A 48,887-nucleotide genomic window follows, 5' to 3' on the forward strand; every position below is an offset into this window, starting at 1 on the left:
GAGTGAACACGACATAGCTCCCCGCACGGCCGCACCCCGAGGCGGTACGGTGGGGCGTGAAGGATCCGGATTCGCGGTCCAAGGAGGGAGCCACCGATGATTCTGCTCCGTCGCCTGCTCGGTGACGTGCTGCGTCGGCAGCGCCAACGCCAGGGCCGCACTCTGCGCGAGGTCTCCTCATCGGCCCGGGTCTCGCTCGGTTACCTCTCCGAGGTCGAGCGGGGGCAGAAAGAGGCGTCCTCCGAGCTTCTCTCCGCAATCTGCGACGCTCTGGACGTACGGATGTCCGAGGTCATGCGCGAGGTGAGTGACGAACTGTCGCTCGCCGAGCTGGCGCAGTCGGCGGCGGCGAGCGAGCCGGTACCCGCGCCGATGCGGCCGATGTTCAACCCGGTGTCGGTGACGTCCGTGACCGGCGTTCCGAGCGAGCGCGTGACCATCAAGGCGCCCGCGGAGGCCGTCGACGTGGTCGCGGCCTGAAGCCCAGCCGGTCAATCACTGTTCCCGGTCCCCGCCGGTCCGTTGAGGATCCGCGGGGATCGGTGTTTTTCCCGGACATATCCGGGGTGTATCGGCATTTCCGGTCCTTTTCTCCCCCGGTCTCTCCTCCCCCGGTCTCTCCTCTTCCGGTTTCTCCCCTCCGGCCCGATTCCGGGTGCTGTGCGATGGTGGGAGGACGGGGTGATGGTGGGGGGCCGGAGACGAAAGCGAAAACCGGGACCGACGGCAAAGGAGATGCCCATGTCTGTCGTGAAGAGCCCGTTGCCGGAACAGGACCGCAAGACCGTCGGTGATGCCCTCCAGGGCGCGCTCGTCGACCTCGTGGACCTCTCGCTCGTCGCCAAGCAGGTCCACTGGACGATCGTGGGTCCGCGCTTCCGCTCGGTCCACCTCCAGCTCGACGAGGTCGTGGCCAGTGCGCGGCAGCACGCCGACACCGTCGCGGAGCGCGCCTCGGCGATCGGCGTCGCCCCCCGACGGCCGGGCCGACACCGTGGCCAGGACCAGCGGCATCGCCCCGCTCGGAGGAGGCTGGGCCAAGGACGTGGACGTGGTGCGGATCCTGGTGGACGCGCTCGACGCCGTCATCACCCGGATGCGGCAGCGCATCCGGGACACGGGGGACCCCGACCCGGTCAGCCAGGACATCCTCATCGGGCTCACCGCGGACCTCGAGAAGCACCATTGGATGTTCCAGGCGGAGAACGCCTGAGCGGGCCCCGGGTGGCGGAGCCGGGGGCGGCGCGGTCTCCTGGGGGCATGGACGAGCACCCGGTGATCCGCTTCACGAACGAGCTCATGATGGTCTCCGAGCTCGACCAGCGAGCGGCCGGCGCCTTCGTGCGCAGCGTCTTCCAGGAGGGCGCGCACGAGGGCGAGCAGCGGGTGGTCGTCGAACTCCACCGCGCGCGACCGCAGGATCGCGGAGCTGGAGGCCGAACTGGCGCGGCTCCGTGGCGAGGACGCCGGAGCCCCCGGCTGACGGGCGGCGTCCGGTGGGCACTTCGGCGCGGAGACGCGGCCCGGCGCACCTGTCCCGGCTCCGGCGGGGCCTCGTCCGGCTGGCCGCTCTCGTGCCGGTCGTGGCGTGGCTCTGGGCCGTGACCCGGCCGGGCGCCGGGGCCGCGGGCATGGGGCCCGTGGAGGCGCTGGCGGCCACCGGGTGGGGACTGAGCCTGCTGCCGGTGCACTGTGTGCCGTGGCACCCGGCCCCGCCGGCGGCGGCGCGGGCCCCGGTGAGGACGCGCGGCCGGTCAGGGCGCGCGCAGCCGCAGCCCCCGGGGTGTGGCGTGGAAACCGGCCGACTCCAGGAGGGATCCCAGGGGTGCGGTGAGCGCCGGGACGGCCGTTGATCCGCTCGACGGTGACCGTGCCCAGGGCGCCGGCGCGGGCCGCCGAGGCCAGGGCCTCCACGGCCGCCGCGCGGAGCCCGGCGTCGTCGGGTCGCGCCTCCTCGTCCTCGGTCCCGTGCCAGGCCAGCAGGGGTCTTGCACGCCGCGCCACATAGAGCGCCAGCGCCCCGTCCACGAGCACGACCAGGGAGCCCGCCTTGCGGCGGGGCTTGTGGGCGGCGCCCGCCGGGGGGTCGGCCAGGGGAGGGCCGCGCCGTAGGTCGTTCGCCGGGGTCGGCGGCGGCCAGCACCACCGCGCGGGCCGTGGCCGGGCGGGTGCGTGCGGCCGGGGGCGCCGGCCCGCTCGCCGGGCGTGTGCCGATGGCCCGGAGGCGGTCGACGGCTCCGTCCATGGCGAACTGGGCGGCGCCCAGGCCCTCGACGACGTAGCCGCGGCGGGCCTGGCCGCTCTCCTCGAAGGCGGAGAGCACCCGGTACGCGGCGGAGAAGCCGCCTTCGACCCCTTCGGCGGCGACGGCGCCGCGGGTCACCACGCCGTGCCGGTCGAGGAGCGTCCTGGCCAGGGCATGGGCCCGGTGGGTGGGGTCGGGCTCGGGCGGGGGCAGCAGGGACCAGCGGCCGGCGACCGTGGGCGGGCCGCCGCGGGACGCGGTGGGGCGGAGCGGGGTGCCGCGACCGGTGAAGGAGCCGTAACGCCCGCGCGGCACGGGGCGCTTGGCGCGGTGCGCCGTGGAACCCGCCGTCCGGCCCGAGCCCAGGAGCGAGCGCAGCGGGGCCAGGGTGTCCCCCGTGATCCGGCCGGACCAGGCGAGGTCCCACACGGCGTCGGCGATCTGCGCGTCGGTGGTCAGAGGGCCGTCCGGCTCGGGGAGCGCGGCGCGGACGCGGTCGGTGATCTGGCGGAAGAACAGGCCGTATCCGCCGGAGAGCGCGTCGAGCACGGCCCGGTGCAGGGGCGTCGGCTCCAGTGGGTGCGGGCCCGGCAGCAGGAGGGGGGCCGTGTCGGCCGGCAGCAGGGACACCCAGCCGTCCTTGCCGGGCAGGGCGCCGGCGCCGGCCCAGACGACCTCGCCCGCCGCGGTGAGCTCGTCGAGCATCGCCGGGGAGTAGTCCGCCACGCGGGCGGGCAGGACGAGCTTCTCCAGGGCCGAGGCGGGAACCGGGGCGCCCTGCAACTGCTCGACGGCGCGCAGGAGTCCGTCGATGCCGCGCAGGCCGTGGCCGCCGACATGCTGCCACTGGGGGAGGAAGGCGGCGAGCGCGGCGGGCGGCACCGGCTCCAGCTCCTGGCGCAGCGCCGCCAGGGAGCGGCGGCGCAGCCGGCGGAGCACGGTGGCGTCGCACCATTCCTGGTCCGTGCCCGCGGGGTGGAACTCCCCTTGGACGAGGCGGCCGTTGGCGGCGAGGCGGTGCAGGGCGCCGTCGGTCACCGCCGTGCCCAGGCCGAAGCGGGACGCGGCCTGCGCCGAGGTGAACGGGCCGTGGGTGCGGGCGTAACGGGCCAGGAGGTCGCCCAGCGGGTCCTTGACGGGCTCGGTGAACGCCTCGGGGACGCCCACGGGCAGGGCCGTGCCCAGCGCGTCGCGCAGCCGTCCGGCGTCCTCGACGGCGCACCAGTGCTCGCGGCCGGCGATGCGCACGCGCAGCGCGCGGCGGGCGTCGGCGAGCCCGCGCGCCCAGCCCGGCTCGGCGCCGCGCTCGGCCAGCTCCTCGTCGGTGAGCGGGCCGAGGAGGCGCAGCAGGTCGGCCACGCCCTCGGCGTCCTTGACCCGGCGGTCCTCGGTGCGCCACTGGAGCTCGCGCTCCAGCTCGGCCAGGACGTCCGCGTCGAGCAGCTCGCGCAGCTCGGCCTGGCCCAGCAGCTCGGCCAGCAGCCGCGAGTCGAGCGAGAGAGCGGCGGCGCGGCGCTCCGCGAGGGGGGAGTCGCCCTCGTAGAGGAACTGGGCGACGTAGCCGAAGAGCAGCGAGCGGGCGAACGGCGACGGCTCGGGGGTGGTGACCTCGACCAGCCGCACGCGGCGGGCCTCGATGTCTCCCATGAGCTCGGTGAGGCCGGGGACGTCGAAGACGTCCTGGAGGCATTCGCGGACGGCCTCCAGGACGATCGGGAAGGAACCGAACTCGCTGGCGACCTCCAGCAGTTGGGCGGCGCGCTGGCGCTGCTGCCACAGGGGGGTGCGCTTGCCCGGGTCGCGCCGCGGCAGCAACAGGGCGCGGGCGGCGCACTCGCGGAAGCGGGCGGCGAACAGGGCCGATCCGCCGACCTGGTCGGTGACGACCTGGCCGATCCCGCCCCGGTCGAAGACGACGTCGGCGGCGCCGACGGGGGACTGCCCGTCGTCGTGCCCGGCGTCGTCCCGGCGGGCCGGGTCGGCGTCGAGCAGGTCCAGGCCCAGGAGGTCGGCGTCGGGCAGCCGCAGCACGATGCCGTCGTCCGCGTGCATCACCTGGGCGTCCATGCCGTACCGCTCGGTGAGGCGGGCGCCGAGGGCCAGGGCCCAGGGGGCGTGCACCTGGGCGCCGAAGGGGGAGTGGACGACCACCCGCCAGTCGCCCAGCTCGTCGCGGAAGCGCTCGACGACGATCGTCCGGTCGTCGGGCACGTGGCCGCAGGCGCGGCGCTGTTCGCCGAGGTAGGCCAGGACGTTGTCGGCGGCCCAGGTGTCGAGGCCGGCGGCGGTGAGGCGGGCGCGGGCGGCCTCCGGCGTCGCGGCGCCGATCTCCCGGAGGAACGCGCCCAGCTCGCGGCCGAGTTCGAGCGGGCGGCCCAGCTGGTCGCCCTTCCAGAACGGCAGCCGGCCGGGGACGCCCGGGGCGGGGGTGACCAGGACGCGGTCGCGGGTGATGTCCTCGATCCGCCAGGACGTCGTGCCCAGGGTGAACACGTCGCCCACCCGGGACTCGTAGACCATCTCCTCGTCCAGCTCCCCGACGCGGCCGCCGCCCTTCTTGGGATCGGCGCCGGCGAGGAAGACGCCGAAGAGGCCGCGGTCGGGGATGGTGCCGCCGGAGGTGACCGCGAGGCGCTGGGCCCCGGGGCGGCCCGTGACCGTGCCGGCGACCCGGTCCCAGACCAGGCGGGGGGCGCAACTCGGCGAAGGCGTCGGAGGGATAGCGGCCGGCGAGCATGTCGAGCACGCCGTGGTAGGCGGACTCCGGGAGGGCGGCGAAGGGGGCCGCGCCGCGCACCAGGGCCAGCAGCTCCCCGACGTCCCAGGCGTCCATGGCCGTCATGGCGACGATCTGCTGGGCCAGCACGTCCAGCGGATTGGCGGGCACCCGCAGGGCCTCGATGGCCCCCTGGCGCATCCGCTCCGTCACGACCGCCGCCTGCACCAGGTCGCCCCGGTACTTGGGGAAGACGACGCCGGTGGAGACGGCGCCCACCTGGTGTCCGGCGCGGCCGACCCGCTGCAGGCCGGAGGCGACCGACGGCGGCGACTCGACCTGGACGACCAGGTCGACGGCGCCCATGTCGATGCCCAGCTCCAGGCTGGAGGTGGCCACGACGGCGGGCAGCCGGCCGGCCTTGAGATCCTCCTCGACCTGGGCGCGCTGCTCCTTGGAGACCGAGCCGTGGTGCGCGCGGGCCAGCACCGGCGGCGCGCCCAGGGCGGCGCCGGACTGGGCCATCAGCTCGGCCGGGGAGTGGTGCTCGGGCAGTGGCCCGGCGGCCGCCCGCTCGTGCGCGATCTCGTTGAGCCGGTTGCACAACCGCTCCGCCAGGCGGCGGGAGTTGGCGAAGACGATCGTGGAGCGGTGGGCCAGGACGAGATCGGCGATGCGCTCCTCGACGTGCGGCCAGACGGAGGGCCGCTCCCGCTCGTCCCCCTCCTGGGCGGGGGCGGCGCCCAGCTCGCCCAGATCCTCCACCGGGACGACGACCGAGAGGTCGAACTCCTTGTCCGACGGCGGCTGGACGATCTCCACCCGGCGCTGCGGCGACAGATAGCGCGCCACCTCCTCCACCGGGCGCACGGTGGCGGACAGGCCGATGCGCCGGGCGGGGCGCGGGAGCAGGGCGTCCAGCCGCTCCAGGGACAGGGCCAGGTGCGCGCCGCGCTTCGTCCCCGCGACGGCGTGCACCTCGTCGAGGATGACGGTCTCCACGCCGGTGAGCGCCTCCCGGGCCGCGGAGGTGAGCATCAGGAACAGCGACTCGGGCGTGGTGATGAGGATGTCCGGCGGGCGGGTGGCCAGGGCGCGGCGCTCGGCGGCCGGGGTGTCGCCGGAGCGGATGCCGACGCGGACCTCCGGCTCCGGCAGGCCCAGGCGCACGGCCTCCTGGCGGATGCCGGTGAGCGGGCTGCGCAGATTGCGCTCGACGTCCACCGCGAGGGCCTTGAGCGGGGAGACATACAGCACGCGGCAGCGCTTGGCGCGCTCGGCCGGCGGAGGGGCGCTCGCCAGCCGGTCCAGCGAGGCGAGGAAGGCGGCGAGGGTCTTGCCGGAGCCGGTGGGTGCGACGACCAGGACGTCCGACCCCTCGGCGATGGCCCGCCAGGCGCCGGCCTGCGCGGCCGTGGGCGCGGTGAAGGCGCCCGCGAACCAGGAGCGGGTCGCGGGGGAGAAGCCGGCGAGGGCCGGATGTCCGTCCCCCGCCGAGGCCCGTGCCGGGCCGGTCGCCGAGTCGTCCGTCATGCCCCCCATCGTGCACCGGGGCACTGACAACGCCTCGTACGCGCAGGTCAGACCGGGGACGAGGGGGTCGTGCGCGGGCTGCCGCGGCCGTGCGCGCGCAGGATCAGGAGCGCCTCGACGGTGGCCACCGGGCGCCCCTCCAGGACGGTGCCCGGCGCCCAGGCGGCGCGGCGCAACGGCCAGCCGCCGTCCTCCTGCTGCGCCCCGGCCAGGTGGTCCAGCGAGCGGTCGAGCTCGGCCTCGGTGAACCAGGGGCGGGCCAGCGAGTCGGGGGTCCGGGCGTAGTCGTGCGGGAAGTGCGGGGGATACGGGAAGGGGCCGTCGTGCGCGGCGGACCCGGCGGCCGGCGGAACCGCGGCCGCGCGCTCCGGGTCCAGCACGGCCAGCCGCTGCTCGCGCACCACCCGGCCGAGCCGGTCGGCGGCGGCCTCGGCCCGGGCGCGGTCCGGGGCCCCGTCGAGGAAGGCGACGGCCGCCTCGACCTCGTAGGGATGCGGCCGGCCGGCCAGCACCAGCGCGTCGATCGCGGCCCAGCAGAAGTCGGTGGCCCGGAACAGCCAGGCGTGCCACACCGCGTTGCGGTGCAGCAGGCCCACGACCGGGCCGGTGGTCAGCAGGGAGCCGGCGGCCATGGCGGCGGGACCGCCCGGCGGGGCGGGGAACCAGGGCGCCGCCGGCCAGCTGCCGGAGGAGGGGTGCAGCGCGGGCAGCGCGCCCTCCGGCGTGGAGACCGCGGTCAGGTAGCGGCACACGAGTTCGGCGCGGCGGTCCGCGCAGCGGCCGATCTCGTCGAGGACGCGCAGGGCGTGCGCGGTGTGGTGCGGCTGGCTCACCGGGCCGCGCAGGTCGGGGTCCAGAGCGTGTCCGTAGCCGCCGTCCTCGCCCCGGTACGCCGTCAGCGCCGCCTCCACGGCGTCCGGGCTGCCGTCGAGGAAGTGGTAGGCGAATCTGCGCTGTTCGAGGACGCGGGCGGTCAGCCAGACGAAGGCTTCGGCGCGGGCTTCGGGGGATGCTCCGGGTGGGGCCATGCACAAGACCGTAGGGCGGAAATCGCCCCCGGTCAGCGGCTCGTGCCCGGCTGCACCCGCAGGGGCGGGGGGCAGGACGTACGGGGTTGACGGGGGCGGGCCGGAGGGCCGGGAGGAACGTTCCGTAGGATCGGCCGGTCTTACGGGGTTGACGGGGGGCAACGGTGACGACGGCGAACACATCCATGTCCGTCCTGGCGGCGGCCGGCGCGGCCGGGGACGAACGCCTCGCACAGCTGATCGGCGGGGCGAACGCCCTCCTGGTCCTGGCGGTCATGGCGCTCGTCCTGGTGCTCCAGTTCCGGCCCCGCAGGGTGCGGGCCGCCGTGTTCGTCTGGGTGGCCCTGCTCGTGGGCCGCGGCCTCGTGCCACCCGGCCCGGCGCGCGTGACGGCGGCGGGGCTGGCGTTCCTGGTCCTGGGGCTGGCCGTCTCGGCGGTGTTCGGGGTGCTGCGCGGCCGGGCGATGCCGCTGTGGCGCGACGCGGACGGGACGGTGTGGCGCAAGGGCGACTCCACCGTCCTGCGGCTGTGGCTGCTGACCGTCGGCGCGCGCTGCGCGGTCTCGGCCGTCGAATACGCGCTGACCGACGAGCCGTTCAACGGCAACGCGTTCCTGCTCGGCCTCGGGGTCACGCTGGGCGTCCAGCACGCCGTGCTGCTGTCCCGGCGGACGGCCCTGCGCCGGGGCGGGCCGGAGGCCGCCGTGTCCGCGCCCCGCGCGTGACGGCTTACGCTGCGTACATGCGGTTGACGGTTTTCTGGCAGCGGATGGCTGACCATTTCGGGGCGGCGTACGCCGACTCCTTCGCTCGTGACCACGTGATGTCCGAGCTCGGCGGCAGGACGGTGCACCAGGCGCTGGACGCCGGCTGGAACGCGAAGGACGTGTGGCGCGCGGTCTGCCGGGCGATGGAGATCCCCGCCGACAAGCGCTGATCCGAAGGCTGATCCGAAGACTGTGCCGGCCAGCGCGCCGCGTTTGACACAAAAATCGAACATCCATTCTCATGGGTGGTCCGGGTCCTCCGTGAAATGTCCGCAACATGACGTTTCCGCAGGTCAAAGCGGTGTCCGGGCCCGTTGTCAGTGGCAGGCGCTAGCGTCGTGGACGTGAAGCGATCGACTCAAGCAAACCGGGTGGAACCCATGGCAGGCACGGACCGCGAGAAGGCGCTCGACGCCGCGCTCGCGCAGATTGAACGGCAATTCGGCAAGGGCGCCGTGATGCGCCTCGGTGAGCGGCCCAACGAGCCCATCGAGGTCATTCCCACCGGGTCGACCGCTCTCGATGTCGCGCTCGGCGTCGGCGGGCTGCCGCGCGGCCGCGTGGTGGAGGTCTACGGGCCGGAGTCCTCCGGCAAGACGACGCTCACCCTGCACGCGGTGGCCAACGCCCAGCGGGCCGGTGGCACGGTGGCGTTCGTCGACGCCGAGCACGCGCTCGACCCGGAGTACGCCAAGAAGCTGGGCGTCGACATCGACAACCTGATCCTGTCCCAGCCGGACAACGGCGAGCAGGCGCTGGAGATCGTCGACATGCTGGTCCGCTCCGCGCGCTCGACCTGATCGTCATCGACTCCGTGGCGGCCCTGGTGCCCCGCGCGGAGATCGAGGGCGAGATGGGCGACTCGCACGTGGGCCTCCAGGCCCGGCTGATGAGCCAGGCGCTGCGGAAGATCACAGCGCGCTCAACCAGGTCCAAGACCACCGCGATCTTCATCACACCACTCCGCGAGAGATCGGCGTGATGTTCGGCTCCCCCGAGACCACGACCGGTGCGGGCGCTGAAGTCTCTACGCCTCGGTGCGCATCGTCAACATCCGTCGCATGCGAGACACTCAAGACGGCAACGGAGGGCAGGCTCGGCAACCGCACCGCCGCTGCACAGGTCGTCAGAACAAGGTCGTCGCTGCGCCCTTGCTAAGCAGGAGGCCGAGTTCGACTATCCTCTACGTACGCCAGGCATCAGCCGCACGAGGAGCGGCCTGATCGACATGGCGTGGAGCACGGCTTCGTCGCAAGGCCGGCGTCCTGAGTACACCTACGGGGCGCACAGCTCTGGCCAGGCAAGACGAGACGCCCGAACTTCCTCAAGGACAACCCGACCTCGCCACCGAGCATCGAGGGAAATCAAGGAGAAGCTGGGTCGTGTGCCAGCGCCCGCCGCCCACGCGACCATGTTGTTGCATGCCGCGAGACCGCGGAGGGCGAGCCCGCCAGTCCGTGCCCGCCCCGGCCACGCCGGCCAAGGCCACGGGAAATGGCCGCCAGGCCGCGGCCAGGGCTAACCGCCCATGGCACGACGGAGTGACTGGTCCTCGTCGGCAGTCGCAGCAGCAGTCGCAGCCGCCACCGTCCGGTCGGTCCGGGGGCTCCCGTGGCGAACGGACGGGCAGCGGTGCCGAGCCCCCGTCGAGGGCCGGGGGTGGGGCGCCGCTGCCACCCGAGGAGCAGGCGCGGGCCATCTGCCTGCGCCTGCTCACCGGATCGCCGCGCAACCCACCGCAAGCAGTTGGCGGAGGCGCTGGCGCAGCGGGGCATCCCCGACGACGCGGCCGGAGGCGGTGCTGTCCCGCTTCGAGGAAGTGGGGCTGATCGACGACGCGGCCTTCGCGGGCGCCTGGGTGGACTCCCGGCACCGGGCGGGCGGGGCCTGGCCCGCCGTGCCCTCGCCCGCGAACTGCGCACCAAGGGCGTGGAGTCGGCGGTGATCGAGGAGGCGGTGGGGCGGCTCGACGCGGAGCAGGAGGAGTGCACGGCGCGCGAGCTGGTGGAGCGCAAGCTGCGTGCCACGCGGGGGATGGGAGCGGGAGAAGCGGATGCGGCGGCTCGTCGGGATGCTCGCGCGTAAGGGGTACTCGGAGGGGCTTGCGTTGCGGGTGGTGCGGGGGGCGTTGGAGGGGGAGGGGGACGATCCGGAGGTGCTGGACGCGTATCTTCCGGGGGAGGGGGGCTGAGGTTGTGGGGCGGCTCGCTGCCTCCTCGCGGCTACGGTCCGCCCTCGCTCCGCCCGGTAACTGGTGCCGGGCGTTCGGGGGTTGGCGAACTCGCGGTCTGCGCGGGTGATCTGTGCGGGTGATCTCTGGGGGGGGAGAGAGCCCCAGCCCCGCCCTTTCACCGTTTCCCGGGGCGAGGCCCCGGACCCCGGGCCGCCCTTCCGGGCGGCAGCGGGGGCTCCGCCCCCTGCACCCCCGCCGGGGCTGCGCCCCTGTACCCCCGCGACCTCTCCCGGGGCTCTGCCCCCGCCCGCCCCGGCGACCTTTCCCGGGCTGGACCCTGCACCCCGGCTGGGGCTACGCCCCTGGGCCCTGTCCAGCGCCTTGCCCTTGGGCCGGGCCTTGGGGTCGGATCTCAGGCCAGGCCTCGGGTCGTCCTTGGAACCGGGGGCTCGGGGCTGCGCCCTTGCGTCCCGCAGCCGCGCTCCGCGCGGTCGTCCTCAAGCGCCGGACGGGCTGGATCGGCGCCTGTCCCCGTGCGCCTGGCGGGCTGGACCCGCGTGCCGCCGTCGGCGACGCGGCCTCATCCCTCACCCTCATCGCACCACCGGTAGCCCCGCCGCCCGCCACGCCTGGAAGCCGCCCACCAGGTCCGTGGCCCGGTGCAGGCCCAGTCGGCGCAGCGAGACGGCCGCGAGCGACGACGCGTAGCCCTCGTCGCAGATCGCCCCCACCCGTAGGTCGTGACCGGTCGCCTCCTTCGCGCGGTGGGGGCACAGGGGATCCAGCCGCCACTCCAGCTCGTTGCGTTCCCACCACCAGCGCCCCGGGGATCGTCCCGTCCCGCTCCCGCAGCGCGGCGTAGCGGATGTCCACCAGCAGGCCGCCCGCGGCCTGTGCGTCGGCGGCCTCGGCGGGGGTGAGCCGGTCCAGTTCGGCGCGGGCGCGGCGAGCAGTTTCCTCCACCGTCACGCCCATTCCTCCGGCCACTCGACCTCCTCCAGTCGCAGTACCCGTCCCGTCCGGCCGTACCGTCGCATCAGTGGCAGCGGCGGGTAGTAGGCGTGCACCCGACACCGCGTGTTCCTCCTCCGAGGGGTTGAACACCTGGTGGACATGGTGCGCGGGCCGAAGGCCCGGCCGGTCTGCGCGGTGAGCTGGCGCTCGCGGTCGACGCCCTCCGCCAGTTCCAGCAAGGTCCAGCCCTCGGTGGGGAGTTGGGCCGCCAGGGACTGCTCGGTCAGTTGGCCCGCAGCCGTGGCGAAGGCGCCGTGCGAGCCGCCGTGGTCGTGCCAGCCGGTGCCGGTGCCCGGCGGCCAGCCGATCAGCCACGCCCTGGCTCCCGCCCGGCCCCTCCAGCCGGATCCAGGTGCGGCCCCCGGGGTCGAGCGGGAGGGAGGAGACGAGTGACGCGTCCGCGGCCACGCCACGCGCGAAGCGGAGGAGTTCGGCGGCCGAGGGCGCACCGACGGCAGGGGAAAGGACAGGGAAGGACAACGGAACCGCCCGGTTGATCGCGAGGAAAAGGGAGGACACGCGGATCAGTTGGACGGGCGACAGACGCAGCCCGCGTAGCGGAGCAGGTCCACATGGACCCTCCGCCAGAAACGCGCACCGCTTTCCCTCACGGTCCGGAGTCAACCACGGCCCGCTCGGGCCGGTCAACGCTTGGCCGAAGCCTCACGGGGGGCCGGATCCGCCTTCTCCGAAGGCTCCTTGACGAGCTCCGTGCCCGTCTCCCGGACCGGCTCCGGGGAGCCGCCGCGGACCGCGTCCGCGCAGGCGTACAGCTCCGCCGGCCGCACCCCGGACATCGCCGCCACCAGATGGCCGTCCGGCCGCACCACGAGCACGGTGTGCGCCGCGGCCCCCGGATAGCCCTCGGCGACGAGCAGTTCGGCCCGTACGGGCAGGGTGCCGACGGCCGCCGCCAGTCCGGGCATCAGCCCCGCGCCCAGCCAGTGCCGCCGCTCCCATACCCCGGTGCCGGGGGCGACCAGCACGACCAGGAGCGGCCCGTCCAGCCGGTCGCCCAGCGGGACCGCCGACCCGTCCGGCGCCGTGACCGGCACGTCCGCCACGGGCGCCCCGATCGCCGTGCCCACCGGCACCGAACTGGCCGGCGGCGCCGCCGGGGCGAGGGGCGTACGGTCGTACACCGCCGGCTCGCCCAGGGGCCCCCGCGCCCCAGATGCGCGTCCGTCAGCAGCGCGTCGTGGCTCCGCGCGGAGCCCGGGACCACGGTGCGCCGGACCGTGCGCCAGCCGCCCGCGCCCCGCACGGCTGGCAGCGCCCGGTCGGCGGCCCGCAGCCGGGCGCCCACCGCCTCGCGCCGCTCGGCCTCGTAGCTGTCGAGCAGCGCCTCGGACGCCCCGTGGTGCCAGGCCTGGGCCAGCTTCCAGGCGAGGTTCCCGGCGTCCCGCAGGCCCTCGTCGAGTCCCTGGGTGCCGAGCGCGCCCAGCAGATGGGCGGCGTCACCGGCCAGGAAGGCCCGCCCGCTGCGCCAGCGGCGCGCGAGCCGGTGGTGCACGGCGTACACGCCGGTGTCCAGCAGCTCGTACCGCGGCACGTCCCCGCACCAGGCGCCGAGCGTGTCGTGGATGTGGCCGATCAGGTCCTCGGGCGTGACCAGCCCGCCGTCCGGCGGCAGCAGCCAGTCGAGCCGCCAGACCCCGTCGGGCAGCGGGCGGGCCGTCACTTCCGCCCCGCGCAGGGGCGACCGCTGGAGAACGGCCTCGCCCGGCCAGGGGAGTTCGGTGCGCAGGGCCGCGACCGCGTACCGTTCGACCGCGGTGCGGCCCGGGAAGCGGGTGCCGAGCAGCTTGCGGACGACGGACCGGGGGCCGTCGCAGCCGACCAGGTAACCGGCCCGCCAGGCCGACCCGTTCTCGCCCCGGGTGTGCAGGGTGATCCCGTCGGCGTCCTGCTGGAGCACGGTGACCCGGCTGCCGTGGACGATCCGCACGTCGTCGCGGTCGGCGAGGGCGGCGCGCAGTTCGCGCACCAGCGCGTGTTGCGGCAGGTGCAGCGGGGATGGTCCGCCCGGCGCGACGTCGGGGGCGGTCGCCTCCAACGGGTCGCCGTCGGGGGGGACTTCGTCCGGCTCCTTGCCGGGGTGCGGCTCGCCGAAGGGCACCTGCGTCACCGGGGTGCGCCGGCGCATCGTGCGCCACCCGGACCAGCGGGCCCCCTCCGCCGTCGTGCAGCCGAGCCGCTCCAGCCCGGCCACTGTGTCGGGCCGCAGGACAGCGGTGCGGGCGAGCCGCCGGTCGGCGAGGTCCGCGTCGTCGGCCGGCCTCTCGTCGAGGACGACGACGGGCACCTCGTACCGGGCGAGGGACAGGGCGAGCCCGAGACCGACGGGGCCGGCCCCGACGACGGTCACCGGGTCCACGGGGCGGGGCGGGTGAGGAGACGGAGCGCGATCACAGAACGTATGCAACCCATTGCCGGTGCTTGCGTCAAGTGATCAGTGGCCTCCCGGCGGCGCGCCGGTGGCGTGCGCCCCCGTGGCCCGGAGCGGACCACCGGTGCCGCACGCCACGCGTGCCCCGCGGCGCGTCAGGGGTTGACCACACCGGACCCGCCGGTCCCGAGGTCGAGGGCCACCGGGGGAGCGGGAGGGGCGCCCTTGCGGGAGCGCTTCGTGCGCCGTTCGATCCAGGTCGCCACGCCGGACAGGGCCAGGCACAGCAGGATGTAGATCGAACCGAAGACGATGACCATGGGGATGAAGGCGTAGACGCCGTTCACCGGCTCGGTCTGTCCGGCGAACTTCTTGCCTACGAAGAGGAGTTCCTCGTAGAGGATGATGAAGCCCAGCGCGGTGTCCTTCAGCGTCACGACCAGCTGGCTGATGATCGAGGGCAGCATCGACCGCACGGCCTGCGGGACGAGGACGTACGCCATCACCTGTGTCTTGCGCAGCCCGAGCGCCCGGGCGGCCTCGCCCTGCCCCTGGGGCACCGCCTTGATGCCGGAGCGGAAGATCTCCGCCTGCACCGACCCGTTGTACAGGGTCAGCCCGATGACCAGCGCCCACATGGGGTCGTTGGTGAAGAACGCCGCGTACAGCAGGAAGATCATGATGAGCAGCGGCATGGCGCGGAAGAACTCCACGGCCACGGTCGCCGCCCAGCGCACGGGTGCGTGGTCGGAGAGCCGCGCGGTGGCCAGCAGAGTGCCCAGCGCGAGGGAGAGCAGCGCCGCGATCCCGAAGGTCTTGAGCGTGGTCACCAGGCCGTCGAGGATCCGGTTCTGGGTGTCGGTGTACTCGTAGGCCTCCCACAGGCCGGACTGGAACTGGCCGGTGGAGTCGAGCCGTTGGACCACGAAGGCCAGGAGGCCGACGATGGCGAGGACGGAGACCGCGCCGTAGACGCGGTTGCGGATCCGGGCCCTGGGTCCGGGGGGCGTCGTAGAGGACGTTGGCGCTCATCGGGCCACCTCCAGCCTGTTCTCCAGCAGCCGGAAGATTCCGCTGATGGCGAAGGTGATGATGAGGTAGCAGAGGGCGATCCAGAGGAAGATCACATAGATGTTGTACCCCTCGTCCGCGTTCAACTGCTTCTGCAATGCGGCTAGTTCCGCCACGTTGAAGCCGGAGGCGATCGCGGTGTTCTTGGCGAGGGCGATCATCAGGCTGCCCAGCGGGGGTATCGCGGTGCGGGCCGCCTGGGGCAGCACGATCTGGCCGAGGGTCTGGGTGAAGGTCATCCCGATCGAGCGGGCGGCCTCGGCCTGGCCCACCGGCACGGTGTTGATGCCCGAGCGCACCGCCTCGCAGACGAAGGCCGAGGTGTAGCAGCCCAGGGCGAGCACGGCGAGCCAGAACGAGTCCCAGCCCTTGAGGCCGAGCGCCGGCAGCCCCAGGGTGACGGCCAGGAAGAGCAGCACGAGCGGGGTGTTGCGCAGCAGCGTCACCCACGTCGTGCCGAAAGCGCGCAGGGCGGGCACCGGCGAGACGCGGAACCCGGCGATGAGGATGCCCAGGACGAGGGCGAGCAGGGCGCTGGACGCCGTCAGTTCGACGGTGCCCAGGAAGCCTTCGCGGAATTCCGCGAAGTGGTCCGACAGAACGTTCACGTCAATTCTCCGGGGTCACGGGGCTCTCCGGGGGGCCCGGGGCCGCGGCGGCCGGGCCCGGCCGGGCCCGGGACCGCCTCAGTAGCGCTCGATGGCGGGCGGGGCCGGGGCCTCGCTGCCGGAGCGGCCGAGGGTGGCGTCGTACGCCTTCTTCCAGTCGCCGTTCTTCTCGTGCGCCTCCAGGGCCTTGTCGACCGCCTCGCGCAGCGTCTTGTCCTCCTTCTTCAGGCCGATGCCGTACGGCTCCTTGGAGAACGGCTTCCCGACGACCTTGAGGCCCTTGTTCTGGGCCGCGTACCCCTTGAGGATCGCGTCGTCCGTGGTGACCGCGTCGACCGTGCCGTTGACCAGCTCCTGGACGCAGAGCTGGTAGCCCTGCTGGGCCTTGACCTCGGCGGCGCCGTACTTGGCCTCCTTGATCCGCTTGAGCGGGGTGGAGCCGGTGACGGAACAGATCTTCTTGCCCTTGACGTCGTCCGGGCCCTTGACCGAGCTGTCGGACTTCACCAGCAGGTCCTGCCCGGCGACGTAGTACGGGCCGGCGAAGCCGACCTGCTTCTTGCGCTCGTCGTTGATGGTGTACGTGCCGACATACAGGTCGACGCCGCCGGCGGCGATCTGGGTCTCGCGCGCCTCGGAGGGCACGGTCACGAACTTGATGTGGGCCTCGTCGAAGCCGAGACCGGCCGCGACCATCTTGGCGATCTCTACGTCGAAGCCCGAGCGCGTTCCCTTGCTGGGGTTCTCGAAGCCGAGCCCGGGCTGGTCGGCCTTGGTGCCGATGGTGATCGTCTTGCCCTTGATCTTCTCGAAGACGGGTGAACCCTTCACCTCCGCCGCGGAGTTGACCTGGTACTTCGGCGGTGCGGGCGCGGAGGATCCGCTGCTCGCCCCGTCCTTCTTGTCGTCGGGGCTGCCCTCCTTCCCGCAGGCGGTCGCGGACGCGGTCAGCGCCACCACCACGGCGGCCGCTGCGACGGTCTTGCGGAGCTTCATGTGCCCATCCTTTACACGGGGGAAGCGGGGAGCCGGCGGTGCGGAATCAGCAGATCCGCGGTTCAGCGGTTCAGTGGTGCAGGATCTTGGAGAGGAAGTCCTTGGCCCGGTCGCTGCGCGGGTTGCTGAAGAACTGCTCCGGCACGGCCTCCTCGACGATGCGGCCGTCGGCCATGAAGACCACGCGATCGGCGGCGGAGCGGGCGAAGCCCATCTCGTGGGTGACGACGACCATCGTCATGCCGTCGCGGGCGAGTTGCTGCATGACCTCCAGCACCTCGTTGATCATCTCCGGGTCGAGGGCCGAGGTCGGCTCGTCGAACAGCATCACCTTCGGATCCATGGCCAGCGCACGGGCGATGGCCACGCGCTGCTGCTGGCCGCCGGACAACTGCGCGGGGTACTTGTCCGCCTGGGCGGCCACCCCGACCCGTTCGAGCAGCGTACGGGCGGTGGCCTCCGCCGTCGCGCGGTCCTTGCGGCGGACCTTGGTCTGCCCCAGCGTCACATTGGCCAGCACAGTCTTGTGGGCGAAGAGGTTGAAGGACTGGAAGACCATGCCCACGTCCGCCCGCAGCCGGGCCAGTTCGCGGCCCTCCTGGGGCAACGGCCTGCCGTCGATGGTGATGGAGCCGGAGTCGGGCGTCTCCAGCCGGTTGATCGTCCGGCACAGCGTGGACTTGCCGGAGCCCGACGGGCCGATGACGACCACGACTTCGCCGCGTGCGATGGACAGATCGATGTCCTGCAGCACGTGCAGCGCGCCGAAGTGCTTGTTGACCTTGTTCAGGACGACCAGGGGGTCCGCCGCGGGGCCCGTGCTGTCGTTCACCGGTGCTTGGCTCATCGGCGTTCCACGCTCCGTCCTCCTCGGTTGAGAGGACAGTAGTGAGCCGCCACGACCAGCGTCATTACATCTGAGCGGAAATTGAGCATAACGATCTGGGCTCTGACCGACACCGAGCGTAGGGGGTTGGGATGCCCGATGGACCAGGTCGCTGCCTAGCAACGCCTGACAGGATGAGGCTGGTTGTCGCTGGTGGCCGTGTCTGACGGGTGAGTTGAGCGCTGTCCGGCTCGTGGGGGCATCGCCATGGTTGGTGTCGGACGAGCTGTGGGAGCGGATCGGGCTGCTGCTGTCCTGCAGGCAACGGCGGTTCCGGCCCCCGGGCCGCAAACCGCTGTCGAACCGGCAGGTGTTGCACGGAATCCTGTACGTGCTGCACACCGGGATCCAGCGGGAGTACCTGCCGGCCGAGCTCGGCTTCGGCTCGGGCGCGATGCGCTGGCGGCGCCTGCGGGACTGGAACGAGGCCGGGGTATGGCAGCAACTGCATGAAGCACTCCTGGCTGAGCTGAACGCGGCAGCCAGGCTGGACTGGCCCCGCTGCGTAGCCGACTCCAGCCAGGTCAGGGACCCAAAAGGGAGCTTGCGACGGGCCCGTCGCCGGTCGACCGGGGTCGGGTCTACTCCAAGCGCCACCTGATCACCGACGGGCACAGCGTCCCGCTCGCGGTCATCCTCACCGGAGCCAACTGCAACGACGTCACCCAGTTGCTGCCCCTGCTCAACGCAGTCCCACCCGCGCGGGGCGCGCTGACTGACCTCGCCGTAAGTCGGACCGCTCTTCGCCGACCGGGGCTACAACCACGATATCTACCGCGACCACGTGCGGGCCCGAGGGATCGTGCCCGCCGTTGCCCGGCGCAGCACCCGCAACGACACTGGACTGGGCACGTACAGCTGGGTAGTTGAGCGAAGTTCTGCCTGGCTGCACGGCTTCAAACGCCTCCGCATCCGCTGGGAGTGATGAGCCGACACCCACAAGCCTTCCTCCGTCTTGCCTGCTGCCTGATCACTCTGAGACAGAGCAACTCATTCTGTTACTGACCTTTAAAGGGTGGTGTCGTGGTGGTCAGGTCGTGTTTCGGGTCAGTCCGGTGCCGGTGAGGCAGCCGTCGATGAGGTCGCTTCGGTACTGGATGACGCGTAAGCCCGTCCGGAGGGTCCGGGCAAGGTGGTCGGGGTTGGTGAAGGCGGTGTTGGCCAGTGAGCTCTTCCGATCGTGACCGGTGTGGGTGACGAAGGGGCCGTAACGAGGCGAAGCTCCTTGCCGTTGCAGAGGCGTCAACCAACCTGCGGAGCAAGGAGCTTCGTGGTCACTTATCGTGCCACCCTCGACCTGCCCGGCGACCTCGTTTCCTGGCTGGAGAACCTCATCGCCACTCGAAGGAGCGAACTGGGCGGCTCCTGGCGCAAGCTGACCTCCTACGACCAGGCGGTCATGGTCCTGGTCCACCTGGCCAACGGTGACGCCTTCGCCCGTCTCGGCACCCACTTCGGCGTCAGCACCGACACTGCTTGGCGCTACGTCAACGAAGGCATCGACGTCCTGTCCGCACACGCGCCCACCCTCGCCGATGCCGTCCAGGCCGCCGGTCCCCGGCGTCGCCTGCTGCTGGACGGCACTCTGATCCGCACCTGGCGCTGCGCGGCCCAGGCCACCGAGGACAACGACGACCTTCTGTACAGCGGCAAGCACCACGACCACGGCGTCAACGTCCAGGCGCTGACCAGCGTGGAGGGCGAGCTTGCCTACCTGGGGCAGGCGCGGCCCGGATCGGTCAACGACCTGCCCGCCGCCCGCGGGGACGGCATCATCGCCGCCGTCAGCGACGCCGACGTGGAGACCACCGCTGACCTGGGCTACCTCGGCGCCGGCGGCACCATCCGGACCCCGGTCCGCCGCCCGAAAGGCAAGAGCCACAACGGCTGGGAAAAGAAGGGCAACTCCGCCCATGCCAGACTCCGCGCGCCCGCCGAGCGGGCCTTCGCCGTCCTCAAACGCTGGCGGATCCTCGACCTCGTACGCATCAGCCCCAACCGCATCACCAGACTGCTCCACGCACTCCTCGCGTTGATCCAGAAACGCACGTCACTCGCCAGGGCGTAGATCGGAAATGCTCAGTGGTCCGCGCCGCAGGAGGGACCAGATACCCTCGACCGGGTTGAGGTCGGGTGCGTAGGGCGGCAGTTGGTAGACGTGCAGCCAGTCCCGTTCGGCGGTGAACTTGCGCATGCTGGCGGTCAGGTGGGTGGTGAAGTCGATCCGAGGCGCGGTTTCGGTCTCGTCGACCGGCCCGTTTCCCCGGACCGCTTCCCGCACCCGGCGTGCCCGTTCCCGAGCCCCGGGCGCTCCACAAGCCCTGTTCAGTGCCTGTGTGTTGCGTAAGTGCGAGAGGGAGTGCACGAACGTTGTGAGGCTCGGGCCCACTGTCGAGGATGGGTCCCGAGCCTTCGTCTGGTTTACCTTACGAGAGTTGCCCGCCAAAATCGGTGAATGATCTCGCGATAGCCGGTGTGGGAGGGGGTGCGTCTGACGTGCCTGAAGGCCCAATCCCGAGCCGTTTCGAAGTCCTCATCTGCCCCGGAGATGGCTCCGCAGGTGGTGCACTCCAACTCGTGGACGATCGCGGGGGCCTCTGAAGCTGTCTCAGGAGTGATGGCCCAGTCGGCGAACCGGATCACGGTAAGGACGCTCACTTCCTCTCTTCCTGACTCGGCGTTCGCGGCTTTGACCTTGGCGCTCAGGACTTCGTCCGTGGTTGCCTGTCGAATGTTGCTCAACTCTGAGCCCCATGCCAGCCCGCCTCGCACCGGCCGGAGCCGGAGGCGGCTGCGATCGCAGGACATCACCTGACCAACCTTGTCCCGGGCGATGTCTACGACGTAGGAGCCGGTTGGTGGAACGGTGTTCATCGCTCCACCTCGTCGACCTGTGGTCGGCGGACGATGTTGAGGCCGTGTACTGAGGGGACGAGGACGTACTCGTCGCTGGTCTGGATCGGGGCGAGTTGTTCGCAGCCGCAGCGACGCTGCGGGGCCTGTTCGGGAACGTGTCGGCTGGCCGTTGGGGTCGGTGTGGTCGGGCGGAGCGTAGTTGCCGGGGGGATCTCCAGAGCGAGGCCAAGAGTCTTCCTTAGCCATCCGAACCACCGGAAGATACAGTCGTGCATGTCAGCGCTCCTTCTTAGCGTTGGCCACGCCCCGGGGCCGGTAGGACGGTCGCCGGGGTTTGACTTTGGGCATGACTGGGCCACCAACGATCACCTAACTGTGATGACGCTGTGACAGTTGGCGACTGGGTGCTCAGGATGCACTCTCCGAGTGGTCGTGTGCAAGCTATGAGGATGCATAGCGTGCATGTGCGAACTTGCCTTGCAGCAGGGGTGGTTGCCGGACAGAATCGCCGTTGCCTCGTATGGAGATGAAGGGTTGGTGCGGATGCCTCCGAAGCGTCAGTTGCCGACGGTCCGCCTGCGGCGACTTGCCGCAGAGCTGCGCCGCCTACGCAAGACTGCGGGTCTGACTAGGGAAGACGTCACCAGGCAGACAGGGATCAACACGGCGACGCTCTACCGGATCGAGACGGCCAGGGTTCGGCCGCAGCAGCGGACCCTGGCAGCCCTCCTCGATCTGTATGGAGTGGGCTCGAATCAGCGTGGCGAAATTGTGGCGTTGTCGCAAGGCGTCAGTTCGCCGGGTTGGCTGCGTCCTTATCACAGTGAACTACCTGAGGAATATACTGCCTACATCAGTTTCGAGGCTGAGGCTCATACTGTACGCAACTATGAATCGCTATTCATCCCTGGTCTTCTGCAGACCGAAGGCTACGCGCGGGCTGTGGTCAGAGGTGTTTTGCCGACGGCAAGTGCCAGAGAAGTTGAGCAGCGGGTGCAGGCTCGGATGGAACGCCAGGCAGTGCTCGCTGAAACCGGCCGGCTGAATCTCTGGGCAATCATGGACGAGGCGGCCTTGCGGCGCATGGTCGGCGGGCCTGCGGTGCTGCATGAGCAGATGAAATGGCTCACGGCTGTGGCTGGGGAGCCGCAAGTGACGCTCCAAATCATCCCGTTCAGCGCAGGGGCGCACGCAGGTATGCCCGGTTCGTTCGTGCTCATGGGTTTCCCGGATGTCGAAGATCCAGAAATCATCTACATCGACAGCATGGCAGGTGATTTGTTCCTGGAAACCGAAGCCGACGTTCGTCGGTACGGCGAAATCTTCGACAGCCTTTGTGCAGTTGCGCTTAGCCCCAGCAACTCATCGAAGTTGATTGCCGAGTTGGCCAGGGAGATGCAGTGAGGGAAAAGAAATCCGATGTGGGTGGATTGAGATATGCTGCAGGCATATGGTGGAAGAGTTCTTACAGTAGTGGCAACGGTCAGTGTATCGAAATCTCTTATAAGGGTGCGGTGGTAGCGACGCGCGACAGCAAGGATGCTTGCGGTACAGCTGTCTCCTTTGAGCGTGGTGCCTGGAATATTTTTGTCAGTCACATTAGGGCTGGCCTGCCCGCCTCCACCTGACCAAGTGGCTTGCGTAATGCCCCAACCGTGCTCCACGGTCGGGGCATTACACGAGGGTATTCGTTCAGCCTATGCTGAAGTGTGTGGTTCAGTCGATGGTGGGTGAATCATTTATGCCTCCCCAGTAGGATTCACCCTGGTTGTGAAGCCGGTACTTGACGTACCCTCCTCCGGACCAGCCTCCCCTGGAGGACGACCCGTCGACGCTTGTGTCGCAGTACTGCGGTAGATTTTGCATGCGATTGAGGTCGTATGCGATGTTGCAGTATGCCTTGAGGCCGGCATTGCCGTTCTTGTTGAGGGCTACCGCAACCTCGAACTTGTCGAACAGTGGCGGGCCGCTGAGATCCCCCCCAGTGTCGCCCACTGCCCCGACCAAGGCGGCGGCCTTGTGGCCGTTACCGGTTTTCTCGACGCACATCCGTACATATACCTTGATGGGTACTTTGCCACCTATTGTGCTGGCGTAGAAAACTTTGGAATTGCTGAACATAGGACTGCATGACGAGCCCTTTACGTTCGCGTCAGCCTGGGCGGAAGGCGTGACGAGAAGAACTGGTGCTGCTGCCAGTGCGGTTATTGTGGCAGCCCACCGGATGGCTTGAGACCTTTTGGGTGCGGTTGTGCTCATGTAGGGTCTCCTTTGTTTTGTTTGACGGCTTGCATGGGATTGTGGCGGGTCTGATTTAACTCGCGAGTTGACTCTTTACTAGGGCGGCAGGCTTGGTCGAATGGGTGCCTCGGTGAGGCCCCTAGCCTGTTGTGACCTCATCGTCCGTGTTTTGGGCCAGCGATGGGAGTTTCATGAGGATTTCTTGTGCCCTGTGGTGCCGAAGGAAAGGCAAGCATGGGTGAGTGGAAAATTCACGATCGAAACGAGCCAATGAGTGGATGGCTGAGTTGCTCTGGTCGGTCATATTGGTGCGATGATGAAGCCAGGATCCTGGGGATATGCGGCCTATGTTGAAAAGAGCTGATGTGGCCGCGTAAGTGTGGTCTGTCGCTAGAGTGTAGGTTCGAGAGGGTGGTGAGATCACGCACCAGCTGGGTGTTGGAAACGCTGGATGCGGTGCCCCCTTGACGTGTCCGCTGTTTATCGGCGTGGATGCAGTGTTGCGTTGTGGTGGCGTGCTGCAGTGTGCAGGGCAGCCGGACGGAGGACGATGAGACTGCTGCTCGTCGAGGACGACGACCACGTCGCCGCGGCCCTGTCGGCCGTCCTGGCGCGGCACGGCTTCGCCGTCACCCATGCCCGCAGCGGTGAGGAGGCCCTGCAGGCGCTCCTGCCGGGCGACGGCGCCCCGTTCGGGGTGGTCCTGCTCGACCTGGGCCTGCCCGACCAGGACGGCTTCGAGGTCTGCGGCAGGATCCGGCGGTCCACCGGCACCCCCGTCATCATGGTCACCGCCCGCGCCGACACCCGTTCCAAGATCCACGGCCTGAACCTGGGCGCCGACGACTACGTCGTCAAGCCGTACGACACCGGTGAACTGCTCGCCCGCATCCACGCCGTGGCCCGGCGCACCCCGGCCACCGAGGGGCGCGCACGGCCGTCCGCGGGCTCCCCGGAGAGCGAACTGCGCCTGGGGTCGCTCACCATCGAACTGTCCACCCGCCGCGTCTCCGTGGACGGCCTCGTCGTTCCCCTCACACGCAAGGAGTTCGACCTGCTGGCCCTGCTCGCCCGGCGGCCCGGCGTCGTCTTCCGCCGGGAACAGATCATCAGCGAGGTGTGGCGCACGAGTTGGGAGGGGACGGGACGGACCCTGGAGGTGCACATCGCCTCGCTCCGCGCCAAGCTGCGCATGCCCGCGCTCATCGAGACCGTCAGGGGCGTCGGTTACAAAATCGTCGTTCCCGCCGTCTGACGGCCCCGCCCGTGCGCGCCCGCCTCCTTCCGCTGCTCATCGTCCTCATGGCCGGTGTGCTGCTCGCCCTCGGCCTCCCGCTCGGCGCCGGCCTGGCCGCCGTGGAGCAGCAGCGCGTCGTCGTGGACCGGGTCGACGACACCGCCCGTTTCGCCGCGCTGGCCCAGTTCGTCGTCCTCCAGCCATCCGGGGCGGACGACCGGACGGCCACCCTGGGTGCCGAACTCACCCGCTACGAGGAGCTCTACGGCATACGGGCCGGGGTCTTCCGCCGCGACAGGACCGCCGTGGCCGCCGCCCCGGACGGCTGGCGGGTGCCGGACCGCGGGGAGGGCCGGCGGGCGTTCGACGAGGCACTCGCCGGGCGGCGCAGCCACGACCCCGCCCAGGTCTGGCCCTGGCGCCACGGCCGGCTCACCGTCGCCTCGCCCGTCATCCGGGACGGCGACGTCGTCGCGGTCGTCGTCACCGACTCGCCCACCGGAGCGTTGCGTTCGCGCATCCTGCACCGGTGGCTGCTGCTGGCCGCGGGCGAGACCGCCGCGATGCTGCTGGCCGTCGCCGCCGCGTTCCGGCTCACCGGCTGGGTGCTGCGGCCCGTGCGGATCCTGGACGCCGCCGCCCACGGCATGGCCGAGGGCCGTCTCCAGGCGCGCGTCGCGGCCGACAGCGGACCGCCGGAACTCCGCCGCCTGGCCCGGTCGTTCAACGAGATGGCGGACGACGTCGAGGACGCCCTGGAGCAGCAGCGCGCCTTCGTCGCCGACGCCTCGCACCAACTGCGCAATCCGCTCGCGGCCCTGCTGCTGAGGATCGACCTGATGGCCCTGGACCTCCCCGAGGGGCACGCGGAGATCGCCTCGGTGCGCGCCGAGGGCAAGCGGCTGGCCCGGGTCCTGGACGACCTCCTGGACCTGGCGCTGGCCGAACACACCGCCGCCGACCTGAAGCTGACCGACATCGCCGCGCTCGTCGCCGACCGGGTGGGCGCCTGGAGCCCGGTGGCCGGCCGCGAGCAGGTGGCCCTCGGCTACACGGGACCGGCCGCCGTCACCGGCTGGGCCGACCCGATCGCCCTCTCCAGCGCGCTGGACGCGGTCGTGGACAACGCGCTGAAGTTCACGCCCGCCGGATCCCGCGTCGAGGTCTCCCTGGCCGTCGTCGGGGACCGGGTGACCGTCACCGTGGCCGACGAGGGCCCCGGGCTGACCGAGGAGGAACTCACCCGCGTCGGCGACCGCTTCTGGCGCAGCGGGCGTCACCAGAACGTCTCCGGTTCCGGCCTCGGCCTGTCCATCTCCCGCGCCCTGCTCACCGCGGGCGGCGCCGCCCTCTCGTACGCGCCGAACGCGCCGCACGGGCTGCGCGTGACGATCCGGGTGCCGCGCGAGCGGCCGCAGGATCAGGGCTTGCCCGACACGTAGTAGCGGCGCGCCCCCGCGTGCAGGGGGAGGGGATCGGTGAAGACCGCCGTGCGCAGGTCGACCAACTGGGCGGCGTGCACGACCTGTCCGATGCGGTCCCGGCTGCGGATCACCGTGCGGGTGACGCCCTCCGTCAGCGCCGCGTCCGTCCGGTCCGTGGTGACGAGGAGGTTCGCGACCGCGACGGTCTTCACGGCCTCCGTGACCGTGCCCGGGTAGGCGTCCGGCGGCATCACGGCCGCCCGGTAGAAGCGGCCTCCCGGCCCCAGGTCGCGCAGCGGCCCGGTGAGGTCGGCGAGCGGGACGAAGCGGATGGGGATCTCCGTGCCGAGCCTGCGCAGGGAGGTGGTCGGCAGCCCGCCGGACCAGAAGAAGGCGTCGACACCCCCGTCGCGCAGCATCCCGGGCAGGGTGTCGATGCCGGCCTTGACCGGGGTGACGTCCCGCTCGAAGTCGAGCCCCCCGGCCGTGAGCATCCGCCGGGCGATCAGCTGCACCCCGGACCCGTCCGCCCCCACGCCCACCTTGAGCCCCTTGAGGTCGCGCACGGACCGCACGGGCGCCCCCTTGCGCACCACGAGGTGGATGTAGTCGTCGTACAGCCGGGCGCAGGCGCGCAGCCGGTTGCCGCCCGGGGACCCTTCGTCGACGTACGTGGCGACCGCGTCGGCCGTCGCGATCGCGAAGTCGGCCTCGCCGGACATGACCTGGCGCAGGTTGTCGACCGAGCCCTTGCTGTGCCGCACCCGCACCTCCAGCGCGGGGAGGTCGCGGGCCAGATCGTCCTTGAGCATCGCGCCGTACTTGGCGTACACCCCCGAGGGGGTGCCGGTGGCGATCGACATCCGCCCGGAGGGCGACGGCGTTCCCTCCGGTGTCACCAGCCACCACGCCAGCAGGGCGCACAGCACGGCGGTCACGGCACTCGCCTGGACGGCGCGGCGCCTGCCGAGGTGCGGGATCCGGGGGGCCATGGGCGGATCCTGCCAGCCCCGGGGCCGGGCGGCCAGGGGTGGGACGTGTCCGGTAATGATCGGAAACGGCCGGGGGCCGGGACCCCGGCACCGCGCCGGCGGCCCCTCGGCGGGCGCCCGCCCCCGGCACTGGCGGCGGAGTGCACTCCGGCACCCCCTTACCCTTGAGGAATGACCAGCAGCAGCGACCGGAGCCAGGCAGTGGACGTCAAGGGAACGTACGAGGTACGCACCTACGGGTGCCAGATGAACGTCCATGATTCCGAACGGCTTTCCGGCCTGCTGGAGGACGCCGGCTACGTGCGGGCGCCCGAGGGCACCGCGGAGGGCGACGCCGACGTCGTCGTCTTCAACACCTGCGCCGTGCGCGAGAACGCCGACAACAAGCTCTACGGCAACCTGGGCCGGCTGGCGCCGATGAAGGCGCGGCGCCCCGGGATGCGGATCGCCGTCGGCGGCTGCCTGGCCCAGAAGGACCGGGACACCATCGTCACCAAGGCCCCCTGGGTCGACGTCGTCTTCGGCACGCACAACATCGGCAAGCTGCCCGTGCTGCTGGAGCGCGCCCGCGTCCAGGAGGAGGCCCAGGTCGAGATCGCCGAGTCGCTGGAGGCGTTCCCCTCCACGCTGCCCACCCGCCGCGAGAGCGCCTACGCGGCCTGGGTCTCGATCTCCGTCGGCTGCAACAACACCTGTACGTTCTGCATCGTGCCCGCGCTGCGCGGCAAGGAGAAGGACCGCCGGCCCGGCGACATCCTGGCCGAGGTCGAGGCGCTCGTCGCCGAGGGCGTCACCGAGATCACCCTGCTCGGGCAGAACGTCAACGCCTACGGTTCCGACATGGGCGACCGCGAGGCCTTCTCCAAGCTGCTGCGGGCCTGCGGGAACATCGAGGGCCTGGAGCGCGTCCGCTTCACCTCGCCGCACCCGCGCGACTTCACCGACGACGTGATCGCCGCCATGGCCGAGACGCCGAACGTGATGCACCAGCTGCACATGCCGCTGCAGTCCGGCTCGGACACGGTCCTCAGGGCGATGCGCCGCTCGTACCGCCAGGAACGCTTCCTCGGCATCATCGAGAAGGTGCGCGCCGCCATGCCGGACGCGGCCATCTCCACCGACATCATCGTGGGCTTCCCCGGCGAGACCGAGGAGGACTTCGAGCAGACCCTGCACGTGGTCCGCGAGGCCCGCTTCGCGAACGCCTTCACCTTCCAGTACTCCAAGCGCCCCGGTACCCCGGCGGCGACCATGGACGGGCAGATCCCCAAGGAGGTCGTGCAGGCGCGCTACGAGCGCCTGGTGGCCCTCCAGGAGGAGATCTCCTGGGAGGAGAACAAGAAGCAGGTCGGCCGGACGCTGGAGATCCTGGTGGCCGAGGGCGAGGGCCGCAAGGACGACGCCACGCGGCGCCTGTCCGGCCGTGCCCCCGACAACCGCCTTGTGCACTTCACCAAGCCGGACGAGCCGGTCCGCCCGGGCGACGTGGTCACGGTCGAGATCACCTACGCCGCCCCGCACCACCTGCTGGCCGAGGGCCCGGCCATGGGCGTGCGCCGCACCCGCGCGGGCGACGCCTGGGAGAAGCGCAACGCCGCGGTGGCGGAGAAGCCCCGGGGCGTGATGCTCGGCATCCCGACGATCGGCGCGCCCGCCCCGCTGCCGGCGCCCGCCGCCCCGGGGTGCAGCCTCGCCTGACCCGGGCCTGATGCGGCGGCGGGCACCGCGCGGGGCGTATCGTTCCCGCATGCTCGTCGCCGCCGCCGTGTGCCCCTGTCCGCCGCTGCTCGTCCCCGAACTGGCCGCCGGGGCGGCCCCGGAGCTCGACGCCCTGCGGGCCGCCTGCCTGGACGCGGTGGCCGTGGCGGCCGCCGCCCGCCCCGACCGGCTCGTCGTGGTCGGGCCCGCCGCTTCGCCGCACGACGGCCGCTACCCGCAGGGCGCCGTCGGCTCGTTCCGCGGCTTCGGGGTGGACCTCGACGTCCGCCTCGGCCGGGACGGCACCGCGGGCGCCCGGCCCCTGCCGCTGTCGCTGGCCGTCGCGGCCTGGCTGCTGGAACGCACCGGCTGGTCGGCCGCGCCCGTCGAGGGCCTGGCGGTGGCCGAGTCGCTCGACGCCGACGACTGCCTGGCCGCGGGCCGTGAACTGGCCGCGGGCGAGGGCCGCGTCGCCCTCCTCGTGACGGGCGACGGCAGCGCCTGCCGCACCCTGAAGGCCCCCGGCTACCTGGACGACCGCGCCGAACCCTTCGACGCCGCCACGGCCGCCGCCCTGGGCTCCGCCGACACCGCGGCCCTGGCCGGCATCGACCCGGAGCTCGCCCTGGAGCTGCAGGCCGCGGGGCGGGCGCCCTGGCAGGTGCTCGCGGGCGCCGCGGAGGGCGCCGGGCTGCGCGGCGGGCTGCTGTACGACGAGGCCCCGTACGGGGTCGGGTACCACGTGGCCGCCTGGTCCTGACTCCTCCGCGTACGGCGACGGCCGCGGAGCGGTGTGCCCCGCGGCCGTTCGCCGGTACGGATCGTCAGGAGGTGCCCTTGTCGCCCCGGGCGGATCCGCCGTCCTGCTCGGCGAGCCGCTCCAGGGCCTCCTTGGCCTTGCCCGTGCCGGTCCGGATCTGGCTGCTGTACTTGCCGTCGGTCTTGGTGTCGACCACCTGAGCGGCCTTGTCCAGACCCTGCTCGATCTTGTCCCCGTGCTGCTGCACGAGGTCGCCGACCTTGTCCTTCACCGGACCGAGCTTGGCCTTGAGATCGTCGAACAGGCCCATGGGCACCTACCCTCGTTTCGTTCCGCGCGCTGCGCGCTACTTGCGGGCGCCCTCGCCGGCCTCGCTGTCGGCCGCCTCCTCGGCGGACTGCTGCTTGGGGATCTCGACGCCCTCTCCCCCCTCAGCGGCCGCGTCGCCGGCCGCGGACTCCTCCGCCGGGGCCGCCTTCTCGGAGGCCGCCTCCGGAGCGGCGGCGGTGTCGGAATCCGCCGTCCGGGTGTCCGCCGTGACCTCCTCCGTTGACGCCTGCGACGGCTTACGGCGAAGCCAAGAAAACACGCCCATATCTACTCCATTACCTTACTGGTGTGAGCGAAATCCCGGATCGCCCGGTGCGTCCCCTTGCGCCGCTCCCGGGCTCCGGCCCGTTAACCGGCGGTCGGAACCTCGCAACAGGCAACGAGGCCGGGGGCGGCGCGTCACGTCGCTCGTTCGAGCGGCGGTCTGAGGTTTGCGAGACTGGTGCGGTGAGAAAAGCAGCCCCCGCACCGCAGGTCATCGCCGTCGTCGGCCCCACGGCGGCCGGCAAGTCGGACCTCGGTGTCGCGCTCGCGCGGCACCTGGACGGCGAGGTCGTCAACGCGGACTCGATGCAGCTCTACCGGGGGCATGGACATCGGGACCGCCAAGCTGACCCTGGAGGAGCGGCAGGGGGTGCCGCACCGCCTGCTCGACATCTGGGACGTCACCGAGGCCGCGAGCGTGGCGGAGTACCAACGGCTCGCCCGCGCCGAGATCGACCGGCTGCTGGCCGAGGGGCGCACCCCCGTCCTGGTCGGCGGCTCCGGGCTCTACATCAAGGGCGCCGTCGACGCCCTGGAGTTCCCCGGCACGGACCCGGCCGTCCGCGCCCGCCTGGAGGACGAACTGGCCGAGCACGGACCGGGCCTTCTGCACGCCCGGCTGGCCGCCGCCGACCCGGAGGCCGCCCGCGCGATCCTGCCCGGCAACGGGCGGCGCATCGTCCGCGCCCTGGAGGTCATCGAGATCACCGGCAAGCCCTTCACCGCCAACCTGCCCGGCGAGACGGCCGTCTACGACACCCTCCAGATCGGCGTCGACGTCGCGCGCCCCGAACTCGACGAGCGCATCACCACCCGCGTGGACCGGATGTGGGAGGAGGGGCTCGTGGACGAGGTCCGCGCGCTGGAGCGCGCGGGGCTGCGCGAGGGGCGCACCGCCTCGCGCGCGCTGGGCTACCAGCAGGTGCTCGCCTTCCTCGCCGGCGAGTGCACCGAGCAGGCCGCACGGGACGAGACCGTCCGCGCCACGAAACGTTTCGCACGCCGTCAGGACTCCTGGTTCCGGCGGGATTCCCGGGTCCACTGGCTCAGCGGAGCCGCCGGGGACCGGGCGGAACTCCCGGGTCGCGCGCTGGCGTTGGTCGAACGGGCGGTCACAGCCTGATCACGTGATGGCATCGGGAAGCGCCACGTGTCATCGAGGCCTTCCGGGGGCGTGCCATCATCAAACTTCGATCGAGCCGTGAAGTCCGGTTGGGAGGGCGCGTGGCGATGGAGGCCGGCCCCCGCGACAGACCGCAGCCGCCGCCCCGCGGCGAGAGCGGGGCGCTCTCCCCGGACGGTCCCGAGGACACCGGGGCGCCCGCGCCGGACGCGGCCGCGCCCCGCGTCCTTCCGCGAGCTGCGCCCCCCGCGCCGGCTCCGCGCCTGGCAGCTCGCGCCGATCGTCGTGCTCGCCGCGCTCGGCTCGCTGATGTTCGCCTTCCCGCTGGCCTTCGAGTTCGGCGACGGCGGGCCGGTCGTCGCCATGCTCGGCCTGCTCATCAGCGGCTGCGCCGCCGGCTGGGGCGTGATGGCGGCCCGTCGCGTCGGCTACACCTGGCCCGGCCTGCCGCAGCGCGGCTCGGGGCGGCGGCCCGACTGGCGTTACGTGGCCTCGTACACCGCCGTCGTCCTGGTGGTCGCCGTCCTGGCGGTCTGGCGCGTCGCCCGGCTGCGCTGAGGCCCCTCGGCCGGGGGCGCCGCCCGGCTGGGAGGCGCCGCCCGGTGGCCCGTACCATCGAACCGTGAGCACCGCACAGACCGCCTTCCTCAAGGGCCACGGCACCGAGAACGACTTCGTGATCATCCCCGACCACGACGGGCTGATGGAGCTGTCCCCGGCCGCCGTCGTGCGGCTGTGCGACCGGCGTGCCGGCATCGGGGCGGACGGCGTGCTCCGGGTGGGTGCGCTCCGCCGCGCACCCCGAGGCGCGGGCGATGGCCGCCGAGGCCGAGTGGTTCATGGACTACCGCAACAGCGACGGCAGCATCGCCGAGATGTGCGGCAACGGCGTCCGCGTCTTCGCCCGTTACCTCCAGTGGGCCGGTCTGGCCGAGGAGGGCGACGTGCCCGTCGCGACCCGGGCGGGCGTGCGTCGCGCGCACATCGCCAAGGCGGGCCCCGACGGGACGCCCGGCGAGATCACCGTCTCCATGGGCCGGGCGGCGCTCCCCGGGGGCGACGTGACCGTCACCGTCGGAGAGCGCAGCTGGCCCGCGCGCAACGTGAACATGGGCAACCCGCACGCCGTCCTCTTCGTCGACGACCTGGCCGACGCCGGCAACCTGTACACCGCTCCCGCGGTGGCCCCAGCGGCCGCCTACCCGGACGGCACCAACGTCGAGTTCGTCGCCGACCGCGGCCCGCGCCACGTGGCGATGCGGGTGCACGAGCGCGGCTCCGGCGAGACCCGGTCCTGCGGCACCGGCGCCTGCGCGGTGATGGTCGCCACGGCCCGCCGGGACGGCCTGGACCCGGCCGTCGCCGGGCACCCCGTCGCGTACACCGTGGACCTCCCCGGCGGCCGGCTGGTGATCAGCGAGCTCCCGGACGGCACGGTCGAGATGACCGGTCCCGCGGTGATCGTCGCCGAGGGGCGCTTCGACACCGCCTGGTTGACGGCCTCCTGACGGTCCGCCGCCACCCGCCTCCGGTCCGGTCACCGTATTTCCGTACACGCGACTCGCTCGAATGGGTGATCCGGTTCACTCTGGGCGAGAGGGGGTGAGCGGTGCGTGATGGGGTCGGTAGCATCAAGCACCCGGTCCGGAGGCGTGAGCCCACCGCCGGTCGAGGCTGCCGGAGGTGCCCATGAGCGCAGAGGCCACGAACGAACGTGCTCCCCGCCGCAGGCGCGGCCGCCGGATCGACCTGAGGCGGCTGGGGCGCGCGCGGCCCTCGGCGGTTCCGGCGCCCGTGACCGCCTCCCCGATGCCATCGAGCACGTGGCGAAGGCGCACCGGGCCCACCACCCCGGCGCCGACCTCGACATCCTGCGCCGCGCCTACGAGCTCGCCGAGACCTCCCACCGCGGCCAGACGCGCAAGAGCGGCGGCCCGTTCATCACCCACCCGCTGGCCGTCACCCTGATCCTGGCCGAACTGGGCGCCGAGACCACGACGTTGACGGCCTCGCTGCTGCACGACACCGTCGAGGACACCGAGGTGACGCTCGATCAGGTGGGGCGGGAGTTCGGCGCGGAGGTGCGCTTCCCTCGTCGACGGTGTCACCAAGCTGGAGAAGGTCGACTACGGCGCCGCCGCCGAGCCCGAGACCTTCCGCAAGATGCTCGTGGCCACCGGCAACGACGTCCGCGTGATGTCGATCAAACTCGCCGACCGGCTGCACAACATGCGCACGCTCGGCGTCATGCGGCCCGAGAAGCAGGCCCGCATCGCCAAGGTCACCCGCGACGTGCTGATCCCGCTCGCCGAGCGGCTCGGCATCCAGGTGCTCAAGGCCGAGCTGGAGGACCTGGTCTTCGCCATCCTCCATCCCGAGGAGTACGCCCGCACCCGGGACGTCGTCCGCGCCCACGCCGGCCGCCCGGACCCGCTGGAGGCCACCGCCGTCCGGGTGCGCGCGCCGTGCTGCGCGAGGCCGGGGTCGGCGCCGAAGTCCTCGTCCGCCCGCGGCACTTCGTCTCCGTGCACCGGGTGCGGCTCAAGCGCGGCGAGGTGACCGGGGCGGACCTGGGGCGCCTGCTCGTCCTCGTCGCGGAGGACGCCGACTGCTACGCGGTCCTCGGTGAACTGCACACCTGTTTCACGCCGTTCATCTCGGAGTTCAAGGACTTCATCGCCGCCCCCAAGTTCAACCTCTACCAGTCGCTGCACACCGCCGTGGCGGGGGAGTACGGCGAGGTGGCCGAAGTCATCGTCCGCACCCACCAGATGCACCGGGTCGCCGAGGCGGGCGTGATCGCGCTGGGCACCCCCTCCGCCGCCGAGCCGCCCGACGACGCGTGCGAGGAGCGCTCCGACCCCACCCGTCCCGGCTGGCTCTCCCGGCTGCTGGAGTGGCAGCGGGCCGCTCCCGACCCGGACACCTTCTGGACCTCCCTCCACGACGAGCTGGCCCAGGACCGGGAGATCACCGTCTTCCGCGCCGACGGCGGCACCGTGGGCCTCCCGGCCGGCTCCAGCTGCGTCGACGCGGCGTACGCGCAGTACGGCCAGGGCGGCCACAGCTGCATCGGCGCCCGGGTCAACGGACGGCTGGTGACGCTCAGCACGGTCCTGCGCGACGGGGGACACCCTGCACCTGCTGATGTCCCCGGACACCGCCTCCGGGCCGTCCCGCGACTGGCTGGAGCACGCCCGTACGCCCGCGGCGCGGATCGCCATCGGCCGCTGGTTCGCCACCCACCCGGTGGACGGGCCCGCCGCTTCCCCGGCGGAGGACCGGCCCCCCGGCGGCGCGGGCCGCGCCGCGGCCGGCGGGCCCCCGCCTCCCGCACCCCCGTCGCCGTCGTCTGCGACGAGGAGGGGTTCGCCGCCGCGCACGCCCGGCTGGCCGGCTGCTGCACCCCCGTCCCCCCGGACGAGGTCACCGGCTTCGCCGTGCGCGGCCGGGCGGTCACCGTGCACCGCGCCGAATGCCCGGTGGTGGCCCGCATGGTCACCGCCGGGCGGCGGCCGGTCCGCGTCCACTGGCGCGACCCCGCCGGACCGGGATCGGGGGACTGCCGGGTGACGCTGCGCGCCGAGTCGTTCAGCAGGCCGCACCTGCTCGCCGATCTGACGGAGGTCATCGCCGCCCAGGGCGCCGCCGTGATCTCCGCGGCCGTCGAGCCGCCGCACGAGCAGCGCGTCCGCCACACCTACACCCTCCAACTGCCCGACGCCGCCCACCTGCCGGAGCTCATGCGGGCGATGCGCCGCGTCCCGGGGGTCTACGACGTGGGCCGGGCGGGCCGCCCCGCGGCGGCGTCCCTCTGACCCACGTCCCTCCAGTAGAGGGGTCCTCCAGCAGAGGGGTCCTCCAGTACAGGGGCTCTCCAGCACAGGGGGCCCTCTAGCACAGAGGATCGGAAATCCCCGCATTCCGGGACGCTCGTACGGGTGGGGCCCTGCGCGCCGCACACCACCGGCCCCGGTGCGCTGGTAGCGGTGGACGCATGTCGCACTCTCCCGGGGAGCGTTCCCCGCGGCGGCGCAGGCCCGTCCGCCGCTGCGCCGCCCTCGCCGCCACCGCGTCCCTGTCCCTGCTGGCAGGGGCCGCCCCGCCGCCCGCCCCGCTGGGCATCGGCGACCGGCTCTTCCCGTACCTGGGCAACCCCGGCTACCACGTCACCGAGTACGACATCTCCCTCGACTACCACGGCAACACCGCCCCGCTGGACGCGGTGACCAGGATCGGCGCCCGGGCCACCGCGCGGCTGGCGCGGTTCAACCTGGACTTCGCCCGGGGGACGGTGCGTTCGGTCGAGGTCAACGGGGCGCGGGCGGCCTTCACTCCGGTCGAGGAGGACCTCGTCGTCACCCCGGCCCGGCCCGTCCCGCGCGGCACTCCGTTCATGGTCACGGTCCACCACACCAGCGATCCGCGGGGCTCCAAGGAGGGCGGCTGGGTCCCGACCAAGGACGGACTGGTCATGGCCAACCAGGCGGACGCGGCGCACCGCGTCTTCCCCGGCAGCGATCACCCGTCGGAGAAGGCGCCGTTCACCTTCCGCGTGCGGGCCCCCAAGGAGCTGACGGTGGTCGCCAACGGGCTGCTCGTGGGCCGTGTCACCCGGGGCTCCGGCACGACCTGGGTCTACCGCACCCGGCACCCCATGGCCACCGAGGTCGCCCAGGTCGCCATCGGCCGTTCCGTCGTCCCGGAGGGGACCGGGCCGCGCGGACTGCGGCTGCGCGACGTCCTGCCGGCCGCCGGACGGGAGCGGCTGGAGGCCTGGACGGCGAAGACGCCCGAGCACCTGGCGTGGCTGGAGGGGAAGGTGGGGAAGTACCCCTTCGAGAACTACGGGGTGCTGATCGCGGAGGCGTCCACCGGGTTCGAGCTGGAGACCCAGACCCTGTCCCTCTTCGAGAACGACCTGTTCACCCGCGCCGACCTGCCCGCCTGGTACGTGGAGTCGGTGATGGTCCACGAGCTGGCGCACCAGTGGTTCGGTGACAGCGTCAGCCCCCGCACCTGGTCCGACCTCTGGCTCAACGAAGCCCACGCCACCTGGTACGAGTCGCTGTACGCCGAGCTCAAGGGCGGCCGGAAGCTGGAGGACCGGGTCCGCCGGGCGTACGAGTACTCCGATCTCATGCGCGCCGACGGCGGGCCGCCCGCGGTCCTCAAGCTCCCGGCCCCGGGGAGGAAGGTCGGCATCTTCCGGCCGGTGGTCTACGACGGCAGCCTGCTGGTCCTCTACGCCCTCCGGCAGAAGATCGGCACCGCCGCCTTCGAGGAGCTGGAGCGCGAGTGGGTCACCGCGCACCGCGACTCCACCGCGTCCACGGCCGACTTCGTCCGCCTCGCCTCCCGCGTCTCCCACCAGGACCTGACGCCGTTCCTGCGCGCCTGGCTGTACGAGCCGACGACCCCGCCGATGCCCGGCCACCCCGACTGGACGCCCACCCGGAAACCCGCGTGACGCCCCCGGCGGGCATGGGAACATCGTCCTGTCGGCAGGCGCGGCACACCACGGGAATCCAGGGGGGTCGCCGGACGTTGTCGACTGCGGGGCCCCGGGCCCCGCCGCATCCGCACCGCCCGACGAACAAAGGATCACATGACCTCCACTTCTTCCCTTCCCCAGGACCGCCAGAGCCTCGCCGAGGGTCTTCGGGCCGACGCCCTGATGGAAGAGGACGTCGCCTGGAGCCACGAGATCGACGGGGAGCGCGACGGCGAGCAGTACGACCGCTCCGAGCGAGCGCGCGCCCTGCGGCGCGTCGCCGGCCTCTCCACCGAGCTGGAGGACGTCACCGAGGTCGAGTACCGGCAGCTGCGCCTGGAGCGCGTGGTGCTGGTCGGCGTCTGGACGTCCGGCACGGTCCAGGAGGCCGACAACTCCCTCGCGGAGCTGGCCGCGCTCGCCGAGACCGCCGGCGCCCTCGTCCTGGACGGCGTGACCCAGCGCCGCGACAAGCCCGACCCGGCCACGTACATCGGCTCCGGCAAGGCCCAGGAGCTGCGGGACATCGTCCTGGAGACCGGCGCCGACACCGTCGTCTGCGACGGTGAGCTGAGCCCCGGCCAGCTCATCCACCTCGAGGACGTCGTCAAGGTCAAGGTGGTCGACCGCACACGCGCTGATCCTCGACATCTTCGCCCAGCACGCCAAGTCCCGCGAGGGCAAGGCGCAGGTGTCCCTGGCGCAGATGCAGTACATGCTGCCGAGGCTGCGCGGCTGGGGCCAGTCGCTGTCCCGGCAGATGGGCGGTGGCGGCTCCGGTTCGTCCGGCGGCGGCATGGCCACCCGTGGTCCCGGTGAGACCAAGATCGAGACGGACCGCCGGCGGATCCGCGAGAAGATGGCGAAGATGCGCCGGGAGATCGCGGAGATGAAGACCGGCCGCGACATCAAGCGCCAGGAGCGCAAGCGCAACAAGGTGCCCTCGGTCGCCATCGCCGGCTACACCAACGCGGGCAAGTCCTCGCTGCTCAACCGCCTCACCGGCGCCGGAGTCCTGGTGGAGAACGCGCTGTTCGCCACCCTCGACCCCACGGTGCGCCGGGCCGAGACGCCGAGCGGGCGGCTCTACACCCTCGCCGACACCGTCGGGTTCGTGCGCCACCTGCCGCACCACCTCGTCGAGGCGTTCCGCTCCACCATGGAGGAGGTCGGCGACTCCGACCTGATCCTGCACGTGGTGGACGGCTCGCACCCGGCGCCGGAGGAGCAGCTGGCCGCCGTGCGCGAGGTGATCCGTGACGTGGGCGCCGTCGACGTGCCCGAGATCGTCGTGGTCAACAAGGCGGACGCGGCCGACCCGTTGGTGCTCCAGCGGCTGCTGCGCATCGAGAAGCACTCGATCGCGGTGTCCGCGCGGACCGGCGAGGGCATCGACGAGCTGCTCGAGCTCATCGACGCCAACCTGCCGCGCCCCGCGGTCGAGGTCGAGGCCCTCGTGCCGTACACGCACGGGGCGCTGACCGCCCGGATCCACTCCGACGGCGAGGTGCTCTCCGAGGAGCACACCGCGGAGGGCACCCTGGTCAGGGCCCGGGTCCACGAGGAACTCGCGGCGGAGCTGCGGAAGTTCGTCCCGGCGAGCTGAGAGCCGTACGAGAAAGGGCCCGTCTCCCCGGGGAGACGGGCCCTTTCCGCGCCTAGCGCGTCGCGGCGAACTTGCGGCTGATGGCGTCGTAGACGCCCTTCGCCTCCGGGCCCAGGTGCGGTCCGGCCAGCCAGCGGCTGTCGGACGGGCCGATGGAGGTGTTCGAGACGAGCACCGCCTTGCCGTCGGGGCCGGGGGCGAACCAGCCGCCGCCCGACGAACCACCGGTCATCGTGCAGCCGATGCGGTACATCGTGGGCTGGGTGGAGTCCAGGGACAGTCGGCCCGGCTTGTCGACGCAGTCGTACATCATCTGGCCGTTGTAGGGCGGCGCGGCCGGGTAGCCCCAAGCCCCCATCGTGCGGATGGACTTCACCTGCGGGGCGTTGAAGTCCACGGCCAGCGCGGTGCCGACCGTCTCCTCCAGCGACTTGCCCGTGCCCCGCTCCGGCTTCACGTGCAGCACGGAGAAGTCGTACGGAGCGCCCGCGCCACCGGTCTCCGCGCCCTGGGTGATCCACTGGGTGGACGTCTGGGCCCAGTCCGCCCACCACACGCCGTAGGGCGCCACGTCCTGCACCGGGGCGGTGTTGACCTGGGCGGCGGGCAGGCCCTTGTCGTTGTAGGAGGGCACGAAGGCGATGTTGCGGTACCAGCCGCCGCTCTTGCCGGCGTGGACGCAGTGGCCCGCGGTCCACACCATGTTGGACTTGCCCGGGTGTGCCGGGTCCTTGACGACCGTCGCCGAGCAGACCATGTGGCCCTGCGGGCTGTCGAAGAAGACCTTGCCGACCGGCGCCGCGTTCTGCCGGTAGGGCTTCCCGACCTCCTTGGCCTGCACCGGGCGCGGCTCCGGGTCGGTGACGCCCTGGTCGCCCTGGCCGATGCCGCCGGGCGCGGTCCCCGGAGCGTCCTTGAGCGTCTTGTCGTTGGAGTGGGCGTCCTTCATCGAACCGGGCTTCCAGTGGCCCTCGATGATGGGGTTGATGAAGTCGCGGGCCTCACGCAGCCACTGCTCCTTGTCCCACTTCTTCCAGGCGCCGCCCTTCCACTTGTCCAGGTCCTTGAGCGTCAGGCCCTTGGGGAGCTTGAGGGTGGTGTCGCCCTGCTGGGCCGCCGAGGCGCTGGGCTTGTCGCCGCCGGCCGCCTCGTCGTCGGACGGGCCGCAGGCCGCGGCCGTCAGCGCCAGCACGGTCGCCGCGGCGGCCGAGACCAGGGCGCGCGACGCTCGTCGGCGGGCCAGGGACGGGCGTTGGGATGGCATGGAGTGGATTCCCCCGATCTTGGACACATGTACAGGCGCACGTCTGCTCGTTGGAGCGCACGGTTGACGAACTTGTCATGCACCGCCCCGGCGACGGGGCAGGGACACCCTACGCCGACGCCGCGGGGCGCGGCGCCGGGCCGCGCGCCCGTCCGCCCGTGTGGCATGCCGCACCTTCTCGCCGTCCGCCCGTGTTCCCCCGGCCCCGGCGTCGTTGGTACGTACGGGGGACCCTCGGCGTTCGCCGAGTTCACCCGGCGTGGCCGGTCCGGCGTGCCCCATGGGCCTGTGGGGTTCCGGCCTCTGTGGTTCCGGCCGGGGGCCGGGGGCGTTCCCCGGGCAGACGCAGTACCAGGAGGAGGACACAGGACGTGCCCCTGACCCAGCCGCCGGCGGTGTTGCCGACGACGCGCGGCGGTCCGCGCCGCGAGCGGCCGGCCCGTGCGCACGCCCGCGCCCTGCCCATCGTGCCGGTCCGCGCCCGCGGACTGACGATCGAAGGAGCCGACGGCTGCCGCTACTTGGACTGCTTCCCCGGCGCGGGGGCCCTGGTGCTGGGCCACAACCACCCCGTGGCGCTGGAGGCCGTCCGCTCCATCCTGGATCCGGACGCTTCGCCGGCCGCCGCCGGACCCGTCCACGACGCCTTCGCCGACGAACTGCGGGCCACGCTGCCGGAGCCGCTCGCCCGCCGGGCCCGCGTCCGGTTCTGCGCCCCGTCCCGCGCGGCCGCCCTGGCCGCCGCCCTGGCGCTGGCCCCCGGCGCGGAACCCCTCGTAGCGGTGAGCGACGAGGACGGGGTCCTCGTCACCGGCGCCGAACGGCTGCGCGCGGCCCGCGACGCGGCCGCCGCCCGGTCCGTCCCCCTCGTCGCCGACGAGACCCGCACCGGACCGGGACGCACCGGAACGTTCTGGGGCATCGAGCACGCCGACGCCGTCCCGGACGTGATGGCCCTGTCCGGCGCGGTCGGCGGCGGCCTGCCGCTGGCCCTCGTCGTCCACCGCGACGACCTGCCCGCCGGCCCGCCGGAGCCCTTCCGCGGCAACCGGCTCGCCCTGGCGGCAGGCAGAGCCACCCTGCGCCACCTCAGGGAGAACGGCCTGGCCGACCGCGCCCGGACCCCTCGGCGCCCGCCTCCTGTCGCGCCTGCGCCGCGACGTGCTCGCGCGCGAAGGCGTCCGGGACGTGCGCGGCCTCGGGCTCGTCCTCGGCGTCGAGTTCGCCGACGCCGCGACGGCCGCCGCCGTGCGCCACGCCTGTCTGCGGCGCGGCCTGCTCGTCGGGCCCTGCGACGCCCGGCCCGCCGTGCTGCGCCTGCTGCCGCCCCTGACCATCACGGACGAACAGGCGGAGGCCGTGCTGGACCGGCTCTCCGACGCGATCGCCGCGGTCCCGCGCCCCGACCCGCCCACCCCCAGCACGCGGAAGGAGGCAGGCGCGGCCCCGGCCTGACGCCGGCGGCGCGGCGCCGCACCGAATGAAGGCACCCCTGACCACCGCCGCAACGGCCGCCGCCCGGGCCATCGTCCCGCGCGGCCGCGTCCCCGCCGACCGCCCCGACCAGGATCCCCTCGACCACCCCGACCCCCGGGCCGCGGCGGACAGCGCCGCCCGCGACAACCTGCTGCGCTGCTGGGTCCGCGAGACGGGCGTCCCCCGGCCGCGGGGCAACTGCCTGCAACTGCCGCTCCGCGCCGCCGGCACGGTGCTCCACGTCCCCGTCCGCTACTGGTCCGCGACCGGCGCCCACCGCTTCGGCGCGCCCACGCTGACGGGCGCCCCCGGTGACGCGCCCGCCCTCGACGCCGTCACGCTCGCCGCCCTGCTCGGCCGGGAGGCCGCGCACACCGCGCCGCGGGCGGGCCGCCCGGCCGGCACCGCCGACGTCGTCGTCCGCGTCGCCGACTCGGTGCGCCGCACCGCCGCGTTCGTCGAGCACCGCCGCGCCCGGCCCGCCGACCCCGACGGCGCCGCCCTCTTCCTCCACGGCGAGCAGTCGTCGCTCCTCGGTCATCCCCTGCACCCCGCGCCCAAGAGCCGCGAGGGCCTCTCCGCGGCGGAGGCCTCCCACTGCTCGCCCGAGACCCGGGGCGGATTCCCGCTCCACTGGCTCGCCGTCGACCGTTCCGTCCTGGCCACGGACTCGGCCTGGACCGAACGCGGCCGTCCCGTCGGGGCGGCGGCGCTCACCGCCCGGCTCCTCCCGCCCGGAGTGCGGCTGCCCGACGGGACCGTGCCGCTGCCGCTGCACCCCTGGCAGGCCCGCACCGTCCGGCACCATCCCGCGGTCGCCCGCCTGCTGGACGACGGACTCCTCCACGACCTGGGGCCCCGGGGCGAGTCCTGGCACCCCACCTCCTCCGTCCGCACCGTGCACCGCCCCGGCGCGCCCGCGATGCTCCGGCTCGCCCTGGACCTGGACGTCGCCGGGTCCGGCCGGGAGCCGCGGCGCGCGGCCGCCCGGCGCGGCGTCGAGCTGCACCGGCTGCTGCGCAGCGGCCTCGCGGAGCGCTGGCGCGCGGCCTGCCCCGGCTTCGACGTGGTCCGCGACCCGGCCTGGCTCGCGGCCGACGCCCCGGACGGCACGCCGCTGCCCGGCCTGGACACCGTCGTCCGGCACAATCCGTTCGGCCCCGGCGACGACGCCGTCTGTCTGGCGGGCCTCACCGCGCTCCGCCCCTGGCCCGGCCGCGAGACATCGGCCGGCCATCCCGCGATGGCCTCGCGGCTCGCCGACGTCGTCGCCCGGCTCGCCCTGCGCACCGGCCGCCCCGGGCACGTGGTCGCGGCCGAGTGGTTCCTGCGGTACCTGTCCGCGGTCGTCCGCCCCGTACTGTGGCTCGACGGCGCCGCCGGCGTCGTCCTCGACGCCCACCAGCAGAACACCCTCGTCCTCCTGGACCCGGACGGCTGGCCCGCCGGCGGCCGGTACCGGGGCGGCCACCGCTTCCGGGAGTCACGGCGGGCGGAGCTGGAGGCGCGTCTCCCGGGGATCGGGCGGGAGAGCGGCGCGTTCGTGCCCGACGCGGAGGCCGACGAGCGGCTCGCCCACCACCTGGGGAGCGACAACGTCCTCGGCCTGACCGGGGCGTTGGGCGCCCAGCGGCTGCTGGACGAGCGGATCGCGCTGGCCGCGTTCCGCCGTTTCCTCGCCCGGAGCGACACGGGGTCCTCCCCGCTGCCCGGATTCCTGCTGGAGACTCCCGTGCTGCGCTCCCCGGCGCTGCTGACGGACGGGCCGGGGCGGGTCGAGATCGCCAACCCCCTTGCCGTGCCGGGCGGATGAAGGGGCCCGGGTGGCGTATGGCGCGGAGGTGGCCCGCGATGTCGGTGCCGCCCCGTAGGGTGGAAGGGCTATGACTGCCTCCTCCTCCCAGCCCTCCCTGACCGAACTGCTGCACGCCGCGGTCACCGCCGTCGGCGGCACCGAGCGCCCCGGTCAGGTCGCCATGGCCGAAGCCGTGGCCGAGGCCATCGACGGCACCTCCCACCTGCTCGTGCAGGCCGGCACCGGCACCGGCAAGTCCCTCGGCTACCTGGTGCCGGCCCTCGCCCACGGCGAGCGCGTGGTGGTCGCGACGGCGACGCTGGCGCTCCAGCGCCAGCTCGTCGAGCGCGACCTGCCGCGCACGGTGGACTCCCTGCACCCGCTGCTGCGGCGCCGCCCCGAGTTCGCCATGCTCAAGGGCCGCTCCAACTACCTCTGCCTGCACCGGCTGCACGAGGGCGTGCCGCAGGACGAGGAGGAGGGGCTCTTCGACGCGGTGGAGGCCGCGGCCCCCACCAGCCGCCTCGGCAAGGACCTGCTGCGGCTGCGCGACTGGGCGGACGAGACGGAGACCGGCGACCGCGACGACATGACCCCCGGCGTCTCCGACCGGGCCTGGTCCCAGGTCTCGGTCACCTCGCGGGAGTGCCTGTCCGCCTCCAAGTGCGCCTACGGGGCCGAGTGCTTCGCCGAGGCGGCGCGCGAGCGCGCCAAGCTCGCCGACGTGGTGGTCACCAACCACGCGCTGCTGGCCATCGACGCCATCGAGGGCGCCCCGGTCCTCCCGGACCACGAGGTGCTGATCGTCGACGAGGCCCACGAGCTGGTCTCCCGGGTCACCGGCGTCGCCACCGGCGAGCTCACCCCGGGCCAGGTCAACCGGGCCGTGCGGCGCTCCGCCAAGCTGGTCGACGAGAAGGCGGCCGACGCGCTCCAGACCGCCGCGGAGAGCTTCGAGCGGCTGATGGAGCTGGCCCTGCCGGGCCGCCTGGAGGAGATCCCCGAGGACCTGGGGTACGCCCTGGCGGCCCTGCGGGACGCGGCCCGCGCGGTGATCACGGCCATCGGCAACACCCGGGACAAGTCCGTCCAGGACGAGGACGCCGTCCGCAAGCAGGCCCTGGCCATGGTCGAGAACGTGCACGGGGTGGCCGAGCGGATCCTGGAGGGCTCGGAGTACGACGTCGTCTGGTACGAGCGGCACGACCGCTTCGGTGCTTCGCTGCGGGTGGCTCCGCTGTCGGTGTCGGGGCTGCTGAGGGAGAAGCTCTTCAACGAGCGCTCCGTCGTGCTCACTTCGGCCACCCTCAAGCTCGGCGGGGACTTCAACGGGGTCGGCGCCTCGCTGGGCCTGGCCCCCGAGGGCGTCACGGGGGAGGACGTGCCGGAGTGGAAGGGCGTGGACGTCGGGTCGCCCTTCGACTACCGCAAGCAGGGCATCCTCTACGTCGCCAAGCACCTGGCCCAGCCCGGCCGGGAGGGCGGCCGGACGGACATGCTCGACGAGCTGGCCGAGCTGATCGAGGCGGCCGGAGGGCGCACGCTCGGCCTCTTCTCCTCGATGCGGGCGGCGCAGGCGGCGGCCGAGGAGCTGCGCGGCCGGCTCGACCTGCCGATCCTGCTCCAGGGCGAGGAGACTCTCGGCGAGCTGATCAAGACGTTCGCCGGTGATGACCGTACGTGTCTGTTCGGCACGCTCTCCCTGTGGCAGGGCGTCGACGTGCCGGGGCCCAGCTGCCAGCTCGTCGTCATGGACCGGGTGCCCTTCCCGCGCCCCGACGACCCCCTGATGAGCGCCCGGCAGCGGGCGGTGGAGCAGGCGGGCGGCAACGGCTTCATGGCGGTCGCGGCGACCCATGCGGCCCTGCTGATGGCCCAGGGCGCGGGCCGGCTCGTCCGGGCGTCCGGTGACCGAGGCGTGGTCGCGGTGCTCGATCCCCGGCTGGAGAAGGCGCGTTACGGTTCGTTCCTGCGCGCTTCCCTGCCGGATTTCTGGTACACGACCGACCGGAATCAGGTGCGTCGTTCGCTCGCGGCGATTGACGCTGCCGCCAGGGAGGCGAAGAGCTGACCCCGGGCCGGGAAGCGGCCATTTCCTTTCGCAATGCGCCGACCGCGCATCTCCGTGGGCAATGCGCGGCGGGCAGAACCGGCCGTGCCGGGTTGCCGGGGCCGACGGGAATAGCGTTACCGGATTTCCTGGGGCACCGCAGGGACGCCCACCTGGATGTCGCGGGACGTTCCGGGGCTTGAGGCCGCGCACGGTGCCCGGCGATGGGTTCGCCGGACGACGGAGCGGCACTCGGAGACGGGTCGAAAGAGGCCCCGGAACCGGCGCAGTGGTCCCGGGGCCCGCCTCCGGCGGCGCGGTGACGCGGTCACACCCGCCGCAGCACCGCCACGACCTTGCCGAGGATCGTGGCCTCGTCGCCGGGGATCGGCTGGTAGGCGGCGTTGTGCGGGAGGAGCCAGACGTGGCCGTCCTCGCGCCGGAAACGCTTGACCGTGGCCTCCCCGTCGAGCATGGCGGCCACGATGTCGCCGTTCTCCGCGACGGGCTGGCGGCGGACCGTCACCCAGTCCCCGTCGCAGATGGCCGCCTCGATCATGGAGTCGCCGACCACCTTGAGGACGAACAGCTCGCCGTCCCCCACCAGCTGGCGGGGGAGGGGGAAGACGTCCTCGACGGACTCCTCGGCGAGGATCGGGCCGCCCGCCGCGATCCGGCCGACCAGGGGCACGTAGGAGGCGGCCGGTTTGCCGGTGGTGTCCGTGGGCTGGGAGCTGGCCTGGTCGGACCCGCGCACCTCGTAGGCGCGGGGACGGTGCGGATCCCGGCGGAGGAAGCCCTTGCGCTCCAGCGCCATCAGCTGGTGCGCCACGGAGGAGGTGCTGGAGAGCCCCACCGCCTGCCCGATCTCGCGCATGGACGGTGGGTAGCCCCGGCGCTGGACGGAGTCCCGGATGACCTCGATCACGCGGCGCTGCCGGTCGGTGAGGCCGGAGCTGTCCGCGCGGATCCCCGGTGGCCGGCCGGGGAGCGAGCGGGCCGGCTTCTGGCCCTCGGCGTTCATGGCTGAATCGTTCATCGGGTGTGTCTGGTCGAGTCGGTTCTGGGAGCGGTCCTGGGCGGTGATGGTGGCGCTGTTTGCGGTGGTGGTCACGTCGGCCCCTCTCGAAATGTTCTCCCTAGCTGGACAACGGTAGTTGCTTTCGAAAGGTTGCGCCAAACACACGTTCGAGTGAAATATCGCCGATTCACTGACGTGATCAGGTCGGAGGGTGTACGAGCGAAGATCAATTCGACTCGTTCCCGTCTCCGCGCGGAGCCGTTCCCGTGAATTCGGTCGTCGTGCCCGACGTTTTTCCCGCAATTCCGAGGACCCGTCCGGGAGCCGGAGCCGGGATCGCCGGGCCGGACCCATGGGAACGGTGCGCGACGCCGGACGGCGCCGCGGCGCGTCCTCCGCCCGGTGTGCGGGCCACCAGTGTGTCATCCGCGGCCCCGTGGGGGCGTCACCACGTCCCTCGCGTAGGCTCTCCAGCGGTCCCGGACGGCGGCCGACGCGCGACACGCGTCGGGCTCGCTTGGTCGCCGGACACCAGATCTAGTGGTTTGATGGCCTGCGCCGCCCACAAGTTGTGGTCGGTGACCGATCCCGGTCATCCCCACCCACGGCCATCGCCTATGCTTGGGGACTGCTTCGCCGGGGCCTGTCGCCAGGCCGGCCGAAGCCGCGGATCGTGCACGAGTTTTCCCGAGGTTCCCGCATGCCGGGCGCCGCGCGGGTCATCCGAGGGTGAAGAAGGAGGGTGGAGAGCCATGCACTGCCCCTTCTGCAGGCACCCCGACAGCAGGGTCGTCGACAGCCGGACCACGGACGACGGCTGTTCGATCCGTCGGCGCCGCCAGTGCCCCGACTGCTCCCGGCGGTTCACGACGGTGGAGACCGCGTCACTGATGGTGATCAAGCGCAGCGGGGTCACCGAGCCCTTCAGCCGCACCAAGGTCATCTCCGGTGTGCGGAAGGCCTGTCAGGGACGGCCCGTGACCGAGGACGCCCTGGCGCTGCTCGGCCAGCGGGTCGAGGAGGCCGTCCGGGCCACCGGCAGCGCCGAGCTCACCACGCACGACGTCGGACTGGCCATACTCGGCCCGCTCAAGGACCTCGACCTCGTGGCCTATCTGCGGTTCGCGTCCGTGTACCAGGCGTTCGACTCGCTCGAGGACTTCGAAGCCGCCGTCGCGGAACTGCGCGGCAGCATCCCCGGCACCGCCGTCCGCGAGCCGGACCGCGAGGGCCGCGACGGACCCGCGAAGCCCGCCGGCGGCCGCGGCGAGGGCCTCGGGGTCCCCGCGCCCGCCGCGGCGGCCGACTGACGGCAACACATCAGACCTGCCCGGTGCGCTCCCCGCGCACCCGGGCGAAAGACACACATCGCGCCACGGAAGAAATGGGCGCACAAGGGCGTTTTGCCCGGTAGAGGGAGGCGGCATGACAGAGACGACGAGCGGCCCGGCACGAGGTTCCCGCTCCAAGGGAAACAAGGGCGGCAAGGGTCTGCGCATCGAACGCGTCCACACCACCCCCGGCGTGCACCCGTACGACGAGGTGGTCTGGGAGCGTCGTGACGTCGTCATGACCAACTGGCGCGACGGCTCCATCAACTTCGAGCAGCGCGGCGTCGAGTTCCCCGACTTCTGGTCGGTGAACGCGGTCAACATCGTCACCAGCAAGTACTTCCGGGGCGCCGTCGGCTCCCCCGAGCGCGAGTCCGGTCTCAAGCAGCTGATCGACCGCGTCGTGAGCACCTACCGCAAGGCCGGTGAGGAGCACGGGTACTTCGCCTCCCCGGCGGACGCGGAGATCTTCGACCACGAGCTGACCTACGCGCTGCTGCACCAGGTCTTCAGCTTCAACTCGCCGGTCTGGTTCAACGTCGGCACCGCTCAGCCGCAGCAGGTCTCCGCCTGCTTCATCCTGTCCGTCGACGACTCCATGGAGTCGATCCTCGACTGGTACAAGGAAGAGGGGATGATCTTCAAGGGCGGCTCCGGCGCCGGCCTGAACCTCTCCCGCATCCGCTCCTCCCAAGGAGTTGCTCTCCTCCGGCGGCAACGCCTCCGGTCCGGTCTCCTTCATGCGCGGCGCCGACGCGTCCGCCGGAACGATCAAGTCGGGCGGCGCCACCCGCCGCGCGGCCAAGATGGTCGTCCTCGATGTGGACCACCCGGACGTCGAGGCCTTCATCGACACCAAGGTGAAGGAGGAGGAGAAGGTCCGCGCCCTGCGCGACGCCGGGTTCGACATGGACCTGGGCGGCGACGACATCACCTCCGTCCAGTACCAGAACGCCAACAACTCCGTCCGCGTCAACGACGAGTTCATGAAGGCCGTCGAGACACCGCGTCGAAGTTCGGGCTGCGCTCGCGTATGTCCGGCGAGGTCATCGAGGAGGTCGACGCCAAGGCGCTGTTCCGCAAGATGGCCGAGGCCGCCTGGGCCTGCGCCGACCCCGGCATCCAGTACGACGACACCATCAACCACTGGCACACCTCGCCGGAGACGGGCCGGATCACCGCGTCCAACCCGTGCAGCGAGTACATGCACCTGGACAACTCCTCGTGCAACCTCGCCTCCCTGAACCTGATGAAGTTCCTCCGCGACGACGACCAGGGCAACCAGTCGTTCGACGCCGAGCGCTTCGCCAAGGTCGTCGAGCTGGTCATCACGGGCGTATGGACATCTCCATCTGCTTCGCCGACTTCCTCGACCGATGATCGAGCGGCTTGAGACCCCCCGCGCCTTCCGCAGCTGGGCATCGGCTACGCCACCAACCTCGGCGCCTGCTGAGGGCCACACGGCACGTGCCTACGACAGCGAGGGCGGCCGGGCCCTGGCCGGTGCCAGCACCTCGCTGATCGACCGGTACTTCCTACCGGCGCTCGGCCGAGCTGGCCTCGCGCGTCGTCGGCCCGTACGACGGCTACGCCCGCAACGCCGACGCCACTAAGCGCGTCATGAGCAGCACGCCGACGCCAACGCGGCGGGTCAGCCCGCGCATGACTGGACTGGACACCCGTCCTGGGGCCGGGCACCACCGAGGCTGGCAGGGCGTCCTCCGCTCGGCAGAGAAGATATCGCATTCGCCACGCCCAGCGTCCGTGCTGGCCCCGACCGCACCATCGGCTGGATGATGGCCCCTGCGACACCGACGGCGCGTCGATGCGGACCTGGCCCTGAGTCAGTTCAAGTAGCTCGTCGGCGGCGGCTCGATGCAGGGATCGTGAACAACACGGTCCCCAAGGCCCTCAAGCGCTCTGCTACCAGCCGAGCAGGTCGAGGCGATCGTCGCCCACACATCTCCGAGCACGGCAACGTGATCGACGCCCCGGGCCTCAAGTCCGAGCACTACGAGGTCTTCGACTGCGCCATGGGCGAGCGCGCGCGATCTCGGCCATGGGCCACGTGCGCATGATGGCCGCGGCGCAGCCCTTCCTCTCCGGCGCGATCTCCAAGACCGTGAACCTGCCCGAGTCGGCCACCGTCGAGGAGGTCGAGGAGGTTCTACTTCGAGGGCTGGAAGATGGGCCTGAAGGCCTCGCGATCTACCGCGACAACTGCAAGGTCGGCCAGCCGCTCTCCGCCAAGAAGAAGGAGGAGGAGAAGAAGACCGAGGTCGTTCCCGCGGTGGCGGAGAAGGTCGTCGAGTACCGTCCGGTCCGCAAGCGCCTCCCGAAGGGCCGCCCGGGATTACCACCTCCTTCACCGTGGGCGGTGCCGAGGGCTACATGACCGCCAACTCCTACCCGGACGACGGTCTGGGCGAGGTCTTCCTGAAGATGTCCAAGCAGGGTTCGACCCTCGCGGGGCATGATGGACGCCTTCTCCATCGCCGT

At 72.4% G+C, this 48,887-nt stretch carries 30 protein-coding genes and 16 pseudogenes; 27 read left to right on the forward strand and 19 right to left on the reverse strand.

Annotated features, from left to right (window positions below; genetic code table 11):
* Positions 1–96 precede the first annotated feature (96 nt).
* The 3 genes and pseudogenes from ABD794_RS16105 (at position 97) to ABD794_RS16115 (ending at position 1,605) form a co-directional block, all read left to right on the forward strand.
* Complete coding sequence (locus tag ABD794_RS16105; protein ID WP_344964076.1) at positions 97–480, forward strand: helix-turn-helix domain-containing protein; 384 nt, start codon at positions 97–99, stop codon at positions 478–480.
* Between the two features lie 261 nt (positions 481–741).
* Positions 742–1,213 (forward strand): annotated as a pseudogene (locus ABD794_RS16110) (Dps family protein).
* A gap of 47 nt (positions 1,214–1,260) precedes the next feature.
* Positions 1,261–1,605, forward strand: coding sequence for a hypothetical protein (locus tag ABD794_RS16115; RefSeq protein WP_344964078.1), 345 nt, complete (start codon positions 1,261–1,263; stop codon positions 1,603–1,605).
* 149 nt (positions 1,606–1,754) lie between these two features.
* Here ABD794_RS16115 and ABD794_RS16120 read toward each other — a convergent pair.
* Both ABD794_RS16120 and ABD794_RS16125 read right to left on the reverse strand, forming a co-directional pair.
* Positions 1,755–6,494: pseudogene (locus ABD794_RS16120) on the reverse strand (ATP-dependent helicase).
* A gap of 47 nt (positions 6,495–6,541) precedes the next feature.
* Entirely contained in the window at positions 6,542–7,522 is a 981-nt protein-coding gene (locus tag ABD794_RS16125) for a hypothetical protein (protein WP_344964081.1), read from the reverse strand.
* A gap of 164 nt (positions 7,523–7,686) precedes the next feature.
* Here ABD794_RS16125 and ABD794_RS16130 point away from each other — a divergent pair, with 164 nt between their 5' ends.
* The 4 genes and pseudogenes from ABD794_RS16130 to recX all read left to right on the forward strand — a co-directional run bounded on the left by ABD794_RS16130 (position 7,687) and on the right by recX (position 10,480).
* Positions 7,687–8,247 (forward strand): hypothetical protein, encoded by a 561-nt coding sequence (locus ABD794_RS16130; RefSeq protein ID WP_344964083.1) that lies wholly within the window; start codon positions 7,687–7,689, stop codon positions 8,245–8,247.
* A 17-nt stretch (positions 8,248–8,264) separates the two neighbouring features.
* Positions 8,265–8,459: a DUF3046 domain-containing protein gene (locus ABD794_RS16135; protein WP_344964086.1), complete on the forward strand. Its 195-nt coding sequence runs from the start codon at positions 8,265–8,267 to the stop codon at positions 8,457–8,459.
* Between the two features lie 210 nt (positions 8,460–8,669).
* Positions 8,670–9,648 (forward strand): annotated as a pseudogene (recA, locus tag ABD794_RS16140) (recombinase RecA); the annotation flags it as partial.
* A 62-nt stretch (positions 9,649–9,710) separates the two neighbouring features.
* Positions 9,711–10,480 (forward strand): annotated as a pseudogene (gene recX / locus ABD794_RS16145) (recombination regulator RecX).
* A gap of 575 nt (positions 10,481–11,055) precedes the next feature.
* Here recX and ABD794_RS16150 read toward each other — a convergent pair.
* The 8 genes and pseudogenes from ABD794_RS16150 to ABD794_RS16180 form a co-directional block, all read right to left on the reverse strand.
* Positions 11,056–11,437: pseudogene (locus tag ABD794_RS16150) on the reverse strand (rhodanese-like domain-containing protein).
* The gene (locus tag ABD794_RS16155) at positions 11,428–11,889 is read right to left on the reverse strand and encodes a cupin domain-containing protein (RefSeq protein ID WP_344964088.1); all 462 of its coding nucleotides are present in this window, start codon (positions 11,887–11,889) and stop codon (positions 11,428–11,430) included. Before ABD794_RS16155 ends, ABD794_RS16150 begins: the two are co-directional and overlap by 10 nt.
* Before the next feature lie 111 nt (positions 11,890–12,000).
* Positions 12,001–12,087 (reverse strand): putative leader peptide, encoded by an 87-nt coding sequence (locus ABD794_RS19110; protein WP_425586041.1) that lies wholly within the window; start codon positions 12,085–12,087, stop codon positions 12,001–12,003.
* 33 nt (positions 12,088–12,120) lie between these two features.
* Positions 12,121–13,853 (reverse strand): annotated as a pseudogene (locus ABD794_RS16160) (FAD-dependent monooxygenase).
* Positions 13,854–14,020: 167 nt separating this feature from the next.
* Positions 14,021–14,791, reverse strand: a complete 771-nt coding sequence (locus ABD794_RS16165; RefSeq protein ID WP_344964092.1) for an amino acid ABC transporter permease — start codon at positions 14,789–14,791, stop codon at positions 14,021–14,023.
* Positions 14,792–14,893: 102 nt separating this feature from the next.
* Positions 14,894–15,544: an amino acid ABC transporter permease gene (locus tag ABD794_RS16170; RefSeq protein ID WP_344964095.1), complete on the reverse strand. Its 651-nt coding sequence runs from the start codon at positions 15,542–15,544 to the stop codon at positions 14,894–14,896.
* Between the two features lie 78 nt (positions 15,545–15,622).
* Positions 15,623–16,540 carry a glutamate ABC transporter substrate-binding protein gene (locus tag ABD794_RS16175; protein WP_344964096.1) on the reverse strand — a complete coding sequence of 306 codons (918 nt, stop codon included), beginning with the start codon at positions 16,538–16,540 and terminating at the stop codon, positions 15,623–15,625.
* A gap of 70 nt (positions 16,541–16,610) precedes the next feature.
* Positions 16,611–17,387 (reverse strand): amino acid ABC transporter ATP-binding protein, encoded by a 777-nt coding sequence (locus ABD794_RS16180; RefSeq protein WP_344964098.1) that lies wholly within the window; start codon positions 17,385–17,387, stop codon positions 16,611–16,613.
* Between the two features lie 250 nt (positions 17,388–17,637).
* On the opposite strand from ABD794_RS16180, the pseudogene ABD794_RS16185 reads away from it, so the two are divergent.
* Positions 17,638–18,431: pseudogene (locus ABD794_RS16185) on the forward strand (IS5 family transposase).
* A 25-nt stretch (positions 18,432–18,456) separates the two neighbouring features.
* Here the strand turns inward: ABD794_RS16185 and ABD794_RS16190 are convergent.
* Positions 18,457–18,603: pseudogene (locus ABD794_RS16190) on the reverse strand (IS630 family transposase); the annotation flags it as partial.
* A gap of 93 nt (positions 18,604–18,696) precedes the next feature.
* Between ABD794_RS16190 and ABD794_RS16195 the strand changes: the two are divergent.
* Entirely contained in the window at positions 18,697–19,494 is a 798-nt protein-coding gene (locus tag ABD794_RS16195; protein WP_344964100.1) for a transposase family protein, read from the forward strand.
* 21 nt (positions 19,495–19,515) lie between these two features.
* On the opposite strand, the pseudogene ABD794_RS16200 reads toward ABD794_RS16195, so the two are convergent.
* Together ABD794_RS16200 and ABD794_RS16205 are read right to left on the reverse strand one after the other, a co-directional pair.
* A pseudogene (locus tag ABD794_RS16200) lies at positions 19,516–19,635 on the reverse strand (transposase); the annotation flags it as partial.
* A gap of 212 nt (positions 19,636–19,847) precedes the next feature.
* A complete protein-coding gene (locus ABD794_RS16205; protein WP_344964102.1) occupies positions 19,848–20,300 on the reverse strand; it encodes a DUF7848 domain-containing protein in 453 nt (150 codons plus the stop codon).
* Between the two features lie 444 nt (positions 20,301–20,744).
* Between ABD794_RS16205 and ABD794_RS16210 the strand changes: the two genes are divergently transcribed.
* Together ABD794_RS16210 and ABD794_RS16215 are read left to right on the forward strand one after the other, a co-directional pair.
* On the forward strand, positions 20,745–21,686 hold the full coding sequence (locus ABD794_RS16210; protein ID WP_344964104.1) for a helix-turn-helix domain-containing protein: 942 nt from the start codon (positions 20,745–20,747) through the stop codon (positions 21,684–21,686).
* A gap of 17 nt (positions 21,687–21,703) precedes the next feature.
* Positions 21,704–21,910, forward strand: coding sequence for a DUF397 domain-containing protein (locus ABD794_RS16215; RefSeq protein ID WP_344964132.1), 207 nt, complete (start codon positions 21,704–21,706; stop codon positions 21,908–21,910).
* 88 nt (positions 21,911–21,998) lie between these two features.
* On the opposite strand, the gene ABD794_RS16220 is transcribed toward ABD794_RS16215, so the two are convergent.
* Positions 21,999–22,541 carry a hypothetical protein gene (locus tag ABD794_RS16220; RefSeq protein WP_344964105.1) on the reverse strand — a complete coding sequence of 181 codons (543 nt, stop codon included), beginning with the start codon at positions 22,539–22,541 and terminating at the stop codon, positions 21,999–22,001.
* 532 nt (positions 22,542–23,073) lie between these two features.
* On the opposite strand from ABD794_RS16220, the gene ABD794_RS16225 reads away from it, so the two are divergent.
* Together ABD794_RS16225 and ABD794_RS16230 are read left to right on the forward strand one after the other, a co-directional pair.
* A complete protein-coding gene (locus ABD794_RS16225) occupies positions 23,074–23,778 on the forward strand; it encodes a response regulator transcription factor (protein WP_344964107.1) in 705 nt (234 codons plus the stop codon).
* 11 nt (positions 23,779–23,789) lie between these two features.
* A complete protein-coding gene (locus tag ABD794_RS16230; RefSeq protein WP_344964109.1) occupies positions 23,790–25,202 on the forward strand; it encodes a sensor histidine kinase in 1,413 nt (470 codons plus the stop codon).
* Here the strand turns inward: ABD794_RS16230 and ABD794_RS16235 are convergent.
* Complete coding sequence (locus tag ABD794_RS16235) at positions 25,181–26,176, reverse strand: TAXI family TRAP transporter solute-binding subunit (RefSeq protein ID WP_344964111.1); 996 nt, start codon at positions 26,174–26,176, stop codon at positions 25,181–25,183. The genes ABD794_RS16230 and ABD794_RS16235 overlap by 22 nt on opposite strands.
* Before the next feature lie 171 nt (positions 26,177–26,347).
* Between ABD794_RS16235 and miaB the strand changes: the two genes are divergently transcribed.
* A complete protein-coding gene (gene miaB / locus ABD794_RS16240; protein WP_344964113.1) occupies positions 26,348–27,874 on the forward strand; it encodes a tRNA (N6-isopentenyl adenosine(37)-C2)-methylthiotransferase MiaB in 1,527 nt (508 codons plus the stop codon).
* Positions 27,875–27,923: 49 nt separating this feature from the next.
* Positions 27,924–28,634: a class III extradiol dioxygenase subunit B-like domain-containing protein gene (locus ABD794_RS16245; protein WP_344964115.1), complete on the forward strand. Its 711-nt coding sequence runs from the start codon at positions 27,924–27,926 to the stop codon at positions 28,632–28,634.
* A gap of 64 nt (positions 28,635–28,698) precedes the next feature.
* Here the strand turns inward: ABD794_RS16245 and ABD794_RS16250 are convergent, their stop codons facing one another.
* Positions 28,699–28,944 carry an antitoxin gene (locus tag ABD794_RS16250; protein ID WP_344964134.1) on the reverse strand — a complete coding sequence of 82 codons (246 nt, stop codon included), beginning with the start codon at positions 28,942–28,944 and terminating at the stop codon, positions 28,699–28,701.
* Between the two features lie 36 nt (positions 28,945–28,980).
* The gene (locus ABD794_RS16255; RefSeq protein ID WP_344964117.1) at positions 28,981–29,229 is read right to left on the reverse strand and encodes a hypothetical protein; all 249 of its coding nucleotides are present in this window, start codon (positions 29,227–29,229) and stop codon (positions 28,981–28,983) included.
* Between the two features lie 182 nt (positions 29,230–29,411).
* On the opposite strand from ABD794_RS16255, the pseudogene miaA reads away from it, so the two are divergent.
* The 6 genes and pseudogenes from miaA to hflX all read left to right on the forward strand — a co-directional run bounded on the left by miaA (position 29,412) and on the right by hflX (position 37,451).
* A pseudogene (gene miaA, locus ABD794_RS16260) lies at positions 29,412–30,351 on the forward strand (tRNA (adenosine(37)-N6)-dimethylallyltransferase MiaA).
* Between the two features lie 107 nt (positions 30,352–30,458).
* Positions 30,459–30,909, forward strand: a pseudogene (locus tag ABD794_RS16265) (hypothetical protein).
* Between the two features lie 64 nt (positions 30,910–30,973).
* Positions 30,974–31,859, forward strand: a pseudogene (gene dapF / locus ABD794_RS16270) (diaminopimelate epimerase).
* A gap of 181 nt (positions 31,860–32,040) precedes the next feature.
* A pseudogene (locus tag ABD794_RS16275) lies at positions 32,041–34,169 on the forward strand (RelA/SpoT family protein).
* Between the two features lie 179 nt (positions 34,170–34,348).
* On the forward strand, positions 34,349–35,821 hold the full coding sequence (locus tag ABD794_RS16280; protein ID WP_344964118.1) for a M1 family metallopeptidase: 1,473 nt from the start codon (positions 34,349–34,351) through the stop codon (positions 35,819–35,821).
* Between the two features lie 138 nt (positions 35,822–35,959).
* Positions 35,960–37,451 (forward strand): annotated as a pseudogene (hflX, locus tag ABD794_RS16285) (GTPase HflX).
* A gap of 52 nt (positions 37,452–37,503) precedes the next feature.
* On the opposite strand, the gene ABD794_RS16290 reads toward hflX, so the two are convergent.
* Complete coding sequence (locus ABD794_RS16290; protein WP_344964120.1) at positions 37,504–38,715, reverse strand: trypsin-like serine peptidase; 1,212 nt, start codon at positions 38,713–38,715, stop codon at positions 37,504–37,506.
* A 77-nt stretch (positions 38,716–38,792) separates the two neighbouring features.
* Here ABD794_RS16290 and ABD794_RS19115 point away from each other — a divergent pair.
* The 4 genes and pseudogenes from ABD794_RS19115 to ABD794_RS16305 all read left to right on the forward strand — a co-directional run.
* Positions 38,793–39,776: pseudogene (locus ABD794_RS19115) on the forward strand (aminotransferase class III-fold pyridoxal phosphate-dependent enzyme); the annotation flags it as partial.
* A 100-nt stretch (positions 39,777–39,876) separates the two neighbouring features.
* Positions 39,877–40,170: an aminotransferase class III-fold pyridoxal phosphate-dependent enzyme gene (locus ABD794_RS19120; protein ID WP_425586042.1), complete on the forward strand. Its 294-nt coding sequence runs from the start codon at positions 39,877–39,879 to the stop codon at positions 40,168–40,170.
* Positions 40,171–40,195: 25 nt separating this feature from the next.
* On the forward strand, positions 40,196–42,004 hold the full coding sequence (locus tag ABD794_RS16300; RefSeq protein WP_344964122.1) for an IucA/IucC family protein: 1,809 nt from the start codon (positions 40,196–40,198) through the stop codon (positions 42,002–42,004).
* Between the two features lie 70 nt (positions 42,005–42,074).
* Positions 42,075–44,057, forward strand: a complete 1,983-nt coding sequence (locus ABD794_RS16305) for an ATP-dependent DNA helicase (protein WP_344964124.1) — start codon at positions 42,075–42,077, stop codon at positions 44,055–44,057.
* A 307-nt stretch (positions 44,058–44,364) separates the two neighbouring features.
* Here the strand turns inward: ABD794_RS16305 and lexA are convergent, their stop codons facing one another.
* Positions 44,365–45,150 (reverse strand): transcriptional repressor LexA, encoded by a 786-nt coding sequence (lexA, locus tag ABD794_RS16310; protein WP_344964127.1) that lies wholly within the window; start codon positions 45,148–45,150, stop codon positions 44,365–44,367.
* A gap of 659 nt (positions 45,151–45,809) precedes the next feature.
* Here lexA and nrdR point away from each other — a divergent pair.
* Both nrdR and ABD794_RS16320 read left to right on the forward strand, forming a co-directional pair.
* Positions 45,810–46,367 carry a transcriptional regulator NrdR gene (nrdR, locus tag ABD794_RS16315; RefSeq protein ID WP_344964129.1) on the forward strand — a complete coding sequence of 186 codons (558 nt, stop codon included), beginning with the start codon at positions 45,810–45,812 and terminating at the stop codon, positions 46,365–46,367.
* A gap of 115 nt (positions 46,368–46,482) precedes the next feature.
* A pseudogene (locus ABD794_RS16320) lies at positions 46,483–48,887 on the forward strand (vitamin B12-dependent ribonucleotide reductase); the annotation flags it as partial.

Source organism: Streptomyces thioluteus (assembly GCF_039535865.1).

What these genes read in the sequence shown, in the direction of transcription:
- ABD794_RS16210 (WP_344964104.1), top strand. Translation starts at nt 20,745, where the DNA reads ATGTGCGAACTTGCCTTGCAGCAGGGGTGGTTGCCGGACAGAATCGCC.
- ABD794_RS16255 (WP_344964117.1), bottom strand. Translation starts at nt 29,229, where the DNA reads ATGGGCGTGTTTTCTTGGCTTCGCCGTAAGCCGTCGCAGGCGTCAACG.
- ABD794_RS16220 (WP_344964105.1), bottom strand. Translation starts at nt 22,541, where the DNA reads ATGAGCACAACCGCACCCAAAAGGTCTCAAGCCATCCGGTGGGCTGCC.
- ABD794_RS16250 (WP_344964134.1), bottom strand. Translation starts at nt 28,944, where the DNA reads ATGGGCCTGTTCGACGATCTCAAGGCCAAGCTCGGTCCGGTGAAGGAC.
- ABD794_RS16175 (WP_344964096.1), bottom strand. Translation starts at nt 16,540, where the DNA reads ATGAAGCTCCGCAAGACCGTCGCAGCGGCCGCCGTGGTGGTGGCGCTG.
- ABD794_RS16180 (WP_344964098.1), bottom strand. Translation starts at nt 17,387, where the DNA reads ATGAGCCAAGCACCGGTGAACGACAGCACGGGCCCCGCGGCGGACCCC.
- ABD794_RS16245 (WP_344964115.1), top strand. Translation starts at nt 27,924, where the DNA reads ATGCTCGTCGCCGCCGCCGTGTGCCCCTGTCCGCCGCTGCTCGTCCCC.
- ABD794_RS16235 (WP_344964111.1), bottom strand. Translation starts at nt 26,176, where the DNA reads ATGGCCCCCCGGATCCCGCACCTCGGCAGGCGCCGCGCCGTCCAGGCG.
- ABD794_RS16125 (WP_344964081.1), bottom strand. Translation starts at nt 7,522, where the DNA reads ATGGCCCCACCCGGAGCATCCCCCGAAGCCCGCGCCGAAGCCTTCGTC.
- miaB (WP_344964113.1), top strand. Translation starts at nt 26,348, where the DNA reads ATGACCAGCAGCAGCGACCGGAGCCAGGCAGTGGACGTCAAGGGAACG.
- ABD794_RS16115 (WP_344964078.1), top strand. Translation starts at nt 1,261, where the DNA reads ATGGACGAGCACCCGGTGATCCGCTTCACGAACGAGCTCATGATGGTC.
- ABD794_RS16205 (WP_344964102.1), bottom strand. Translation starts at nt 20,300, where the DNA reads ATGAACACCGTTCCACCAACCGGCTCCTACGTCGTAGACATCGCCCGG.
- nrdR (WP_344964129.1), top strand. Translation starts at nt 45,810, where the DNA reads ATGCACTGCCCCTTCTGCAGGCACCCCGACAGCAGGGTCGTCGACAGC.
- ABD794_RS16290 (WP_344964120.1), bottom strand. Translation starts at nt 38,715, where the DNA reads ATGCCATCCCAACGCCCGTCCCTGGCCCGCCGACGAGCGTCGCGCGCC.
- ABD794_RS16225 (WP_344964107.1), top strand. Translation starts at nt 23,074, where the DNA reads ATGAGACTGCTGCTCGTCGAGGACGACGACCACGTCGCCGCGGCCCTG.
- ABD794_RS16305 (WP_344964124.1), top strand. Translation starts at nt 42,075, where the DNA reads ATGACTGCCTCCTCCTCCCAGCCCTCCCTGACCGAACTGCTGCACGCC.
- ABD794_RS16300 (WP_344964122.1), top strand. Translation starts at nt 40,196, where the DNA reads ATGAAGGCACCCCTGACCACCGCCGCAACGGCCGCCGCCCGGGCCATC.
- ABD794_RS16280 (WP_344964118.1), top strand. Translation starts at nt 34,349, where the DNA reads ATGTCGCACTCTCCCGGGGAGCGTTCCCCGCGGCGGCGCAGGCCCGTC.
- ABD794_RS16135 (WP_344964086.1), top strand. Translation starts at nt 8,265, where the DNA reads ATGCGGTTGACGGTTTTCTGGCAGCGGATGGCTGACCATTTCGGGGCG.
- ABD794_RS16105 (WP_344964076.1), top strand. Translation starts at nt 97, where the DNA reads ATGATTCTGCTCCGTCGCCTGCTCGGTGACGTGCTGCGTCGGCAGCGC.